The 57,671-nt window shown below is 40.5% G+C and carries 51 protein-coding genes and 1 riboswitch (2 of these 52 running past the window's edge); of the genes, 44 read left to right on the top strand and 7 right to left on the bottom strand.

The window, feature by feature from the left end; all coding sequences use genetic code 11:
* A protein-coding gene (locus ACMUMK_RS14985) for a methyl-accepting chemotaxis protein (protein ID WP_414701949.1) crosses the window boundary here: on the top strand, positions 1-190 show its end. Its footprint begins 1,430 nt before the window's first position; 190 of the gene's 1,620 nt are visible here — the last part of the coding sequence; the start codon falls outside the window, past its left edge; its stop codon occupies positions 188-190.
* A gap of 84 nt (positions 191-274) precedes the next feature.
* Here ACMUMK_RS14985 and uvrA read toward each other — a convergent pair whose 3' ends face one another.
* From uvrA to ACMUMK_RS14965, 4 genes are all read right to left on the bottom strand, one after another.
* Complete coding sequence (uvrA, locus tag ACMUMK_RS14980) at positions 275-3,097, bottom strand: excinuclease ABC subunit UvrA (RefSeq protein WP_414701948.1); 2,823 nt, start codon at positions 3,095-3,097, stop codon at positions 275-277.
* A 294-nt stretch (positions 3,098-3,391) separates the two neighbouring features.
* Positions 3,392-5,332, bottom strand: coding sequence for a phosphomethylpyrimidine synthase ThiC (gene thiC / locus ACMUMK_RS14975; RefSeq protein WP_414701947.1), 1,941 nt, complete (start codon positions 5,330-5,332; stop codon positions 3,392-3,394).
* Positions 5,333-5,496: 164 nt separating this feature from the next.
* Positions 5,497-5,619: riboswitch (TPP riboswitch) on the bottom strand.
* Positions 5,620-5,921: 302 nt separating this feature from the next.
* Positions 5,922-7,277, bottom strand: coding sequence for a 5-methyltetrahydrofolate--homocysteine methyltransferase (locus ACMUMK_RS14970; RefSeq protein ID WP_414701946.1), 1,356 nt, complete (start codon positions 7,275-7,277; stop codon positions 5,922-5,924).
* A gap of 14 nt (positions 7,278-7,291) precedes the next feature.
* Positions 7,292-9,664 carry a TonB-dependent receptor gene (locus ACMUMK_RS14965; protein WP_414701945.1) on the bottom strand — a complete coding sequence of 791 codons (2,373 nt, stop codon included), beginning with the start codon at positions 9,662-9,664 and terminating at the stop codon, positions 7,292-7,294.
* A gap of 119 nt (positions 9,665-9,783) precedes the next feature.
* Between ACMUMK_RS14965 and ACMUMK_RS14960 the strand changes: the two genes are divergently transcribed.
* The 29 genes from ACMUMK_RS14960 (at position 9,784) to tldD (ending at position 42,032) form a co-directional block, all read left to right on the top strand.
* Positions 9,784-10,185, top strand: coding sequence for a MerC domain-containing protein (locus ACMUMK_RS14960; RefSeq protein WP_414701944.1), 402 nt, complete (start codon positions 9,784-9,786; stop codon positions 10,183-10,185).
* A 181-nt stretch (positions 10,186-10,366) separates the two neighbouring features.
* Positions 10,367-11,707 (top strand): MFS transporter, encoded by a 1,341-nt coding sequence (locus ACMUMK_RS14955; RefSeq protein WP_414701943.1) that lies wholly within the window; start codon positions 10,367-10,369, stop codon positions 11,705-11,707.
* Between the two features lie 12 nt (positions 11,708-11,719).
* Complete coding sequence (gene ssb / locus ACMUMK_RS14950; protein WP_414701942.1) at positions 11,720-12,280, top strand: single-stranded DNA-binding protein; 561 nt, start codon at positions 11,720-11,722, stop codon at positions 12,278-12,280.
* 297 nt (positions 12,281-12,577) lie between these two features.
* Positions 12,578-12,820: a hypothetical protein gene (locus ACMUMK_RS14945; protein ID WP_414701941.1), complete on the top strand. Its 243-nt coding sequence runs from the start codon at positions 12,578-12,580 to the stop codon at positions 12,818-12,820.
* Positions 12,821-13,155: 335 nt separating this feature from the next.
* Entirely contained in the window at positions 13,156-14,091 is a 936-nt protein-coding gene (gene pilM, locus ACMUMK_RS14940; protein WP_414701940.1) for a type IV pilus biogenesis protein PilM, read from the top strand.
* On the top strand, positions 14,088-14,702 hold the full coding sequence (locus ACMUMK_RS14935; protein ID WP_414701939.1) for a PilN domain-containing protein: 615 nt from the start codon (positions 14,088-14,090) through the stop codon (positions 14,700-14,702). Before pilM ends, ACMUMK_RS14935 begins: the two co-directional genes overlap by 4 nt.
* Positions 14,695-15,366 (top strand): type II secretion system protein GspM, encoded by a 672-nt coding sequence (gene gspM / locus ACMUMK_RS14930; RefSeq protein ID WP_414701938.1) that lies wholly within the window; start codon positions 14,695-14,697, stop codon positions 15,364-15,366. The genes ACMUMK_RS14935 and gspM overlap by 8 nt, the downstream gene beginning before the upstream one ends.
* On the top strand, positions 15,367-15,717 hold the full coding sequence (locus ACMUMK_RS14925) for a hypothetical protein (RefSeq protein ID WP_414701937.1): 351 nt from the start codon (positions 15,367-15,369) through the stop codon (positions 15,715-15,717).
* Positions 15,707-17,368: a pilus (MSHA type) biogenesis protein MshL gene (mshL, locus tag ACMUMK_RS14920; protein WP_414701936.1), complete on the top strand. Its 1,662-nt coding sequence runs from the start codon at positions 15,707-15,709 to the stop codon at positions 17,366-17,368. Before ACMUMK_RS14925 ends, mshL begins: the two co-directional genes overlap by 11 nt.
* A 3-nt stretch (positions 17,369-17,371) precedes the next feature.
* Entirely contained in the window at positions 17,372-18,277 is a 906-nt protein-coding gene (locus ACMUMK_RS14915) for an ExeA family protein (RefSeq protein ID WP_414701935.1), read from the top strand.
* Positions 18,277-19,347 carry a tetratricopeptide repeat protein gene (locus ACMUMK_RS14910; protein WP_414701934.1) on the top strand — a complete coding sequence of 357 codons (1,071 nt, stop codon included), beginning with the start codon at positions 18,277-18,279 and terminating at the stop codon, positions 19,345-19,347. Before ACMUMK_RS14915 ends, ACMUMK_RS14910 begins: the two co-directional genes overlap by 1 nt.
* Positions 19,344-21,209 (top strand): GspE/PulE family protein, encoded by a 1,866-nt coding sequence (locus ACMUMK_RS14905; protein WP_414701933.1) that lies wholly within the window; start codon positions 19,344-19,346, stop codon positions 21,207-21,209. The genes ACMUMK_RS14910 and ACMUMK_RS14905 overlap by 4 nt, the downstream gene beginning before the upstream one ends.
* Positions 21,196-22,413: a type II secretion system F family protein gene (locus ACMUMK_RS14900; protein WP_414701932.1), complete on the top strand. Its 1,218-nt coding sequence runs from the start codon at positions 21,196-21,198 to the stop codon at positions 22,411-22,413. Before ACMUMK_RS14905 ends, ACMUMK_RS14900 begins: the two co-directional genes overlap by 14 nt.
* 17 nt (positions 22,414-22,430) lie before the next feature.
* Complete coding sequence (locus tag ACMUMK_RS14895) at positions 22,431-22,961, top strand: hypothetical protein (RefSeq protein WP_414701931.1); 531 nt, start codon at positions 22,431-22,433, stop codon at positions 22,959-22,961.
* A gap of 88 nt (positions 22,962-23,049) precedes the next feature.
* Positions 23,050-23,646 (top strand): type II secretion system protein, encoded by a 597-nt coding sequence (locus ACMUMK_RS14890; RefSeq protein ID WP_414702024.1) that lies wholly within the window; start codon positions 23,050-23,052, stop codon positions 23,644-23,646.
* A 134-nt stretch (positions 23,647-23,780) separates the two neighbouring features.
* Entirely contained in the window at positions 23,781-24,302 is a 522-nt protein-coding gene (locus tag ACMUMK_RS14885) for a prepilin-type N-terminal cleavage/methylation domain-containing protein (RefSeq protein WP_414701930.1), read from the top strand.
* Between the two features lie 84 nt (positions 24,303-24,386).
* Positions 24,387-24,938, top strand: a complete 552-nt coding sequence (locus tag ACMUMK_RS14880; protein WP_414701929.1) for a prepilin-type N-terminal cleavage/methylation domain-containing protein — start codon at positions 24,387-24,389, stop codon at positions 24,936-24,938.
* The gene (locus tag ACMUMK_RS14875) at positions 24,925-25,506 is read left to right on the top strand and encodes a type IV pilus modification PilV family protein (protein WP_414701928.1); all 582 of its coding nucleotides are present in this window, start codon (positions 24,925-24,927) and stop codon (positions 25,504-25,506) included. The genes ACMUMK_RS14880 and ACMUMK_RS14875 overlap by 14 nt, the downstream gene beginning before the upstream one ends.
* Positions 25,506-26,384 carry a type II secretion system protein J gene (locus ACMUMK_RS14870; RefSeq protein ID WP_414701927.1) on the top strand — a complete coding sequence of 293 codons (879 nt, stop codon included), beginning with the start codon at positions 25,506-25,508 and terminating at the stop codon, positions 26,382-26,384. Before ACMUMK_RS14875 ends, ACMUMK_RS14870 begins: the two co-directional genes overlap by 1 nt.
* Positions 26,374-26,817, top strand: coding sequence for a pilus assembly PilX N-terminal domain-containing protein (locus ACMUMK_RS14865; protein WP_414701926.1), 444 nt, complete (start codon positions 26,374-26,376; stop codon positions 26,815-26,817). Before ACMUMK_RS14870 ends, ACMUMK_RS14865 begins: the two co-directional genes overlap by 11 nt.
* Positions 26,814-31,142, top strand: coding sequence for a DUF6701 domain-containing protein (locus ACMUMK_RS14860; RefSeq protein ID WP_414701925.1), 4,329 nt, complete (start codon positions 26,814-26,816; stop codon positions 31,140-31,142). Before ACMUMK_RS14865 ends, ACMUMK_RS14860 begins: the two co-directional genes overlap by 4 nt.
* 211 nt (positions 31,143-31,353) lie before the next feature.
* Positions 31,354-32,400 carry a rod shape-determining protein gene (locus ACMUMK_RS14855; protein ID WP_133469822.1) on the top strand — a complete coding sequence of 349 codons (1,047 nt, stop codon included), beginning with the start codon at positions 31,354-31,356 and terminating at the stop codon, positions 32,398-32,400.
* A gap of 110 nt (positions 32,401-32,510) precedes the next feature.
* Complete coding sequence (mreC, locus tag ACMUMK_RS14850) at positions 32,511-33,368, top strand: rod shape-determining protein MreC (protein WP_414701924.1); 858 nt, start codon at positions 32,511-32,513, stop codon at positions 33,366-33,368.
* Positions 33,365-33,841, top strand: a complete 477-nt coding sequence (gene mreD / locus ACMUMK_RS14845) for a rod shape-determining protein MreD (RefSeq protein ID WP_414701923.1) — start codon at positions 33,365-33,367, stop codon at positions 33,839-33,841. Before mreC ends, mreD begins: the two co-directional genes overlap by 4 nt.
* 2 nt (positions 33,842-33,843) lie before the next feature.
* Complete coding sequence (locus ACMUMK_RS14840) at positions 33,844-34,428, top strand: Maf family protein (RefSeq protein ID WP_414701922.1); 585 nt, start codon at positions 33,844-33,846, stop codon at positions 34,426-34,428.
* Entirely contained in the window at positions 34,418-35,881 is a 1,464-nt protein-coding gene (gene rng, locus ACMUMK_RS14835; protein ID WP_414701921.1) for a ribonuclease G, read from the top strand. Before ACMUMK_RS14840 ends, rng begins: the two co-directional genes overlap by 11 nt.
* A gap of 17 nt (positions 35,882-35,898) precedes the next feature.
* Positions 35,899-39,777 carry a YhdP family protein gene (locus ACMUMK_RS14830; protein WP_414701920.1) on the top strand — a complete coding sequence of 1,293 codons (3,879 nt, stop codon included), beginning with the start codon at positions 35,899-35,901 and terminating at the stop codon, positions 39,775-39,777.
* Entirely contained in the window at positions 39,770-40,597 is an 828-nt protein-coding gene (locus ACMUMK_RS14825; RefSeq protein WP_414701919.1) for a carbon-nitrogen hydrolase family protein, read from the top strand. The genes ACMUMK_RS14830 and ACMUMK_RS14825 overlap by 8 nt, the downstream gene beginning before the upstream one ends.
* A complete protein-coding gene (gene tldD, locus ACMUMK_RS14820; protein WP_414701918.1) occupies positions 40,590-42,032 on the top strand; it encodes a metalloprotease TldD in 1,443 nt (480 codons plus the stop codon). Before ACMUMK_RS14825 ends, tldD begins: the two co-directional genes overlap by 8 nt.
* Before the next feature lie 73 nt (positions 42,033-42,105).
* Here the strand turns inward: tldD and ACMUMK_RS14815 are convergent, their stop codons facing one another.
* Entirely contained in the window at positions 42,106-43,035 is a 930-nt protein-coding gene (locus ACMUMK_RS14815) for a LysR family transcriptional regulator (RefSeq protein ID WP_414701917.1), read from the bottom strand.
* Positions 43,036-43,146: 111 nt separating this feature from the next.
* Between ACMUMK_RS14815 and ACMUMK_RS14810 the strand changes: the two genes are divergently transcribed.
* The 5 genes from ACMUMK_RS14810 to ACMUMK_RS14790 all read left to right on the top strand — a co-directional run bounded on the left by ACMUMK_RS14810 (position 43,147) and on the right by ACMUMK_RS14790 (position 48,159).
* Positions 43,147-44,352, top strand: coding sequence for a multidrug effflux MFS transporter (locus ACMUMK_RS14810; RefSeq protein ID WP_414701916.1), 1,206 nt, complete (start codon positions 43,147-43,149; stop codon positions 44,350-44,352).
* A 75-nt stretch (positions 44,353-44,427) separates the two neighbouring features.
* Positions 44,428-45,144 (top strand): metallophosphoesterase, encoded by a 717-nt coding sequence (locus tag ACMUMK_RS14805; RefSeq protein WP_414701915.1) that lies wholly within the window; start codon positions 44,428-44,430, stop codon positions 45,142-45,144.
* Between the two features lie 91 nt (positions 45,145-45,235).
* Positions 45,236-46,318: an endonuclease/exonuclease/phosphatase family protein gene (locus tag ACMUMK_RS14800; protein ID WP_414701914.1), complete on the top strand. Its 1,083-nt coding sequence runs from the start codon at positions 45,236-45,238 to the stop codon at positions 46,316-46,318.
* 217 nt (positions 46,319-46,535) lie between these two features.
* Positions 46,536-47,219: a hypothetical protein gene (locus ACMUMK_RS14795; RefSeq protein WP_414701913.1), complete on the top strand. Its 684-nt coding sequence runs from the start codon at positions 46,536-46,538 to the stop codon at positions 47,217-47,219.
* Positions 47,220-47,442: 223 nt separating this feature from the next.
* Positions 47,443-48,159: a ZIP family metal transporter gene (locus ACMUMK_RS14790; RefSeq protein ID WP_414701912.1), complete on the top strand. Its 717-nt coding sequence runs from the start codon at positions 47,443-47,445 to the stop codon at positions 48,157-48,159.
* Positions 48,160-48,243: 84 nt separating this feature from the next.
* Here ACMUMK_RS14790 and ACMUMK_RS14785 read toward each other — a convergent pair whose 3' ends face one another.
* Both ACMUMK_RS14785 and ACMUMK_RS14780 read right to left on the bottom strand, forming a co-directional pair.
* Positions 48,244-49,542 carry a ribonuclease J gene (locus ACMUMK_RS14785; protein WP_414702023.1) on the bottom strand — a complete coding sequence of 433 codons (1,299 nt, stop codon included), beginning with the start codon at positions 49,540-49,542 and terminating at the stop codon, positions 48,244-48,246.
* Between the two features lie 126 nt (positions 49,543-49,668).
* Positions 49,669-49,875, bottom strand: a complete 207-nt coding sequence (locus ACMUMK_RS14780) for a YheV family putative zinc ribbon protein (protein ID WP_133469975.1) — start codon at positions 49,873-49,875, stop codon at positions 49,669-49,671.
* A 144-nt stretch (positions 49,876-50,019) separates the two neighbouring features.
* On the opposite strand from ACMUMK_RS14780, the gene ACMUMK_RS14775 reads away from it, so the two are divergent.
* The 9 genes from ACMUMK_RS14775 to ACMUMK_RS14735 all read left to right on the top strand — a co-directional run.
* Positions 50,020-51,930 (top strand): ATP-binding cassette domain-containing protein, encoded by a 1,911-nt coding sequence (locus ACMUMK_RS14775; protein WP_414701911.1) that lies wholly within the window; start codon positions 50,020-50,022, stop codon positions 51,928-51,930.
* 43 nt (positions 51,931-51,973) lie between these two features.
* Entirely contained in the window at positions 51,974-52,180 is a 207-nt protein-coding gene (locus ACMUMK_RS14770; protein WP_414701910.1) for a DUF3565 domain-containing protein, read from the top strand.
* 757 nt (positions 52,181-52,937) lie between these two features.
* Positions 52,938-53,345, top strand: coding sequence for a hypothetical protein (locus ACMUMK_RS14765; protein WP_414701909.1), 408 nt, complete (start codon positions 52,938-52,940; stop codon positions 53,343-53,345).
* A gap of 133 nt (positions 53,346-53,478) precedes the next feature.
* Positions 53,479-53,898 (top strand): hypothetical protein, encoded by a 420-nt coding sequence (locus tag ACMUMK_RS14760; RefSeq protein ID WP_414701908.1) that lies wholly within the window; start codon positions 53,479-53,481, stop codon positions 53,896-53,898.
* A 269-nt stretch (positions 53,899-54,167) separates the two neighbouring features.
* Positions 54,168-54,674 carry a hypothetical protein gene (locus ACMUMK_RS14755; protein ID WP_414701907.1) on the top strand — a complete coding sequence of 169 codons (507 nt, stop codon included), beginning with the start codon at positions 54,168-54,170 and terminating at the stop codon, positions 54,672-54,674.
* Positions 54,675-54,831: 157 nt separating this feature from the next.
* The gene (locus tag ACMUMK_RS14750) at positions 54,832-55,257 is read left to right on the top strand and encodes a GNAT family N-acetyltransferase (protein WP_414701906.1); all 426 of its coding nucleotides are present in this window, start codon (positions 54,832-54,834) and stop codon (positions 55,255-55,257) included.
* Between the two features lie 38 nt (positions 55,258-55,295).
* Positions 55,296-55,763 carry a DUF2314 domain-containing protein gene (locus tag ACMUMK_RS14745; protein WP_414701905.1) on the top strand — a complete coding sequence of 156 codons (468 nt, stop codon included), beginning with the start codon at positions 55,296-55,298 and terminating at the stop codon, positions 55,761-55,763.
* Positions 55,764-56,214: 451 nt separating this feature from the next.
* Positions 56,215-57,351 (top strand): hypothetical protein, encoded by a 1,137-nt coding sequence (locus ACMUMK_RS14740; RefSeq protein ID WP_414701904.1) that lies wholly within the window; start codon positions 56,215-56,217, stop codon positions 57,349-57,351.
* 168 nt (positions 57,352-57,519) lie between these two features.
* Positions 57,520-57,671 carry the 5' portion of a hypothetical protein gene (locus ACMUMK_RS14735; protein WP_414701903.1) on the top strand. Its footprint extends 592 nt past the window's final position, so the window shows 152 of its 744 coding nt (coding positions 1-152); its start codon is at positions 57,520-57,522; the stop codon falls past the right edge of the window.

The raw sequence follows: 57,671 nt of genomic DNA, 5'->3' as shown, positions 1-57,671 counted from the left end.
GAATGACCAAATTGCGCACTCAACTGGAGATCAGCAGTCTGTAGCTGAAACAATAAGTTCTAACGTAGATGCTATTCACCAAAAGATAACAGAAATCGCATCCAGCTCTAAAGAGATTGGCTCAGCCAGTGGTGAATTGGCACAGTTAGCCCAACACTTAGAGGGAATTGCGACTCAATTTAAGGTCTAGCATAGAGTGTGAGACTTAAGTTAGCTTCACTTGACACAAAAAAAACCGCAATCATGCGGTTTTTTATTATTTAAAAATCTGTCTCTACAGTAACGGCTTAAGAAATCTTGCAGTATGAGAGCCTTCAACTTCTGCTACTTGTTCGGGGGTTCCTTGGGCGATGATTTGCCCGCCACCTGCGCCACCTTCAGGGCCTAAATCAACAATCCAGTCCGCTGTTTTTACTACATCTAGGTTATGCTCAATGACCACTACAGTGTTACCGTGATCTCTTAACCTGTGTAACACTTCTAAAAGTTGCTTAATATCATGAAAATGCAAACCTGTGGTTGGCTCATCTAGAATATATAAGGTTTGACCTGTATCTCGTTTCGATAACTCTTTTGCCAACTTAACACGTTGCGCCTCACCACCTGACAAGGTTGTGGCTGCTTGCCCTAAACGTATGTATGAGAGCCCAACGTCGATTAAGGTTTGCAGTTTTCTTGCTATTGCGGGTATCACATCAAAAAATGGCCTAGCTTCTTCTATTGTCATTTCAAGTACTTGATGAATGTTCAAGCCTTTGTATTGAATCTCCAATGTTTCACGGTTGTACCTTTTACCCTTACAAATATCGCACGGTACATAAACATCAGGTAAAAAATGCATTTCTACCTTAATAACACCGTCTCCCTGACAAGCTTCACAACGACCGCCTTTAACGTTAAAACTAAAACGTCCTGCTTTATAACCACGAGATCTTGCTTCTTGTGTACCGGCAAATAACTCACGAACGGGCGTAAAAATACCAGCATAGGTAGCAGGGTTAGAGCGAGGTGTTCTGCCGATAGGGCTTTGGTCTATATCCACAACCTTATCTAACATTTCCATACCGGTTATAGAAGTGTAAGGAGACGGCTCTCCTGTAGTTGCTCCATTCAAATCACGGTGTGCAATTTTATAAAAGGTGTCGTTTATTAGGGTTGATTTTCCTGAGCCAGAGACACCTGTCACGCAAGTCATTAAGCCTATGGGCGCTCTAAAAGTGACGTCTTGTAAGTTATTACCTGATGCCCCTTTTAGCTCTATCCACTTATCATCTTCAACTGTGCCCCGTGTCGCCGGAACTTCAATTTTCTCGCGCCCAGAAAGATACTTACCAGTAAGCGAGTGTTCACTGTTCTTTATATCTTCTATGGTTCCTTGAGCGACTATTTCACCACCGTGAACACCTGCCCCAGGACCAATATCTAGGACAAAGTCCGCTGCTCGAATAGCATCTTCATCATGCTCTACCACCAGCACTGTATTACCTAAGTCTCTGAGATGAACTAGGGTTTTCAGTAAGCGTTCATTGTCTCTTTGATGCAAGCCAATTGAGGGTTCATCAAGCACATACATTACGCCCACTAGCCCAGCACCAATTTGACTTGCCAAACGAATACGCTGCGCCTCGCCGCCAGATAAGGTGTCGGCACTTCGAGATAGAGACAAATAATTCAACCCAACATTAACGAGAAAGCTCAACCTATCATTAATTTCTTTAAAGATTTTTTCAGCAATTTTCTCTCGCTTACCCGTTAAGGTTAACTTAGAAAAAAACTCTAGAGCCTCAGCTATGGATAAGTCAGACACCACATTCAATGGAGTATCACCAACAAATACGTTTCGTGCTTCTAACCTTAAGCGAGAGCCAGAGCAACTAGAACAAGGTTGTTGACTGAGATACTTTGATAGCTCTTCACGCACTGCATTTGACTCGGTTTCTTTATAGCGCCTTTCCATATTTGGAATAATCCCCTCGAAGGGATGTTTACGCTCCATGATGTCACCGCGGTCATTAATGTACTTAAACTTTAAAGAAGTACCTTTACTGCCGTGTAACACTATGTCTTTGGCCTTTTTATCTAACTCACCAAAAGGTACATTCAAATCAAACTCATAATGATCAGCTACAGCTTGTAACATTTGAAAATAATAGTAACTACGCTTATCCCAGCCTCTAATGGCTCCACCTGATAAACTTATTTCTTCATTGGCAATGATTCTATGTGGGTCAAAAAACTGCCTTGTGCCTAAACCATCACAAGTTTGACAAGCACCAGCTGGGTTATTAAAAGAAAACAATCGAGGCTCAAGTTCGGCCATGCTGTAGCCACAATGTGGGCAAGCAAAGTTTGCAGAAAAAACCAATTCATCTTTGTCTGGTTCATCCATGTATGCCACTTTTGCGGTGCCACCAGACAAGCCTAATGCTGTTTCAAATGATTCAGACAGCCTAAGCTTTAAATCATCTCTCACTTTGAAGCGGTCGACTACTACTTCAATAGTATGCTTTTTGTGTAAGTCCAACTCCGGAGGATCAGACAAATCACAGACATTGCCATCAATTCGGGCTCGAATAAAACCTTGGGCGGCTAAGTTTTCTAAGGTTTTAACATGTTCACCTTTTCTATCTTGAACAACGGGTCCGAGCAACATTAACTTGGTATCTGCTGGCATCTCTAAAACACGGTCAACCATTTGGCTAATAGTTTGTGCATCTAGTGGTACTTGGTGCTCCGGGCATCTAGGCTCACCAACCCGTGCGTATAATAATCTTAGATAATCATAAATTTCGGTAATAGTACCTACGGTCGAACGTGGATTATGGGATGTAGATTTTTGTTCAATGGATATGGCTGGAGATAAGCCTTCGATATGGTCCACATCGGGCTTTTCCATCATAGACAGAAACTGACGAGCATAAGCCGATAAAGATTCGACATATCGTCTTTGGCCTTCGGCGTATAGAGTATCAAATGCCAAAGAAGACTTTCCTGAACCAGACAAACCTGTAATGACTGTTAGTTTATCTCTAGGGATATCTAAATTTATATTCTTCAGATTATGAGTTCGAGCCCCACGTACTTCTATTCTATCCATTAGTTACCAGATGCGCCGTAAAAGAAGAAGTATTACACAATCTGCCATCTAGCTCTATGTTGATTATGCCAATGACATAAGTTAATTATAGAAACCATACATCGGACAAATAACAAACAATAGTAACCGCTGTACACTTAACTGGTTCAATCATGTTTCCCCGTCTATAAGTACACAGCGCACCTAGGCTTAATATTTTATTCTTGGCCTAATAGCCCCAACTTAGCAAAATTAATTGCACGCTAAGTTGGGCAAGGTGAATTAAAAATCCATCACATTATGGGCCTGTTGGTTTTAGTCAATAGGCCTATATAATTGTGCTCCTTGTGCCTTAAACTCTGCAGATTTTTCAGCCATAGCAGACTGAATGTCAGCGTTACTTAAGCCACTTCTATCAGCAGCCAGTCGAGAAGCATCTTGCTCAACCTGAATATTTTGTTTTGCAGCATACTCTCTCACTTCCTGCGTAATCTTCATTGAACAAAATTTAGGTCCACACATAGAGCAAAAGTGCGCGACTTTTGCAGACTCTTGGGGCAAGCTTTCGTCATGATAGGCCCTAGCGGTATCAGGGTCTAACCCTAGGTTATATTGATCCTCCCATCTAAATTCAAAACGCGCTTTAGATAAAGCATTATCACGAATTTGCGCCCCAACATGCCCTTTAGCTACATCTGCTGCATGGGCTGCTATTTTGTATGCTATCAACCCTTGCTTTACATCTTCTTTATTGGGCAAACCCAAGTGCTCTTTGGGTGTGACATAGCACAACATAGCGACTCCGTGCCAAGCTATCATGGCAGCGCCAATACCTGAGGTAAAATGATCATAACCAGGTGCAATATCTGTGGTTTGCGGCCCTAATGTGTAAAAAGGTGCCTCATTGCAAATATCCAACTGTTTATCAATATTTTCCTTAATCAACTGCATGGGAATGTGGCCAGGCCCTTCGATAATAGTTTGAACATCATACTGCCAAGCTATTTTCACCAGCTCGCCTAATGTTTCTAATTCAGCAAATTGGGCTTGATCATTGGCATCCGCAATACAACCTGGACGCATACCATCTCCTAAAGACAGGGAAACATCATAGGCAGCACACAGTTCACAAATTTCTTTAAAGTGTTCATATAAAAAGCTCTCTTTGTGATGGAACAAACACCACTTGGCCATAATAGAGCCGCCTCTAGACACTATTCCAGTGAGGCGTTTGGCTGTCATAGGTACATAGCGAAGTAACACCCCCGCATGTATAGTAAAGTAATCAACTCCCTGCTCAGCTTGCTCAATTAAGGTGTCTCGAAACACCTCCCATGTTAAATCCTCAGCAACACCATTTACCTTCTCTAGAGCTTGGTAAATAGGAACCGTACCAATAGGCACAGGGGAGTTACGGACAATCCATTCTCGGGTTTCATGTATATAGCGACCGGTAGATAAATCCATTACTGTATCGGCCCCCCAACGCGTTGACCACACTAGCTTTTCTACCTCTTCTTCAATTGATGAGGTTACGGCTGAGTTACCAATATTGGCATTTACTTTTACTAAAAAGTTACGGCCTATAATCATAGGCTCTGCTTCTGGGTGATTAATATTTACGGGGATAATTGCTCGCCCCCGGGCCACTTCATCGCGTACAAATTCTGCAGTGATTGGCTGGCTTACCTTAGCTCCGAAAGCTTGGCCGGGCGCTTTTTGTGTTAACACTTGGTCACTCACTTGCTCGCGGGCCATATTTTCTCGAATAGCTATGTATTCCATTTCGGGGGTAATCATGCCTTGTTTGGCATAATACATTTGAGTCACGCGTTTCCCTGCTTTTGCCTTTAGAGGTTTATCTAAAGAATCAAAACGTAGGTGGTCTAAACCATCATCTGCCATACGCTGTTGGGTATAACGTGAACTAGCATGGGCTAGCTGCTCGACATCGTTACGTTGCATTATCCAATCACGCCGCAGTTTATTTAGTCCCTGACGTACATTGATGTTGGCATGTGGATCAGAATAAGGTCCGGCACAGTCATAGACCATGATATCTGGGTTTTTCTCTTTAATGGGCGCTGTTTCAGTTCCTCCTAAAATAGTATCTGTTTGCGAAATAGCTCGCATACCTACTTCTATATTATGAAGCTTTCCTTTTAAGTAAACCTTACTGGAGTTTGGGTGTAAAAGAGGTTTGAGGGTATCTATAAATTGTTGTGCATGGGCACGAGTTTGACGACGGTTTGACATTAGCAATCTCACATAGTGTTAATAAAAGTGTAGTTTGCTTGTCTGGAGAGTAGGTGTTGAAAAGCGCCAACAAAGTGCTGTTACCATTTATGTTTAAAATGATAAGGCAATACTCTGTTAGGCAATATTGTTCAAAAATATGCACATGTTAAATAAACATATTCAATCACATTACGCTTGTTTCCTTCGCGAGTTCTAACTCGATCAGGTTCAACGGATCCCGAATTAACGGTCTCAGCTTATGATTTTTAACTTAATAACAATCAATAGCACTCCGACAAGAGCGCGCATTATAGGCAAACAAAACCCATAGATACAAGGTGTAATCAGGGAATAAAATCAACCATATAAATTATCGTTACTCGTTGATAAGAGGTGAAACTAAGAGCAAGTGAACTTTGGTGGCTATGTTTACAGCGAATTGTGCGGCATTTATATAATTAAAAGCCTATTGGAAATAAGCCTGAGGTAATAAGCAAGGCTAACTTTGCTAGCTAAAAAGCCATAAAGTAAAGCCAAGTAAGATTAAGGCCTAGCAGTAGTGCCAATAAGTACGCATGTAAAGCGTACTTATTGGCCCAATTAAGAGCTAGTGGTCTTCAGCTATACCCAACCAAACAACGGCCGCTGGAGTAAAGTCTAAACTAATTTCTTCGGATACCTGCATATCATCAAGAGACAAACTCAATACCTGCTGTGAAACTGGATTAGTTATAAATAAAACCTCTTCATGTTGTGAAGCCGTCATTGCAAACGACTCACCCTCTTCAAGTTCAGCAGCGCTGGCATTCGCTACATCAATTTTTTGAGAGAACTCCCAATGCACATCTCCGTCTTCATCATGCTCTTCAAGTAAAGTCACATATCCTAGGTTATCCAAAATAGCCAAGTACTCTCCTTCATAAGAGAACCCATAAGCTACTGGACTCGCACCTTCTGATGCTTGCCAATCTATCAGCCCCATACTTTGAGAAGTGGGTGAAATAGAAACAAGAATAGCACCCACACCGTCGTGTGAAGAAGCTACTCCAACGAAGGCCTCATTGTGTTCATGGCCATACATACTGCCAACTCGGACACCATCAAGCACATCAATATTTTCTATAAAACTACTACTAAATACTTCATCGTCTTCAAGTAATAGAAGTACGCCGTCACCACACCCAAACGCTACAGCCGTTTCATTTTGCGCTGCTCCGTGGAGGTCCGCACACTCACCGTCAAAACTCTGCTCTAGTTCATATTCATCATCATGCAAATGATAAACTGCAACGCTATCTGGCAGTATAGTGGCGGCAGATAGGGTCTCTGCGTCATCTCGCCTGACTGATGTAATTAACATGTCACCACGAGGCTCAGCGACACCGTGCATATTAATAGTAAAATCTAGGGTAGGCACATCAGTGATTTCACTAGCAATTTGGGTATCTGTCACTACTTGCACTGCTGACGGAATACCTAAGTCTGCATCGCCATCATAAAACACTGCTAATTGCCCATCGTGAGTTATGACATGAGTCGGGCTACTACCTATTAAGGTAAAATCGGAAAAAGCTGGGTCTTGCTCGTAGTCATGTAAATGCTCTACATGGTCTTCACGCCATAATCCACCATCAAGAAACTCTGTTAAGTCGTTACTTCTGTTATTTATAACTGCATAACGGTAACCAGCAGAAGCACTTAGACTACTGCCCTCAAAGGTACTTGAAAAAGAGTCTAAAGATTCATTGGTATCTAAATCAAACACTGTAAATAAGTCAGATGCAGCATCGCTTACCACTAAGCGCCCCTCTGATTCAATCTCATACTCAGAATCATGATCGTGATCATCTTCATCTTCTGTTATTTCAATTGACTCTAGTTCAACAATATCGGTTGTAGCGTCACCACAGCCTGTTAGCAATAATGCGCTAGCAATAGCACTTAGAAAAAATATACGTTTCATTTATAAGTTCCTTTTTAGAAGTAACCACGTACACCAAAAGCCAAGTTTCTGCCTGGTCTAGGTGCAATGTTTTTCAAGAATGAGGTATGTACTCTGGCTTCGGTATCAGTTAGGTTTTCACCACTTAGATACACGGATAAGTCCATAGTGTTTAATGGGATATCGTAAGTAACACTGGCATCAACTAAGGTGTAGCCTGCGGTCTCAGTTTCAAACGAAGCAATATCATCTTGCTTTGCATAATGAGTGATATCTAGATCCGCTCTGAGCCTATCTAACGTATACTCAAAATGCGTACCTACACGCATAGGTGAGGTTCGAGGTAGTGCTCCGCCATCTCTGAGACGAGCTTTTACGTAATCGGTAAATACATTAACTTTTAAGTCATCTGTAGCCTGCCAAGCTAGCTGCAGCTCAAATCCATGTAAAACTGCATCAGCTGAGCGAAACAAGTAAACAGGTAACTCGTCAGTATGCTCATCAGTTTCAGTCTCGCTGGATTCTTCTTCATCATGGTCGTGATCATGGCCACTTTCAGCAAACAAACCTGTGTCTATCTGATAATAGTAATTATCCACTTGGTTATAGAACACATTAAAAACAAACCCTAACTCACCTTGGGTTTTTCTAAAGGAAAGGTCTATGTTATTAGCGGTTTCTAGATCGATGGGTGAACTTGATAAAACAAATTGACTATCCTCATCTGCATCAAGGTCAAACAGTGCACCTATTTCATAAGTTTGCGTACCTATGTGAGGGCCAAACGAGAGCAACTCAGATGCAGAGGGTGCCCTTTGCGAGCGAGACACAGATACACCTAAGTTATAACTTTCGTTAATCGTGTATACGGCACCTGCTGAGATTGACACTGGGGTAAACTCTTGAGCAACACTAAATTGGCGAATCACTTCACTTTCTTCATGATCGTGATCGTGGTCGTCTTCTGACTCCTCTTCGTCATGGTCATGGGCTTCTAATTCAGGTAAAAGTACACTTGGAGCGTCTAATGTAACCCGCTCTATCCGTGCACCTAACTGAAGTAAAATATCTCCAAAGTGACGTTCTTCCATTAAAGCGACAGCAAACATTTCCATATCTGAGGGAGGCGTAAACGCCTCTTCGCCTTGAGCAAAAACCTCGCTAGTTTTGTAATGTAAACTTAACCCTCCTCGCCACTGTGCATAAGGAGTATGGATAAGCTCAACACGGGCTTCATTAGTTTGGTTACTAAACTCTGTACCTGCGGCCCCACCTTCAATTTCAACATGCTCATAATCGGTCACGCCAACACGAAAGTGTGCACTTTGTAAAAAGCTGTCTTGAAAATCGTACTCGCCTAACATTTGCCACTTAGTTTGTGATAAATCAGCAAATACCGCTTCATCGCCATGGCTATGACCAGGAATGCCATACTCTCTATCAAACTTATCTACCGCTAGGCCGACATATCCCTGTTCAAACAAGTAGCTGCTACCTAACGTAAATCCATGAGAGGTTTCTGCACTGTTTTCAACTGTATGTTCTCCAGAAGGCTCATCAATATCTGGAGCCACAGGGGTGTCATAGTCATCTGCATCACGATAAAAACCATCAGCGTAGAACGCGAAATTATCTAAGCCTGTAGTTAGATTAAAAGACGCAAGCTTTTGGCTATTCACCGTTTGCCCTTCAAGTAATACCTCACCTTGGGTCTCATTTGAGGTGGGAACACGTTTATCTACAACATTCACAACCCCACCTATGGCGCCACTACCAAAAAATAATGTGGCCGGGCCACGCAATACCTCAATCTGATTGGCCGTAGATGCTTCACTTGCAACAGAGTGATCTGGCCCTACTCTAGACACATCGCTTACATCTAAACCATTTTGTGTCACCAAAACCCGTGGTCCACTCAAGCCACGAATAATAGGTGTACTGGCAACGTTTCCATGAAAATTAGACTGAACACCAGGTAGCTTTTCTAAGGTATCACCAAGGGTAGCAGCCTGCTGTCTTCTAAGGTTTTCTCCTGATAAAACACTGACAGGTGTCGAAGATTCCATGACAGACAGGTGCATAGGAGTTGCATGTATGTCAATAACCTCAATGGCGCTCTTAGCTAGTACTAAATCCGTTTTTTCCGGATCGCTTGCTGCTCCTTTGTAATGTAAATGGGCATAACCAGGTGCAAAAACATGCAAGGTATAATCTTCGTCATTTACCTCTGGCAAGGTAAAATAGCCACTACTATCTGTTCTTGTAAAAAGCTTTGCCGCTTCCACCTCAACCGTAGCATTGGCGATAGGCTCCCCCGACTTGTCGGTAACAGTACCTGTTAAAGTTTTAGCTATTAGTGGCGCAGGCATTAGCAAGCTAATCCCCAAAGCCAACCGTGAAAGTTTCATGTGTTCTAGCCTTTTTGTTTTAATTTTATGTGATAATATCTCAACTCTCGACAATGTTATGTTATAATATAACAATCAATCAAGGGTTATTTGTCATTTGGAATATTTAAGGAGGCGCTATGATTAAAGCGCAGTTGCTCGCTGATAGAGTCGCAGTTTTGTTATCGTCCTTGTGCGTCATTCATTGTTTGATTACCCCTATACTTATTATTGCCATACCTTCTATAGGTGGAGTGTCACTATTAAAAGATGAGACTTTCCATCAACTGCTACTATTTTTTGTGGTGCCTATAGGGATCATTGCGTTATCGATTGGCTACTTACATCACAAGCAAAAGTGGGTAGCAGCATTGGGGATGGTAGCTCTAATTACTTTAAGTAGCCCACTATGGATTGCCCATGAACATTTAGGACATTATGGCGAAGAAGTAATTACTGTTATTTCATCTATTTTTTTAGTATCTGCGCATACCTTTAATTACTATTTACGTCGTCAGAAAAGCCCAAGAGTACACCTATAGATAAATAGTAATACTTACATTTAGTGATAAGATTTGCCGAAAAGTTAATACATATACTGTTACGAATCACAAAGGGAACTATGTGAGTCGTAGAAAAAATTATGGTAACCTTTACGGCTAAGCTCTTTAGGCTTAAATTAACATCCCTTTTTACATTAACCGAAGTTAGATACTCTCCACATTGAACGCCATTGAATTACGCACCTCATTTTCCTTAGCATTTATATACGTATTACGCATGCTAGGCTTATTTATGGTGATGCCTGTCTTAGCCATAAGTGCGACACATTACGCTGACTACTCTGCCTTTTTAGTTGGTCTAGCAGTTGGTGGGTATGGACTAACCCAAGCGCTACTGCAAATACCTATGGGAGTACTGTCTGACAAAATAGGTCGTAAACCTATAATCATAGCTGGTTTATTATTATTTTCGGCAGGGAGTGTTTTAGCCGGAGTAGCTGAAAGCTTAACTTGGGTAGTCGTAGGTAGGCTACTTCAAGGTGCGGGCGCCATAGCTGGTGCCATTATGGCTTTAGCTGGCGATCTAAGCCGTGAAGCACAACGCCCTAAAGTCATGGCTATCATAGGGATCTCGATAGGCTTCTCTTTTTATATAGCATTACTACTTGGACCAATAATTGCGGCAAAATTTGGTTTAAGTGGCATATTTATAGCCACCGGCCTATTAGCACTAGCCTGTGTTTTACTCGTTGTGTTTGCTGTACCTAACGCAGTTAATATAGCCCCAAAAGGGGACACATTACCCGTCATTGAAGATATCAAGAAGCTATTTACACACCCTCAACTAATAAGACTAAACATTAGTGTATTGCTTTTACACATGATGATAACCCTAGTGTTTGTTCAAATTCCTATATTTTTAGTAGATTTAAGTTGGCCCCTTGCTAGTCATTGGCAAATTTATTTAATTGTATTATTCGCGTCTATTGTTGGGCTTTTGGTACTGATGAAAATCGCAGGTAAGTATCCTAATGGTGTAATGCAAATAAGCGTGCTAGGACTAGCACTGGTTTTTGTTCTAATGATTTTTGGCCATCATTCGCTGCTCTATCTAATCATTTTAGTTAGTCTATTTTTTACCTGTTTCAATTATCTTGAAGCAAATTTTCCCGCCATGGTTTCAAACATTGCACCTGCTGGTAAAAAAGGCTCAGCAATGGGAGTGTACGCCAGTTTCCAATTCCTAGGAGCATTTATAGGCGGCGTAACGTCGGGAAGTATTAGTGAATATTTTGGTATTCAATGGGTATTTGTCTTGGCCAGTTTAGTTTGTGTCATTTGGGTGTTAATTATCAAAGGAATTTCTGCCACGGATAGACGAAAAAGATATACACTTAGGATACAGAAACAAACTACAGATCTGGCATTTCAGCAACTTGCAAAATTAGATGGGGTAATAGACTTAACTATCGTCCCCAATGAGCAAATTGTATATTTAAAAGCAGATAATAAAAATTTCGATATTCAGCAAGCTAAGCAATTGCTGAACATACCAGAATAATTAGGAGTCATAATGGCGAGCAAAGGTGTAAACAAAGTAATTTTAGTTGGTAACTTAGGTAAAGATCCTGAAGTAAGGTATACCCCAAATGGCAAAGCTGTAGCCAATTTAACCTTAGCCACCTCTGAAAGCTGGAAAGATCAAAGCGGACAAATTCAAGAAAAAACAGAATGGCACCGTGTTTCAATGTTCGGTAAATTGGCTGAAATTGCAGGAGAATACTTGCGTAAAGGTAGCCAAATTTATGTTGAAGGTAAATTACAAACCCGTAAATGGCAAGATCAACAAGGTCAAGACAGATATACAACAGAAGTGGTGTTAGACCCATTCAATGGTGTAATGCAAATGTTAGGTGGCAGAACCGGCGGCCAGTCTGAAGGAGGCTTCCAAGGACAACAACGCCAAGCGGCCCCTCAACAAAATCAAGGCTATCAGCAACAACCAGCTTCTCAGCCTCAATACCAACAGCAGCCACCAGCTCAGAATCAAGGTTTCAATCAAGCGCCTGCTCAAGGTAAACCAGCTCCTGCACCGGAGCCTGATTTCGATTTTGATGACGATATTCCATTCTAGGAAACGTAAAATTAAGAAGTGTTAAAATAAATCGCTTTTTAATTCAATACAAAATTAAAAATCTTGAAAAACACTCTTAAAAGCCGCTAGTTTAGCGGCTTTTTTGTTTTATCGATTAACTTGCTAATTAGTCAAGTAATAAACGGATTTGGTAGTAGTGAGTCATTACCTTTTGTATTTTGATTATTGGAAGAGTAGGTTTATAGGTATTATTTTAGGTAACGGTGTATGAACCAAGTTCTAACGGTTTTCAAAAAAACTCACTACTATTTAGGTCTCGAACCAAGGAGCAAAAATATGAAATTAATTAGTTTAGCAGTCGTTACAGTAGCAATGTTTTCAGGCAGTGTTTTCGCAAAAACACAACTTCCAGTATCACCACACAACTGCAAAATAGTTGCAGAGAAACTCGAGTCAATGGAAGCTCGAGAAAAAGTAGGCTCTTCTACACCTAAACATGCCAAGCGCCTTAGGTCTAATATTGAAATGTTCGAAGAATTAAAATCAGGTTGCCAACAAAAAGGCCATGCCATTGGTTAATTGTGAAAGTTAATCTTGAGCTTAGTACTTGTAAATTATATTGAGAAACCTCGCTGTAGCGAGGTTTTTGCTTTAAGCTCAATTCAATAGCATCTGTTTAAACGCTAATAAGCTTTAATTGCCCCCCTAACTTAAAATATCTAAATCAATATCGGAGCAATTACAAAATAGAAAATAACTAACACCCTACTTTTGACGAAGAATTAAGCATGCATTACAAAAATGTAATATTATAAGGTGTTGGAATTATTAATAAAATTAACTAGATGGTAAATATTTAACACTAGCGCTTATCTTGTTTTTTTGCTGTAATAAAACTAAGGTTTAATTGTGAAATGAATAGCATGCATATTGGGTGGCGCGACTATATTAAAGGTCGCTTTAAAAAAGCTTCTTTGTTCCATTCTATCGGAATAGAGTTCAATACTGGCTATTTACACTTATCTGTATTTAAAAAAGTTAACGCAACAATTGTCTGCGTAAAGCAACATGCTATTCCTATCGAGTTTTGGCAAGAAGACCTCAAAACTTACGTGTTAGAAAATAAATTATCTAATACGCTTTGCAATGTCACTTTAGCTATTTCCAAATATCAATTACTTCAGGTTGATACTCCTCCCGTAGAAGAGTCTGAAATTAATTCAGCCCTAAAATGGGCAATTAAAGAACAATTAGCAGACGATTCAGAAATGGTAGTTGATTACTTTGACCCACCCGCGGCTACAAATTCTAAAAAGCTCAATGTTGTTGCCATAGCTAAACAAGAAATTATTGATATCAGAAACGGTGTATTAGGTGCTGATTTAACTTTAAACACCATAGAAGTCCAAGAGTTAACTATCTGTAATCTGTTTACAAATAGCGAAGACGCAATTATCAGCCTACAACAAGATCCTAACGGACAAATTAGTCTGAGTATTGTGAAACAAAAAATGCTGTTTTTTTCTAGAAGGTTAAAAGGCTATGAGAACCTAGCTAACTTCTCTCCTGATGAATTAAAGATGGGAATTGCGGATAACCTAAGTTTAGAAATACAACGCTCGATGGATTACTTTGAAAGTCAGTTACGCCAAGCGCCAGTTAAAAAAGTTTATATATCTGTGAATACTAAATATCAAGATGTATTAGTTAACATGATCAAAGATGTCATATTTGTACCGGTAGAAGTATTTACTCCAGATATACCAGCAAGTGACGATATTGTTATAGAGGCGTCTTCCTTTGCTAGTTTGGCGGCAGCTATGGGCAATATGAGTTCACAAACAACATGAAAACAACAGTAAACCTATACCAACCAGAACTTAGGCCAAAGCTAAGGCTTTTAAGTTTACAGTTTATGCTACTGTCATGGTTTTCTGCTATTTTACTGTGTGTACTCGTGTATTCATTTTTGTTGAATACACACAATCAATCATCTGCAGTCCTAGCCGACTTAGTACAAAAGCAACAAAGAAATGACAGTTTATTAAGAGAACTTAGAAACGATCTAAGCAATCTGACTGTTAATCCGAATTTGCTTGAAAATATTAATAGGCAGCAAAAAAACATCAATTTTAAAAAACGAATCTTATTAGAAGTACAAGGCCATGAAAAACTAATGTCTCATGCTTTTTCAGACCTAATGCTCGACTTAGCTGCAAACCATAAGCACCAGTTGTGGTTAACTCGTATTCATGTAGATGACAACCATGTCATTATAGAAGGCTCATCCGAGAGCTCTAAAACCATCCCCCAGTGGCTAGGCTCTCTAAGCAATAGTAACTTCTTTAAAGGGCAAGAGTTTGCAGAAACTCGTCTTTACAGAGGCACAGACGGTATTCTAAATTTTGTATTAAGCTCGGGTAAGGATACTGATTTAAAGGAATTAACAGAAAATGAGTAATGCCTTTAAAGTTGAGTATCAAAAACTGTCCGATAAACTAGATAAGATTAGCACTAGAGAACGCTTGTTAATCCTATTTTGTGGGTTGGTGATAACAATATTTTTATGCTTCACCTTGTTAATTTCTCCTATTCAATTAGAAACCCAAGATACGAAGGAAAGAATAAAAAGTACTAAGTCTACAATAGGCAAGCAAGGAAGTGAGTTAGCTGCGATAACGGTAAAGCTACGGAATGATCCAAATACCGATATTAATGCTAAAATTGAAGCATTACGTCAGGACATTGAATCTATAAATGCCCAAATAGCTGAACAAACTAAACATTTAGTACCAGCGAGTAAAATGGCTAGGCTACTTGAAAATGTGTTGGCCGAAACAAAAAATCTCAAGCTAATTGAGCTAAAGTCCTTAGATCCTATTCTAGTTTTAGTTGACTCAAATATAGAAAGTAATGAAAAAAATGAAGCTATCTACCGCCATGGCGTCACACTCACTTTTGAAGGAAGTTATTTCGATATTCAAACCTATTTAGAAAAACTAGAAGGATTAGATTGGAAATTCCACTGGAAAAAGTTTGATTATAAGGTGGCTGAATACCCTAAAGCTTCGGTGGAACTAGAAATGTATACCCTAAGTACAAACAAAGCTTTTATAGGGGTCTAAATGAAAAAAGAATTAGCCTTTACCCTATTATTAATTGGTACAACCGACTTGTGCATCGCAGATGTATTGCTTGATCCCACTAAACCTTCTCATATGCAAAGTGGCAACAACTCAATAACAGTCAATCCAGCTGCAGGGGAAACAACATTAATATTAAATGCAATTATACATAGCCCATATAGCAAGCAAGCAATTATAAATGGAAAACCCTATCTCGAAGGACAACCCATATCAAACTTTCGTGTCCTCACAATAGGAAAGAACCAAGTAGTATTAACCGGCTTAAGTGGCACTAAGACACTTTATGTCAATAACAGTAATATTAAAAAAGACATTAATAATGGTTTTTAGAAACATAATTTTTACTAGCTTGATCATTGCAGTCAGCGCCTGCCAAACTACTCAGCAAAAACCCCATGTTGAACGCTCATTGGACTCTGCTATTTCTGAATCAGAGCAAGGTGACAGCAAAAGCCTCAAAGCGCCAAATGATAAACAATTACAGTCAGTTCCTGATTCGGTAAATCAAGCGTTACTACCTACTCCTAATACTTATAATGATCAGCTATTTGGCGAAAGCAAATATGATATTAATGCCCAAAAATTAGCTGCCACTGTGTTTTTTAGCAGCATAGTTCAAGGCACACCATACAGTGTCGCGATTCATCCGGACGTAACAGGAGAGATATCATTAGATCTTAAACAAGTTACCTTGAGCGAGGTCTTTGAATTAGTTGCTGAGCTTTACGGATACGAAATACAGCGAAAACAAAATATATACAGAGTCTACCCGGCTGGCATTCGTACCGAAACATTTGCTGTTAACTACTTATTAATGACCCGTGATGGTACAACCCAAACTAGTATTACGTCTGGTGGCGTTTCTCAACAATCCAGCAACAATAACAACAGTAACTCCCAGAACAATTTTAGTGGTAACTCAAGCAGCTCAAATAATAATAATTTTAACAGTAACACCAATACCAATGGCACCAACATTAATACCAGTACCGAAACAGATTTTTGGGCCGATTTGTTATTAACCTTAGAGTCAATGATTGGTGATGGCGAGAATAAAAGTGTCATGGTTACCCCGCAGGCAGGGCTTGTTACTGTTAGGGCAATGCCAGAAGAGATTAGAGCGATTAAAGCATTTTTAGACGTATCGGAAGATATAGTTCAAAGACAGGTAGTTTTAGAAGCAAGAATTTTAGAAGTTTCTTTAAGTGATGGATATCAACAAGGAATTAATTGGGGTCAAATACTTGCAAGTGGTGGCTCCACCGAGTTTCAGTTTTCTAATACAGCAGGCTCATTTGGTAACAGTATTAGCGCCGCGCTAGGTAATATCACTAGCCTCTCATTTATTAACAGTGATTTTTCTGGCGTATTATCTCTATTATCAACCCAAGGTAATGTTCAAGTATTATCAAGCCCAAGAGTCACAGCAACTAACAACCAAAAAGCAGTGATAAAGGTAGGAGACGATGAGTATTTTGTAACGGATGTCTCTAGCCAAAGTACTATATCAAGTAGCACCACTTCAGTCGTACCTAATATTGAACTTACACCGTTTTTCTCTGGTATTGCATTAGATGTTACCCCGCAAATCAATGATAAAGGAGATGTCTTACTTCATGTTCATCCCTCAGTAATCGAAACTGAAGAGCAAGAAAAAATTGTCACTTTAAATGAAGAGCAATACATATTGCCATTGGCTCAGAGCAATATTCGAGAGTCAGATACAGTAATTAGAGCCAAATCTGGAGAAATAGTTGTCATTGGAGGCTTAATGCAAACCATAACCTCTAAGCTAGATTCACAAACTCCATTACTAGGCGATATTCCTATCCTAGGGAATCTGTTCACAAACAAACAAAATAGTGAAATTAAGAAAGAGTTAGTAATTTTAATCAAGCCAACGGTAGTTAGTAAAGACACATGGAAGCAGCAGCTCAAAAGTAGTAGAGATCAAATGGCAGACTGGTTAATCGTGGAATAAACTATGTACTTATACCACTTCGGTATTAAAGAACTACCATTCACTCTAACCCCTAACACTAGTTATTTTTTTGGCTTGCCTAGTCATAATGAGGCGATAGAGGTATTGCTGACAGCACTCAAAACCGGTGAAGGCTTTATTAAGGTCACTGGTGAAGTAGGGACAGGAAAAACCTTAATTTGTAGAAAGCTTTTAAACGAATTACCAGATAATTTTGTGGCGGCATATATTCCTAACCCCTACCTCACTCCCTCTGAGTTACGCCGTGCGGTTGCAAATGAATTAAACGTAGAACTGACTGAAATGTCAGATCAACAAGAGTTCACTCAGCGTATTCAACAAAAGTTAATAGATTTTCACAGACAAAATAAGGGGGTGGTATTAATCATTGATGAGTCTCAAGCACTACCAGTAGAAAGCATTGAAGCTTTGAGATTATTTACCAATCTTGAAACCGAATCTCGAAAACTGTTACAAGTAGTATTGTTTGGGCAGCCTGAGCTCAATGAAAAACTAAATCTGCCAGAGTTACGGCAATTAAAGCAGCGGGTCACATTTTCTTATAACCTAAAGCTTATGGATACAGACCAACTATATCAGTATGTCAAACATCGCATGCATGTTGCTGGGTATCAAGGTGAAGAAATATTCGATTTACACTGCTGTAAAATGTTATTTAAGGCCAGCAAAGGAACACCCAGAATAGTCAATATTTTATGTCATAAAAGCTTGATGCTAGCTTATGGAGAGGGCCAAAATAAAGTTAGCTCAGCCCATGTAAAACATGCCATAGAAGATACAGAATCAGCAGTAAAACTTAATCTTAAACCGCTACTTGTCCTATCTAGTCTAGTGATTACATGTTTACTCCTAGTATTACTCTATTTTATATTTTTTAGGGCACTATAATGAGCGTAGTTAATAAAATGCTGAAAGACTTAGAGGCCCGAGAAACTGACGCCAGCCAAATCAAAGCTGATTATCAACCGCCTCAAAAACAGCCTATTCACGCATGGAAAAAAGCGGCTGTTGTGATACTTATTGTTATTGTGATTTTATCCATAATTTGGGTTTTGTTAAGCGACAAAAATAGTACTCCAGAATCAAACTCCTCAACTCCAAAAGTGACTGTTTCTGCTAATGTACCAAAGAAAATGACAGTTCAAAAAGTAGCTCAAATTGAAGCTGAGAATGAAGATGTTAAAGAATCAACAGAGACTGTAAATCCAATTATTGAACAGCCTGTTCAGCCCCCACCTGAACGCCAAGAAATCATTCAAAACGACAGGTTAGAAGTTAACAATTCAAATATAGCGGAGCCAAGCCCAGCCGCTTCCTCTGCAGACAAGAAAGAGAAACAAGCTGCTGACGAAAGTAGCTTTTCTATGGCCAGTTCAAGTAAAGAAAGTGAAGCAATTGATCTTAAGGCTCAAATCAGCGAAAGGTTAGCCAATAACGACATCAACCAAGCAAGTATTTTACTTAATCAACTAATAAACAAAGAATCCAATAATATAAGTGCGAGAAAAAAACTAGCTGCATTGTTCTTTTCTCAAGGAAATGACCAACAAGCTAAATTGTTACTACTGAGAAGTGTTGAGCAGTTTCCTTCTGATGGTGGATTTAAACTAATGCTAGCTAGGTTGTATGTTGCACAAGGCACCCCTAATGAGGCTTTAGATGTGTTATCAGGTTTTCAGCCTGAGTTAAGTAAGGGCATAGAGTATTTAGGTTATAGGGCCGCATTAGCACAACAGTTAAATGAAATTGAACTAGCTAGAAAAGACTACCAAGCTTTAACACAGCTTGAACCACAAAATGCCAGGTGGTGGCTAGGTTTAGGGATCACCAATGATAAAATAGGGAGTTATGACACAGCCCTTCAAAGCTATCGTAAAGCATCCTCTTTTAAAACCTTAGACTTATCTGTCGAAGAGTTTGTCACAGCTAGAATCACGCTTTTAATGGAAGACCAATGAATAAGCCAGCAAAAATACGCTTAGGAGACTTACTTGTTCAACAAGGGGTGATTTCTAACGAACAATTAATGGAAACATTGGCCCAACAAAAAGAGTCGGGGCGCAAGCTAGGCCATTTGTTAGTAGAGCTAGGGTTCGTATCTGAACAACAACTCTTAGAGTTTTTATCACAGCACCTGAAAGTGCCATTAATAGACATATCCCAATACAATATTTCTCCGGCTGTTATCAACTTACTCCCAGAAGTACAAGCTAGACGCTACAGAGCGCTAATAGTTGAAGAATCACATGACCACCTATTAGTTGCAATGAGTGATCCTGCTGATTTAGCAGCAAAAGATATTCTTTCGGGTATGCTTCCTAAGCCAATAAAAGTTGGCGTTATCAGTGACTCTCAATTAATTCAAGCTTACGACAATTTCTATCGTAGAACAGAAGAGATAGCCTCATTTGCACAAGAGTTAGCCGAGGAATACCAAGATGAAGCTGACTTTGACTTAGATTCAAGTTTAGATGACGAACAAGACACGGCAGTTGCAAGGTTACTACAATCTATTTTCGAAGACGCAGTGCAAGCAAAAGCATCAGATATTCATATCGAGCCAGATGAAGGGATGTTACGTATTCGTATGCGCGTAGATGGTGTACTGCAAGAGAACGTCATTCAAGAAAAAAATATTGCATCAGCTTTAGTACTGCGCCTTAAATTGATGTCTGGTTTAGATATTTCTGAAAAGCGTTTGCCCCAAGATGGTCGAACAAGCATGCGAGTTAAAGGGCATACAATCGATGTCAGGATATCCACCATGCCAATTCAAGCTGGTGAGTCCGTGGTTATGCGTTTACTCGACCAGTCATCTGGCTTGTTAACACTCGACCAAACCGGTATGCCCAGTAAAGTTCTGCAAAGATTTAGAAGCTTATTACATCGCCCCCACGGTATGGTATTAGTTACAGGACCCACAGGCTCAGGGAAAACCACCACTCTTTATGGCGCACTGAGTGAATTAAACCAAGCAACAACCAAAATAATTACTGTTGAAGATCCTGTTGAGTATCGCTTACCTAGGGTTAACCAAGTACAAACAAATAATAAAATTGGTCTAACCTTTTCGAATGTTCTGCGTACTACCCTACGTCAAGATCCTGATGTGATAATGGTTGGGGAGATGCGTGACCAAGAAACGGCTGAAATAGGCTTAAGAGGCGCACTAACTGGTCACTTAGTATTATCAACATTACATACCAACGACGCTATTAGCAGTGCTATACGCTTAATTGACATGGGAGCCCCAGGTTACCTTGTAGCTAGCTCACTAAGAGCAATAGTCGCCCAAAGGCTAGTTAGAAAAATTTGTCATAATTGTGCCGAAAACTACCGCCTAAGCAACGAAGAGCTTACCTGGTTAAATCATCTTGATGATAATTTAAAAGAAATCAATTTCAAAAAGGGTAAAGGTTGTCAAAACTGTAATAACTCCGGCTATAAAGGCAGAGTGGGCGTTTTTGAATTATTAGAGATGACAGAAAGCATGATGAATGCGTTGAAAATCAATGATACCGCTAGTTTTGCTGTTGCAGCCCAAAGTAGCCCTGGTTTTGTATCATTGGCTAAAGTCGCACTAATGTATGCAAAAATGGGAATTACTACAATTTCGGAAGTGTTAAAACTCATTGAAATGGTTGCTGACGAAAGTATTAACTCAGCCAATTCTGAGAGCGACATTTCAGAAGAAGAGCTTGTTGGTGAGACGTTATCGCAAGAAACCTACCCTCAACAACAACCATCTTCACCTGACACTTCAGGGCTGTCACTAGAACCTATAGATAAGCCAACTGGAGGGGATAATGGCTCAGTTTAACTATACTGCTAGAACCTCCGCAGGAGAACTAACATCAGGCGTTTTGGAAGCACAAGATGCTGCAACAGTTGCGCAAATATTAGCTGGCCGTAATTTCATCCCTATCGAAATTTCAGCAGCCGATGCAGAAAAAGTTAAAGAACACACCGTTTCTATTTTTACTCCTAAAATCACCCTAGATGACCTAGTCATTTTCTCTAGGCAAATGTACTCGTTAGTAAAAGCTGGCATACCAATATTACGGGCAGTAAAAGGCTTAGCCGAAACCACCTCATCAAAACGTATGGAGCTGGCACTAATTGATTTAAGTGAACAATTAGAGCGAGGAAGAACACTTTCTTCTGCCCTAAATAAGCACCCCGAAGTCTTTAATCGATTGTTTATCAGCATTGTTCACGTTGGAGAAAACACAGGTAAATTAGACGAAGCATTTCAACAATTATCGTTTTATTTAGAGCGAGAACAGGAAACTCGCAAGCAACTCAAATCAGCCACCCGGTATCCTACCTTTGTTATCATAGCAATCGTCATTGCCATGGTCATAATGAACATTTTCGTCATACCTATATTTGCCAATATGTTTTTATCTTTTGGCGCTGAGCTACCATTAATGACTCGTATATTGCTGGCTACATCAGAGTTTTTTGTCACTAAGTGGCACTACCTATTAATTGCTACTGTTGCAGCTTTATGGATGTTGAAACGTTACCTAGAAACAGATGCAGGGCTATACAAGTGGGACAAAGCTAAGCTACGCCTTCCAATTGTGGGCAGCATATTTGAAAGAACCTTACTTGGAAGGTTCGCTCGAAGTTTTTCGATGATGTTAGTGGCTGGAGTGCCATTAACCTCTGCACTTAATTTAGTCGCAGAAGCGGTAGGTAACTCTTTTATGTCTGAGCGTATTTTATCCATGCGCAAGAATATCGAGAAAGGTGAAAGCCTTTCCCGAGTTGCGAATAACAGTAAACTGTTTACACCACTTGTTATACAAATGATAAATGTAGGAGAGGAAACAGGGCAAGTAGACGAATTGCTTGCAGAAGTGGCTGAGTTTTATGAACGAGAAGTAGATTATGATTTAAAGAGTCTTACATCAAAAATTGAACCTATCTTAATCTGCATTGTTGCGGTGATGGTTTTAATACTCGCACTAGGTATATTTACACCTATGTGGGACATGATGGGGGCAATAAAAGGGTAAAACCTAAGTATCCAAAAATGAAAAAAAGCGAAGTAACAGAAGAGAACAATCGGAGTTTGTTTATCAAGGTCATAGTTGTACTTGTGTTTACTAGCCTTATGCTGGGGATAATTGTTTATTTAAACAAAGGCTCCACAAATGTTAGAAGGGTAGCTTTAGAAAATTTAGCTGACCAGTTTGCTAGTAGCGTTCGTAATGCCCACTGGCAATGGCAAGGGGAAGGTCGCCCCCAAATTATCATGCTAATAACCTACGCAAATAAATTAGGTGAAAACAAACAATTAATTGAAACATCCCGCAAACCAATATTCATGACCCATGAAGGTTGGCCTAAAGCTGAACCTACCTCTGAGGGCTGCGCTGAAATTTGGGATATGGCATTGAACATGCCCATGGAAGTCAAGGGATTTAAAATACTCGCAGAGTATTATGACGGAGTGAAACTAAATAATGAGCCTTTAGATTCAGTTTGTAGGTACCGACTATCAACAGGCCCCTATTTCGAATACAAGGTTTTTACTGGGCAAGTACTACCAGTAAAAAATTAACTATTTTTCCTAGGGGAAATTAAAGAATATGAGTGGAGATACAAAAATGTATAACAGTGACAGTAAAGTAAATTTCAACCCTGTCTCAATGACAAAGACTAGTTCAAAAGGGTTTACCTTAATAGAGTTAGTAATCGTTGTTGTAATTTTAGGACTACTTGCTGCAACGGCACTTCCTAGATTGCTTGATGTAACAAGCGACGCAGAAGACGCAACAGTAGATGGTGTTGCAGGCGGGTTTGGAACAAGTGTTGCGCTAGTTAGAGCGCAATGGGAATTAGATGGAAGACCAGTTGAAAATAACGGAACAAATTCAACTTTTATTACTATAGATAGTGTTCAAGTGGGTATAGATAAAGATACCGGGTATCCAACTGGACAATTAGATACCGATTCAAGTACTGAAGATGATGCTATCAGTTTATTAGATTGTGAGAGTATTTTTAATCTTATCATGCAAAGTGCACCTACCATTTCATCAACATGGGAAGATCGTCCATTTGATAACTATAGGTACTTCACAAACCTCAGTACTGGAGCGGGTTCAGGGGGTAATGATGTATGTTATTACTATCTCACACAAACCATTAAAAATAGAACAGTTGAACCAACTGATAACTTAGCGGGGAATGGTTTCATATACGATCCTCGCATTGGGCAAGTAATTGTATTTAGTAATAATTAGGCTCATTTAAATTAAACTAAATATACAAAGGTATGAAAAAAAGTAATCAAAACTGCTTTTAGTAAAGAGTTCTTAGTATAAAATAATTATCAATTCACAGCATAACTAATGATTTTCCTTTGAGGATTTAAAAGATGAAACAGCAACAAAGTGGCTTTACATTAATCGAACTAATTATTGTTATTGTAATTTTAGGTATTTTAGCGGTAACTGCAGCACCTAAATTTATCGATATACAAGGAGATGCTAAATCTTCAACCCTAGAAGGCGTAAAAGCAGCACTTCAAGGTGGAGCACAATTAGTTTATGCAAAATCAGCAATAGCCGGTTATCAAAAAAATCCAAATGATGATGATGCTTCAACAACTACAGACGAAGTAACTGTTAGTGGTACATTGATTCAAACAGAGTATGGATACCCACATGCAGACAGCATGACAATAGCTATGCTATCTGGTTGGGTTGATTTACCAACAACTGATTGGACTTTAACAGTAGGTGATGCGGGAGCCACTACCCCAGCCGCTGGTACTTTTGGAATTGCTGCTGGAACAAGTGCGCCAGACTATTCGTCTGATACATGCCATGTAATTTACACGAATGCAGTTGATCAAAACTCATCTCCAGTCATAACTACAGTAACATCAGGCTGTTAGTAAAGATTACTCAAGTAAAGGGGGCTTATGCTCCCTTTTCTGTTTTATGATGTTAATGCAACATTCATATAACAGGCTTTAGCAATGACAACTAGTGAACTCAAACCCAAATCAAGCAATCAAGGTTTTACTTTGATTGAGTTAATTATTGTCATATTGATTGTTAGTGTTTTGGCAATTTCTGTTTTTGTGCGCTTTAACGGCAATACAGGTTTTGCAGAATATACTTATCAAGCTAGATTAATCTCCTCCCTACGTAACTTACAAAATAGAGCATTATTTGACACACGAGAAAATTACTGCTTTCAAATAAACTTCGATCTAGCTTTACCTGCATTTGGGCCGCCTACTCTGAACTATACGAACGGCAACGGGAGTGATACCTGTGAAACCAGCATCGATTTCAATAACCCTGATTATCTTACAACCACTGCATTAGAGATGTCTGAAAATGACATCAGTTTAACAACAGTGGGAGATAACAATACTAGTTTTAGTTTGTTACGCTTTGATAGTTATGGACGACCTTTTTCCGATAGCACTACATGCCTCAATACCTGCAAAATTACCCTAACCGGTGAAGCTACAATAAGCGTTTGTATCGAGTCAGAAGGTTATATTCATGCCTGTGAATAAGGTAAAAGGGTTTACTCTTATAGAACTAATAATAGGCATGATTGTATTTGCCATAGCCCTTGTCGCTTTTACTAGTTTGATCATGCCGCAAGCAAAGCGCAGTGTAGACCCAATATTTCAAGTGCGCGCTGCAGAGCTTGGTCAATCATTTATTAACGAAATTACCGCTAAAGCCTTTGACGAGCAATCAAACAAAGTGGGTGGCCAAGCCCGTTGTAATGAACTAGACGAAACAGGAACATTTCAAGCTTGTACTCCTAGTGAAGCACTAGGCCCTGAAGAGTCAAACCGCAGTAGCTTTGATGATGTTGATGATTACCACGGCTTAAATGTTGCTGATGAAGCCATTAAAAATGCCTTAAATGAAGACATAACATTGAACAACAAAACATTATATATCGGCTATGCCGTTACTATATCGGTTGTTTACGATGACAATATGAACGGCATAAATGACGCCATTGAAACGGGAGCAAGCTACAATGGAAATTCAAAGCTTATTACCATAAATATCATTACTCCTAATAATGAAACCATAGTGTTTTCATCTTACAGGAGTAACTTTTAGTGAAATCTAAGTTATTAAAAAACAAAGGATTTACATTAATTGAGTTAATCACCGTCATTATCGTATTAGGTATCGTCTCAGTCGGTCTGTCGAGCTTTATTCGTACGGGTTTAGGAATTTACACAGACGCAAAAGAACGAGAGCAAGTATTAACTGAAAGTCGCTTTGTAGTAGAACGTCTTAATAGAGAAATTAGAGGAGCAATACCCAATAGTATACGCGTCGCAACCAACTCAAGTAATAGCATACAATGCATTGAATTTGTTCCGGCGGCTTGGGTAAGCTTTTATACCACACTTCCCGTTTTGCCCGATTCAGCAAGCACAATGAAAACCGTAGAAGTTGCAAATAATCCAGAAAATTACACTTTCTCAATAGGTGATTTTGCTGTGGTTTATCCAACCATGGATGCAGATGATGCTGACGACAATGACTTTAATGACAGTGCCGATGTATACGACCTAAGCCGAAACAAGCGTAAAGCAATTTTAAGTTGTGATAACGGTAACGGTGAGGCTTGCAACATATCCGATGGGACTGAATTTACCTCTGAATTCACTGTAAGTGGAGCATTTGCTGACTATTCACCAGCTTCAAGGGTATATTTTGTTAATCATGCCATTAGTTATTGTGCACATAGCAACGGAAACATATATCGCATACAAGACACAATAAACCCCTCACAAACAATTTATAACTCTGGTGTTTTAATGGCTGAAAATCTGAAAAATGACTTCAATAATGCCAATGAGCGCCCTTTTACAATCTATGCTGCTACTTTGAGCAGAAATAGCTTAGTTCAGCTGTTGTTAACCTTCGAAAACAATGAAGAAGTCATTAACTATAGCAATGAGGTACATATTCCGAATGTTCCTTAACTATAAGCAGATACCTCAAAATAGTCAGTCAAAACAAAAGGGTAGCATGCTAGTCATGGCTTTATTCGCTATCATAGTATTAAGCCTGCTAGGGCTGACGGTAACGCGCTTGTTATCGTCCACCACGAATAGCGTTGTTTATGAAGTGTTAGGACAACAAGCCTTAAATGCCGCCCGTACTGGTATGGAATGCAAAATATCAGAACAATTTCCCATTAGTGGAGCAGTCAATTGCAGCGATCCCGATAGCAAAGATCTCTCAGGTATACCTGGCTTAAATAACTGTAGCTACACCACGTCTTTAGATAATTTTACCGTTGTGGATGGAGGTAAGTCATTCAATTACAGTAAATTTAGTAGCACTGGGCAGTGCTCTGGAGGCTTAGTCATAGTTAGCCGAACAATATATGTCGATGCGAAGGTAGAGTTATGAAATTAACCCGTAAAATATTGGTGCTTCTAATATCATCTTTAACTCAATTTAGTATTTTAGCGACTGAGTGCACTGCTGTTTTCCCCGATGGAGCATCAACTCACAGTGATAATGGCAAAATTTTCTTTGGATACAATGCCCAACTAATTGGTAGTGAAGATAACCTCCTAGCTACGAGTGCTATTAGTAAAAATAGTGGCTCGATAAAAGGCACCTGTGAAATCATAGATTGTGTTGCAACAGGCAGCCCATCAACACCTGCAGAAGTAGTGACATTTCAAACTTCATCTAGTTCGCAAGATATAAATTTGAACTACCGAGATACAGTTATTGTAGGCGATGGCGCATATCAAGATAATGAATTTGATGACATTAATCGCAATAACGCTTCTGAAGCAGTTATTAGGTTCTCCACTAACCATACTGAGTATTTTGTTGACAGACTTACTCTAGCCTATAGAAATACCTTGTATCTGCAGGCAGGTTCGACCTATTGGATTAATCAACTCAATTTAAATCAATCTGAAATCATTGTTGAAGGGTCAGGCACCGCCAACTTATATGTCAATCAACCACTAAACTTCCCCTCGCCAATGTTGGTTAACTCCCCATCCATAAATAATTCAGGAGACGCTAGTAAGCTTGTCATGCGGGTATTCTCCAACGTTTTTTTCAACAACAATACAACTTTTACTGGCAGCTTGTATGTAGATGGAGATTTAAATTTAAGCTCTTCAAGCTATATTTTTGGCGCGGTAAGTGCCGAAGATATTGAGCTAGGCACAGATTCAACTATCACCTATCAAGGTGATGAAATATCGGATACTGACTTTGGCGGAATATGTAACGCCAATATTTTACCTGTAGCTGAATACCGCCTTGATGAATTTAGCTATAGTGATGTGGATGATGAAGTTATTGAAAGCATTGGTGGATATCATGGCAGAGCTAAGTCCTCACAACCCATAGATGGAAAGTTATGTAACGCCATAGACTTAAGTGCCTCGGGTACAAGTGATTATATTATCTTAGATGAAGATATTTTAACCGGTAGAACTGATTTTACTGTTTCAATCTGGTCTAAAACAAGTAAACAATCGAGCCAAAGTATTCTGTCTGGTGCCGGAGAAAATCGTAATGATTTCTTGATGTGGTTTACCGACAAAGATTCATTCAGGCCCTACTTAAAAGATCGTCAAAACGGCAGTATTACTACAACAACGATAGCCGATAATGAGTGGCATCACTTAGTATGGACCAGAGAAGGTAACCAAAGCTGTATATATCGAGATTCAGTACTACAAGGTTGCGTCACTCAATCCCGGGATCCCCTAGAGATCCAAAGTCTAATCTTAGGCCAAGAACAAGACAGTATTGGAGGGAGATTTTCCTCATCACAAGCTTATGATGGTTTACTAGATGAATTATTAGTGTTTGATGGTGCCTTAAGTCAGAATGAAATTACATCAATCTATACAAACCAAAACTCTGGACTCAACTATGATGGAACAGCGCGAAAATGCCCTTCTAAACCGATAGTAGAGTATCGCTTTGATGAGCAAAGCTGGAACGGTACAACTAACGAAGTATTAGACAATATCGGAGAAATAAACGGAACCTCTGTTGCAGGCGCCAACACAATAACTGATGGACAAGTTTGCAGAGCTGGAACCTTTGACGGAAACAATTATATTAATACCCCAGGAATTTCAGATCCATTAAGTACCACAGCTAGTTTTGCATTTTGGATAAAAACACGACAGGTAGGCCTAGTTACAGCTTGGCTTGCCCCTGGAATAGTAGGCACTGAACACAGAGGCGGTGCCAATGATATTTTTTGGGGGTATCTAGATAAAGATGGGTATATTCGTTTACAAAGGGGAAACGGTGTATCCATAGATTCTATAACGGCTGTAAATGATGGAAATTGGCATCATGTAGCCATGACATGGGACAGTGAGACTGGTGCAGTACAAACATTTATAAATGGAAAATTAGAAAATAGTGGTATTACAACTGCTGGTAATGTGACAAGAACATTTTCCAGTATTGGTAGAATAGAAAACAGCTTCAGTGATTCCAACTTTATAGGAGAATTAGATGAACTCCTTATTTTTGACACTGTCATTTCAGAAAGTAGAGTGAATTCTATCTACAACAATCAACTAAATGGTAAAAACTATGACGGGAGCGAGCGGATCTGCCCGCCACCTCCAGTCGATCACTACGAAATCCATCACGATAGTAATGGTTTCACCTGTGAATCCGAATCAGTCACCATCAAGGCCTGCGCTAATGAAGATTGTACAGAGCTTTATACAGATATCGTATCGTTGACACTTTCTCCCTCAGGTTGGGAAGGTGGTAACGAAATAAGCTTTACTGGTGGGCAGACCACAGCAAACTTAAGTATCACTGATGAAGGCACAGTTGAATTGGGTAAAACTGTTGCTGTACCTGACGTTGATTTAGTTTGTTACAACGGCGCAACAGAAACATGCGAAATGACATTCTCTAATGCTGGATTTGAGTTATTTGGTGAAAACATTGGAGACCCGTTACCAGATCAAGTATCAGCCAGTAATTTTAGTAATGTTAATATACGGGCAATAAAAGATAATTTAGGGGTATGTGAAGCGCTTTTAGTGGGAGAACATGACATCTCTGTTAACTATAATTGCTCATCACCTAGTAGCTGCGTAACACCATTTGCAGGGATCCCCATCACAAACCCCGCAGGTGATAATACAGGTACTTTAGCAGTTGAGTTTAATAGTGAGGGGATCGCATCGCTATCAAGTTATAACTACCCTGATGCTGGGCAAGTAAACCTATCCGTAAGCGCTGTCATTGAAGGGGTAACATTTAATCAGTCGGATATTGAGCCCCTTGATAACTACCCAAGTTATTTAAGTCTCAACGTACTTGAATCTGAACTGGTTTATGGGGGTAGCGCAAATGAAGACAACTATGTTGCAGGCGAACCTTTTACCTTTATCGTTGGGGCTTATGGCGTAAATGATCAGCTTCTACCCAATTATCAAGGACAAGAACCGCAAATAAAAGTGGCAAGGCTGGCTCCCGCTACTTCCGGTCAAAATGGTATTTTTAGTTATTCATCTAATGGAAATACAAATGCAACCCTTTATGCAAGTTTCAATGATGCCTTAGGCTTAAACTTTAGTGGTGGTGAGCATAGATTCGCAACTAGCTATTATGATGAAGTTGGCAGAATAGAAATTGACATTAGGGACAACAACTATTTAGACAATACCATAGTGACAAATGACACCTTGATACTGGGAAATTTCTACCCTGCATATTACAAAGCATCTATTTTACAAACCCCTGCTCTGGCTGATACCTGCAGCGTATTTAGTTACATAGGGCAAGAAATTAGCTTTGATACAAACCCTGAAATCACTATTCAGGCTTACAACGCCTTAGATCAAGTAACGAGTAACTACAGTGCCAATCTATGGAAATTTTATCCAAATGAAGCCCACTTAGAAAATAATTTGAGTTATATGGATAGCTCAAGCTATAACACAGTGGGATCAGCTCAGGTCTTAGACCAAGGCGATGAGCCTTTAGTTACAAGCATCAATAATTACGATGGCACGGGCACGCTTACCATAGAAAATGGACTCTTTATGTATGACAAGGTTAATCCAACCACCTTGCAAAAATATGGGCCTGTATCTCCGTTTGAAGCCTCAATCGATTTAGTATTTGCTAGTGACTTTTTTACTCATTCTTTTACTGATCAAAATGGCAACCTTGACAACATATGTTATCAAGCCAGCTATACCAGTAATACGTGCCTTAATTTAACCATTAGCGATATAACTGGCACCGAAATGCGTGACGGCCGCTTAGCATTAGAGAGTACCTATGGGCCTGAAACTGAAGCCCTTAACGTCCCAATAAAAGCTGAGTACTTTAATAATGGTCAATGGCTACTTAATTCAGATGACAGCAATTGCACTAGCATTGCATTTCAAGAAAGTGCAAATCATTTGAGCCTATCTAGTGCAGGTAGTACTGATTTAACAGATGATATTGCCTCTATTTCTAGTACAGGAAGTTTATTATTTGGAGTCGCGGATGACAGCAGTGATTTATTATTAAACGCACCTGGAACTGTGGGCGAACTGATACTGCAATTGGACCCTGTAAATGATCCAACAGGCTGGGCGACCTATCTAAACTTTGATTGGGATGGAGATGGAGACATAGATACGGACGATAAGCCGCAAGCCACAATCACCTTCGGATTATTCAGAGGTAATGACAAAGTCATCCAATGGCGCGAACTATTCTAAAATCACTTTGCGAAAAATCAGGTAGGCCATAAATATTACCCGTTATATTTTCATGATTTGTGGAGAATTGTTCATTTTCTCTGCAAATCTTGAAAATTCTCTATAAACCACGTTTTTTATCCTATGGTTGTTGCACTACACTTGCCCAAACCAGAGTGCATTGGTACAGTTAGCGCAATATTTAACTTATCAATCAAAGTGCGGTTTTTTCATGTTTAAAAAGCTTCGGGGAATGTTTTCCAACGATTTGTCAATCGACCTCGGTACTGCAAATACCCTTATTTATATTAAAGATCAGGGCATAGTTCTAAATGAACCTTCTGTTGTTGCAATTCGCCAAGAGCGAACTGGCGGCCCTAAAAGTGTAGCGGCTGTGGGTGTTGAAGCAAAACAAATGTTAGGCCGAACGCCTGGTAATATTAAAGCTATCAGACCAATGAAAGACGGCGTAATAGCCGACTTTTACGTGACCGAAAAAATGCTTCAGCATTTTATAAAACAAGTACATGACAATAATTTTTTACGCCCTAGCCCTAGGGTACTAGTGTGCGTGCCTTGCGGTTCAACTCAGGTTGAGCGCCGTGCTATCAGAGAGTCAGCGTTAGGCGCCGGAGCCCGTGAGGTGTATCTAATCGACGAACCTATGGCTGCAGCAATAGGCTCAGGGTTACCTGTATCTGAAGCTACTGGCTCCATGGTTGTTGATATAGGTGGTGGTACAACCGAAGTCGCCATAATTTCACTGAACGGTATTGTGTACTCTTCTTCTGTGCGTATCGGTGGTGATAAATTTGACGAGGCTATAATTTCATACATACGTCGTAACTTTGGTTCTCTAATTGGTGAAGCGACCGCTGAGCGTATCAAGCATGAAATCGGTGCAGCCTATCCAGGTGAAGAAGTAAAAGAAATCGAAGTTCGTGGTCGTAACTTAGCAGAGGGGGTTCCTCGCAGCTTCACTCTTAACAGCAACGAAATTTTAGAAGCACTGCAAGAGCCACTAACAGGGATTGTATCTGCTGTAATGGTAGCACTAGAGCAATCTCCTCCAGAATTAGCTTCAGACATTTCTGAGCGTGGCATGGTGTTGACTGGTGGTGGAGCACTTCTTAAAGACTTAGACAGATTATTGATGGAAGAAACAGGCATTCCTGTTGTCATTGCAGATGATCCTCTAACTTGTGTTGCAAGAGGCGGCGGTAAAGCTTTTGAAATGATAGATATTCATGGGGGCGACCTCTTCAGTTACGAAGAGTAGTGTGGTGCAAGTCTAACGTTGTTAGGTGGCGTAACGCCACCTAATGTCATATCACCTTATCGTCAATCATCACTCAGCAAGAGTTTAAAGCACTTAATCAAGGCCCATAAATGAACTTGATGTTTTCCCAAGGACCTTCTCTCCCTAACAGGTTAGTACTAGGGTTACTGGTATCTATTTTTCTTATCTTGTTTGATCATAAATTAAATGGTTTTGCGACAACTCGTGTTTACCTCAACTCATTTGTTAGCCCTTTACAATACTTAGCAAATTTACCCGGAGAGTTACTCAGTGCCAGTGCTGGGCGTTTAGTTTCCCATGAGCAACTGTTCAAAGAAAATGCACAGTTAACCCGAGAAGCATTATTAATGAGCGAACAACTCCAAAAGCTCAAATTCTTAGAAGCAGAAAACGATCGCCTTCGTAGCTTATTAAACTCCCCTGTAAAGCATGACAGACGTCGTGAAGTTGCAGAGCTCATGGCTGTGGATAATAACCCTTACAGCTTGCAAATCACCATTAACAAAGGCGCATTAAATGGCGTGTTTGAAAATCAGCCGGTACTAGACGATAGGGGAATAGTTGGGCAAATCATGCAAGTAGGTTCAACCAACAGCCGGGTACTACTTATCACAGATGTCACTCACGCTATCCCCGTAAGGGTGGCAAGAAACAACGTACGTTTGATTGCCTCTGGAACCGGCAGCCTAGATGAACTAATTATTCAACATGTCCCTCATAGTACAGACCTAAAAGAAGGAGATTTACTATTATCTTCAGGCTTAGGAAATGTTTTCCCTGAGGGTTACCCTGTGGCTGAAATCACCTCAATTATTAGTGACGATGGCCGCCCATTTTTAAAAGTAAAAGCCAAGCCAATTGCGCAATTAGACCGCCTTAAATACCTGCTACTGTTATGGAGTGAAACCACAAGCAGCTCGCAGCTTGAAGAGGAAGTCACCCTTTGAGTTTACGTACCTATACCATTCCCCTAAGCATAATCATTGCCCTAGTATTGCAAATAACCCCCATGCCAGCAGTAGTGGACTTGTACCGGCCAGAATGGGTTTTATTAGTTTTAAGTTACTGGGCTCTAGCACTACCTAACCGAGTAAGTGTGGGTGTCGCATTTATTACAGGGCTAATCTTAGATATTTTGTTAGGCACAAGTATGGGCATTCATAGTTTTGCCATGTGTCTGTGTATCTATATTTTAGCGGCTAATTACCAGCGCCTACGAAATTACTCAGTTTGGCAACAGTCAATGATCATAGGGATAATTTGTGCTCTGTATAATTTAGTGGTTTTCTGGTTTCAGCACTTACTTACCGATATTTATTTTTTATTCGATTATCTATGGCCCGTAGCTAGCTCTATGGTTATTTGGCCTTGGCTATTTTGGCTGTTACGCAAGATCCGCCGCCAACTAAGATTAAAGTAACCATGTTAAATCAACCCACTCTTATCCTTGCCTCACAATCTCCTAGACGAGCAGAGCTGTTAAAACAAATTCAAATTCCTTTTGTACAAAGGGCTGTAGATATAGACGAAACCCCATTTAAAGACGAAAAACCTGAACTTTATGTGCTCAGAATGGCCCTAGAAAAGGCAAAAGCATCGTTACAGCAAGGCGAAAGTAATGATGTTGTTTTAGGGTCTGATACTGCAATTGCTTTCAATGGTGAAATTTTTGGTAAACCTAAAGACCAAGAAGATTCAAAACGCATGCTAAGTATGTTGTCTGATAGTACTCATCAGGTATTAACCGCTGTTGCAATAGTAACAAGCACTCAACATAAACACATAGTTGTACCAACACAGGTAACATTTGGTCCATTAAGTCAGGCTCAGATAAAGCAATATTGGCTAACGGGAGAGCCTCAAGATAAAGCGGGAAGTTACGCTATTCAGGGGTTAGGAGGACAATTTGTGAAACATATTCAAGGTAGCTATAGTGCCGTGGTGGGATTACCTTTATATCAAACTAAAACCTTATTGGCTGACCTAGGGATAACCCATGAGTGCTGAATTATTAATAAATGTTACTCCTTCAGAATCAAGAGTGGCTTTGATTGAAAATGGCATACTTCAAGAAATACATATCGAGCGACATACCAAGCGTGGCTTAGTAGGCAATATCTATCGCGGTAAAGTCAGCCGGGTACTTCCAGGTATGCAAGCCGCTTTTGTAGATATTGGTCTAGATAAAGCTGCATTTTTGCATGCCTCAGACATTGCTTTTCACAGTGAAATAGAAGAAGCAGTCTCTCCAAATGATATTGTAAAGCCAGATATTCGTGAACTAGTCAGGGATGGTCAAAACATAGTTGTACAGGTTGTAAAGGACCAGATAGGCACTAAAGGTGCCCGTTTAACAACAGACATCACTATCCCTTCTCGATATTTAGTTTTCATGCCCAGCGTAGAGCATGTAGGCGTTTCTCAGCGTATCGAAGAAGAAGAAGAAAGAGATAGATTAAAAAAGATAGTTCAAGACTTTTGCAGTGAAGACGGAGGCTTTATTTTACGTACCGCAGCAGAGGGCGTTAAAGAACAAGAATTAATCCAAGATGCCAAATTCTTACGCCGCCTTTGGGAAAAAATTGGTTCGCGCTTAAAAAACAAAACCCATATTCTTTATGAAGATTTACCCCTAGCTCGCCGAGTATTAAGGGACTTTGTGGGAACCGACCTAGACCGTATTCGAGTCGACTCCAAACTCTGCTTCCAAGAACTCCAACAATTTACAAAAGACTATGTCCCAGAGCTTAATAAGCTACTTGAATACTACCCTGGTGACCGTCCAATATTCGATTTGTATGATGTTGAAAACGAAGGGCAACGAGCTTTAGAGCGTAGGGTTGATTTAAAATCTGGCGGTTATTTAATTATCGACCAAACTGAAGCTATGACGACTATAGACATCAATACAGGTGCATTTGTTGGACATAGAAATTTAGAAGAAACCATTTTTAATACCAATATCGAAGCGACTCAAGCCATTGCAAGGCAGTTAAGACTAAGAAATTTAGGTGGCATGATACTCATCGACTTTATTGATATGACAGTTGAAGATCATAAAAGAAGGGTAATGCACAGCCTTGAAGTTGCCACAGTTAACGATAGAGCTAAAATCAATATTCATGGTTTTACATCTCTAGGATTAATTGAGATGACACGGAAACGAACCCGTGAAAGCCTAGAACACGTACTTTGTGGTGAATGCCCAGTATGTAAAGGACGAGGCACAGTAAAAACCATAGAAACAGTATGCTTTGAAATTATGCGTGAAATTGTAAGAGTCAATCGAGCATACGATGCAGATATGTTTGTGGTGTACGCAGCACCTAAGGTATCTGAAGCCTTATTAGGCGAAGAATCACATATGCTGGCAGAGTTAGAACTATTTGTAAGTAAGCAAATCAAAGTACACAGTGAACCCCTATATAGCCAAGATAAATTTGACGTAGTGATGATGTAATTGAGCCGAAAACCACAGTGAAACAAAACAGAAAATCTGCGTCTTTTTATGTCGCATATACATTAAAGTTGCTTTGGGGCTTAGCTGCCTTAAGCCTTGTTTTGGTTGCTGTTTGTCTCACCCTACTGCGATATTCACTGCCCTACATGAATGACCAAAAGCATCATTTAGAAGACTGGTTATCTGAAAGAGTTGGCGCAGAATTAACAATAGGCGAAATTAATGCACAGTGGCATGGATTTGGGCCAGCTATAGTCTTAAATAAAATCACCTTAACCCAAACGAATCAGTCACCGGTCTCACTGACAATTGATGAGACCACCATAGAAGTAGACTTTTGGCAGTCAGTGTTAGCAAGACAAATTCAGTCCAATGAGTTCGAACTACGAAACATGGAACTCAGTGTTGACGTTACTTCACTCAAAACAAAAGAATCCGACTACCCAATAGTAGAAGCCTTAGAAGAGCTATTTTTGCAGCAGCTTCAGTCGTTTTCTGTCAGTGATAGCAGGATCATCCTAAACACTCAATATTCTCAACAAGTTGTTTTAGTGGACCAAGTATCTTGGTTCAACAAAGATGAACACCACCAAGGAATAGGCCAACTTCAGATAGAAGAGATAGCCAAAAACTCTGCATCATTCGTCTTAGACCTAAAGGGTAAAGGCAATGATCTAAATGGCACTTTTTATGCCAAAGGTGAAGAGGTTGATCTTTCACCTTGGATACAACAATGGGTAACCAGTAACCATCAGCTAGTAGAAAGCAGAGGCAACTTTGTAATGTGGGCTGCCATACAAGATAAGGCAGTGCAGTCAGTACAGCTCGACCTATCTAACAGTCGATTCAGCTGGCAGCAACCTAATCAGCAAGCTTCAACTAATAATCTAGAGGCGCATATTTTAAAGGGGCAAATTAACGCCAGTCCTACTGATGATGAATGGATTTTTAATTTTGATAACCTCACCTTGCAAGTCAACGATCAAATATCGGTCTCCAATTGGGTAGGTAAAATAGACGCCAGCGGCAATACATCTATTGAGCATACGCAGCCTTTAAAGCTCGCCACACTTTTACCCATGCTAGCCCTGACCATTAAGCAAGAAAACATGCTCGAACTTCAACAAATGGAACTTGAGGCTAAGCTTGACCATATCTACCTGCAGCTGTCTCCTCAAAAGAACTTAGCACTACAAGCAAAAGTCACCGACATCGGCTGGAAACAACATAATTTATTACCAGGAATGAACAGCTTAGAAGCAGAGTTAAACTGGTACGGGAATAATGGAAAAGTAACGTTAAAAAGTAAAAGCGGCACACTTTCAATCGATAATTTATTACCTGAAAATATTGAATACCAAAGACTATACGCAGATATATACATTCAAAAATCAGCGCAAGGACTACAATTTGAAACAGATAACGCGCTATTTAAAAGCGACCTTATCACAGTTAATTCTGAAGTATCTTTTGACACTAGCGACAAAAATCTTTCACTGAAAACTAGGATAGACGCAATTCAGGCAAATGCTTTAGCTAGTTTGTATCCCACTCAAAAAATGGGAACGAAAACCCGATCTTACCTAGTCAACGCCATACAAGATGGGCAAATCAACAACGCTCAAATATTGTGGCATGGCCCAGTAACAGAGTTTCCTTTTGAACAAAACCAAGGAATATTTCAGGCTCAATTTGATGTAGACAAAGGCCAATTCACCTTTGCCCCCCAGTGGCCTACATTAACAAATATTTCTGCCAATTTACTGTTCAACAATGCAAGCTTAACCATCCAAAGCCAGCAAGCTAATTTGCTGGAAGCTAACCTAGTTGACTTAACCGCTTCAATTCCTTCATTCGCGCCAGGTTCCACTTTGTATATTAAGGCAAAAGCTAAGGCTTCTGGGCAGCAAGCTACTGATGTAATTGCCCAAAGTAGTCTCGCCAAGACGCTAGGGAAAACTTTACAACAAGTGGTTATCGAGGGTCCTGTATCCACAGATTTAGACTTAAGCATCCCTTTAACGGGTAAAAATATTGTTGCAAAGGGTGAAGTAAACCTCCTTGGCAATGAAGTAACAATTACCAACCTTGGCATGCACTTATCTGATAGTACAGGGCAACTTGCCTTTAATAATGACCAAATATCTATTCAGAAAGTAGAGGCTTTACTTTTCAATCAGCCTATCGCTTTATCATTATCAGGAAGCCAACAAACATCTGGCTACCAAACCAACATAGAGGTAACGGGTGACTACCAAATTACACCTTTACTAGAAACCTACCACCCCCAGTTAGCAACATACTTAGATGGCAATAGCGCTTGGCAAGCTAATGTTGATATCACTATTCCAACCCAAGGGTTTCAATACAGCGCTACACTTACCAGCAGTTTATCCCAAGTGCGCTCAACTTTACCGCAACCTTTCAATAAAGAAGTCGAGCAAATTTTACCATTAATGGTCTCGAGTGAAGGTAATCAGCAAGCATCAAACATTAAAGTTTCTCTAGGAAACAACATTGAATTTAACGGTATACTTCCCCACCAAGACAAGCAGTTTTCAAGGGCCCACCTAGCCATAGGAAAAAGCGATCTGGTAGGCATGGGATTAGGTTTTAGTATCTCCGCAAATGTTGCCGAGTTAGACGCTAGCCCCTGGTTTGAAACCATGCAAACACTGTTAACCAATATACCTTCATCTACAAAGAAACCTCTGCTTGAAGCACCTAAACGAATCTTTATTAAGGCAGATAACGCAATTATCTCGTCCCAGAGGTTAACGGATGTTGAAGTGGTAGCTAAGAATACTGAGGACAGCTGGTTACTAGACATAGATGCAAAGCAAACCAGAATGGAAGTCGCGCTGTACAAAGACTGGTTGCAAAAAGGCGTAGACATTCATGCTGATTTTATTGCGTTGGATACATGGCAAAAACCAGAGTCAGATAATCCTTCAACACCCCTACTGCAAGGAAAAACCAACGCTCTTCCTCCTATCAATATATCCTGCTTACGTTGTAGCTTCATGGACAATAACCTAGGCAAGATTGACCTAAAGTTATCTCGCAGTACCTCAGGAATGAAAATAGACAATATCAGAGTGGATAATGACCATGGCCTGTTTTTTGGTTCTGGAGACTGGTTCATAACAAACGATAAAAGTAGCACTAGGCTAACAGGTGAGTTTCATAGCTCAGACTTTGGCGCATTACTCAAAGGCTTTAAGGTTAACTCCGGAATTAAAGACTCCAAAGCCCAAACAACCTTTGACTTGAGCTGGCAAAATGCCCCTTATGCATTCAACTTTGAAACCTTAAATGGTCAGATTGATTGGCGTTTAAGTGATGGCTACATTACTGAAATCACAGATAAGGGCTCACGTATTTTTAGTATTCTTAGCTTTGAATCACTGGTTCGTAAGTTAAAGCTAGACTTTAGAGATGTGTTTGCAAAAGGGTTTTTCTACGACAAAATTGATGGCAGTTTTCAAATTCATGATGGCATAGCAGATACCAGAGACACAGTGGTAGATGGCGGCGCAGGTGAAATTATTATGGAAGGTTATACCGACTTAGCCGCCAGAGAGCTCAATTATAATATCGAGTTCACTCCAAAAATCACCTCTAGCTTACCCGTTATCGTGGCATGGATGGTCAACCCAGCAACCGCTATAGCGGCCCTTGCCATTGATCAAATGTTAACCTCAGCCAAGGTAATATCTAACATTAACTTTTCGCTGACAGGGACCATAGATGCTCCTGTAGTGACAGAGTTAGGCCGAGACAGTCGCGAAGTAACATTACCCGCACGAAAAATTCCAGAAATTGACTCAATAGAGCCAGATATCGACACACCAGATACTATTGAGATACCAGACGAGGAGCCAATAAGTGAGTAACCTAATCGCCATTCAAATGAACTCCTCAGAAAGTGTTGCAGATAATTTGCAGTTTGTTGAAAAGCAATTGCAAAACCTACAGGCACAACGCCCCTGCTTAGTAGTATTACCAGAATGCTTTGCCTGTTTTGGCGGTAAAGAAGATACCATTCTTAATATCGCAGAGGATTTAGGGCACGGGCCAATTCAGCAAAAACTCAAGGCAATGGCTAAGCAATACGATGTATGGTTAGTAGCAGGCAGCATGCCTATTACCTGCGGTTTACAAAATAAATACACGGCCTCTTGTTTACTTATTGATAACGCCGGAAACCTAGTAGAAGAGTATCAAAAGATTCATTTATTTGATGTGCAAGTAGCTGACAATACCGGCAGCTATCTAGAGTCACGCACTACTCAAGCAGGTAGTAAACTCGTGGTAACCAACACCCCTTTTGGCGTGTTAGGCATGGCTATATGCTACGATGTTCGTTTTGCAGGTATGTTCCAAGCTATGGCAGAAATAAGCCAATTGGACATACTTACCTTACCAGCAGCCTTTACCCAGAGAACCGGCCAAGCTCACTGGGATGCACTTCTAACCGCAAGAGCCATTGAAAACCAATGTTATCTGGTAGCAGCAAATCAAACCGGAGAACACGGGAATAAGCGACAAACCTACGGCCACTCCTGTATCATCTCTCCATGGGGAGAAAAACTTGCAGAGCTCACCACCCAAACAGGCTTGATACAAAGCCCAATTGACCATAATCTATTGACTGAAATCCGCAATAACATGCCAGTCTATCAACACAATAAATTCAGGAGTCACCTTGTCTAATCTAGTGGAAACAAACTTATTGGATGCGTCAGATTTAACTCGTTCAAACCTCGAAACAGCACTAGATAGCATATACAAGCATGACAACGATTTTGCTGACTTATATTTTCAGGCCAGCCAACACGAAACCTGGGTACTAGAAGACGGTATCATTAAAGAAGGGAGCTATAATATAGAACGTGGTGTGGGTGTGCGTGCAGTAAGCGGCGAAAAAACCGGCTTTGCTTATTCAGACGACATCTCTCCTAGTGCCTTGTTAAAAGCGTCTAAAGCAGCCCGCAGTATTTCAGCCTCTGGTGGCAAGCACAAAGTCAAAGCATTAACTCCAAGTTCTCAAACTCAACGTTACCGAGCAGACAACCCATTGCTTGGTATGCAAGACCAAGAAAAAATAGCCCTACTTCGCTCAGTAGATAGCTACATACGTCAGCAAGAAAGCGCATTAACCCAAGTCATTATTAGCATTAGTGGCGTATATGAAGAAATCCTTGTGGCAGCAACAGACGGTACATTTTGCACAGATATTCGTCCGTTAATTCGCTTAAACTGCTCAGTGCTAATGGAAAAAGACGGCCGTAGAGAAAGAGGCAGCGCAGGTGCTGGCGGACGTTTTGCCTACGATTATTTTACAACCGATGAAAACGGTCGCCCTCGCTTTCAACAAATAGCAGATGAAGCCATTCACATGGCCCGAGTGAATATGCAGGCTATTGCAGCACCAGCAGGGCAAATGCCTGTAGTCTTAGGCTCTGGCTGGCCCGGCGTGTTATTACACGAAGCAGTAGGCCATGGCTTAGAAGGCGACTTTAACCGTAAAGGTGCCTCAACCTTCAGTGGCCGCATTGGTGAACAAGTCGCTGCCAAAGGCTGCACAGTAGTAGACGATGGCACCTTAGAAAACAGACGTGGATCATTAAGTGTCGATGACGAAGGCACCCCAACCCAATACAATGTGTTGATAGAAGACGGCATTCTAAAGGGTTACATGCAAGACAAACAAAATGCCAGACTTATGGGTGTTGCACCCACGGGTAATGGCCGCCGTGAATCATACGCCCATTTACCTATGCCGCGAATGACAAATACCTACATGCTAGGCGGTGAGCATAGCCCAGAAGAAATCATAGCCTCAATCGACAAAGGCATATATGCCCCTAATTTTGGCGGCGGCCAAGTCGACATCACCTCAGGAAAATTTGTATTCTCCACCTCTGAGGCTTACTTAATCGAAAATGGAAAAATTAGCACTCCAATCAAGGGCGCAACATTGATTGGAAACGGCCCAGAAGCCATGCAAAAAATATCTATGATAGGGAACGACCTAGCCTTAGATAAAGGCGTAGGCGTATGCGGTAAAGATGGCCAAAGCGTCCCAGTTGGCGTTGGTCAACCCACTTTAAAAGTCGACGAGCTAACCGTAGGCGGTACCGCTTAATAACCAAAACTATTTTGCCCCCATACCTCAGCTTACATTTTTAGCTGAGGTACTTGAGCGGCAAACATACTAATCACCCTATAGGCTCGTCAACACTGCTAATAATTAGATCCCGCAGCCATTTATGACCAGAGTCTTGCTCAAAGTGTTTATGCCACAACAACACATAAGCCCCTAATTCAAACTTAATGGGCATAGGCAGGGTGCGAAGTTTAAAATGAGAAGCCATTTGTTTAGCATATCTAGCAGGGGCGCATAAAACTAAATCACTTTGTTCACATAGACTCATAGCACTATGAAAGTCTGGCATTTCTATGGCTATGTCGCGAGACAGCTGCTGCTCTGATAACACGTCATCTAACAACCACTTATCTATTCCCCCCATAATTACTTGAATATGCCGATAGGATAGAAAGCTCTGCAGATCCCATGTGCCGTTTAATGCAGGGTGTCCTTCTCGTAGTAAACACAATGAGTGTTCTCTAATTAAAGTCGCGTGATTAAGAGCATCAGGAATAAAGCGCATATGCAAAGGAGAGCGCTCATCCCATTCTCGACATGCGATGCCAAGATCGATTTCGCACTTCAGTAATTTGTCTAAACTTCTAGGCTCCCAAGTTTGCGTAAGCAAACGAACATTAGGGGCATCAGCAAGCAAATTAGGCATAAAGTAAGGAAAGGTTACAGAATAAGCCGTGTTGAGCAGGTCAATGCGAAAATGGCGATTACTCACAGCAGGGTCAAAGGCATTTGGGCGAGTAAGCTGGTCGAATTGAGACAACAACTGCCGCAATTGTGGCAACAATTCTAATGCTCTAGGTGTGGGCTTTAGACCCTGTGCAGAGCGCTCAAATAAAGGGTCGTTAAACAACTCCCTCAAACGAGCAAGGTGCTTACTTACCGCTGACTGACTAAGGTTTAAACGCCCTGCAGCAGAGGTAACACTATGTTCTTCAAATAAAATATTGAGGACATGCAACAGTTTTAGATCTATGTTTTGCATAGCAACATTCCCATATGGAATGAAAACAATAACAATAATTCATTTTTACTCATAACGCTAATACCATACACTTGCGCTGACTTTCGCAATTACCTCGTATCGGAGCCATGAATGACTCGTAAAAGCCTACTTCCCCTGCTGATCCTAATGGTGTTATTCAGCCCTTTGGCAATAGATATATTTTTACCCGCCTTACCTGTTATGGCTCAAGACTTATCCGTCTCCTTGGTGACTATGGGTTGGAGTGTCACCATATTTCTATTAAGCCTTGGTCTAGGGCAACTCATTAGTGGTCCACTAGCAGACCGCTATGGTCGCAAACCCGTGGCGCTTGGTGGGGTAGTTGTTTATGGCTTATCGTCAGCTTTGATTATATTTGCCTCAAATATTGAGTTAGTGCTGGCTGCTCGTTTATTACAAGGTTTTGGTGCCTGTGCCATAGTGGTCGCAGCCTTTGCTTGTGTTAGAGACCGGTATGATGCAATCCAAAGCGGCGTTATGTACAGCTACTTAAACGGTGCAATATGTTGTATTCCTGCTCTTGCACCTTTACTAGGCAATCTGTTGACTGAATACTTCGGTTGGCGTAGCAATTTTCAGTTTATGGCGGGATATGCAATATTTGCAGGCTTAATCATTGCGTTTTCTCTCACCGAAACCCAATCAGAAAAAACACCCAATAAAAGTAGACTGATTAATGTAACAACCTATTTCAGTATCTTAAAACACCCAGTATTTCTGTTTAATGCCCTTGTGGTCATGTTGGCCATGGCCATTATCATTGCTTATGTCACAACTGCTCCGGGTTGGTTAATGGTGAATTTACAACTAGCGCGCTCTGAGTTTGTATTTTGGTTTAGTTTAAACGCCGTATTTAATGTCGCAGCCTCTTTACTTGCACCTAAAGCATTACTGAAGTGGGGGCCAAGAATAAGTATAGGTCTTGGTATGCTAGTACTTATTGTGTCTGGTTTGCTGATGATGGCCCTAATGCAATGGCATCATCCTGCTGGCTTTATGATACCTATAATACTGAGCTCAATTGGCTTTTCATTGGTTATGGGGGCATGTGCAGGGCAAGCACTGGCGCCCTTTGGCGATAAAGCGGGTACTGCATCAGCATTATTAGGGTTTATTCAAATGACGGGGGCATCAATAATTGTTGGGCTGCTTCAATCAACGGACTTAAATGCAGTTTGGCAATTAATCATACTAATGCTAAGTATATTGCCCATTTACTGCCTATATAAAATGCCATCAATTAAAACAAAAATTACCTTCAATGATAATGTTATTGGTCATAATGAGGTACTATAGATACAAGTTTAGAGGTTATTATCTGAAGTAAACTGTTCCATTACTCTATGTTACTTTTAATTTATTAGGCCATACGTGAACTACCAATTCTTTAAACAAAATTCTGAAGGTAGAGATTTTATCTGTGGCGATGTTCACGGGTATTTTAACATTCTCGAAATGCAGTTAAAAAAACAAGCATTTAACCCAGCCATAGATAGAGTTTTTAGCGTAGGCGACTTAATCGATAGGGGTAGAGGCTCTGCTGATGTACTGGAATGGCTAGAAAAACCTTGGTTCCATGCTATTCAAGGTAACCATGAGCGCATGCTCATTAAAGTGGTTGAAACTAAGTCCAAAGAATTACGCCAGCAATGGAACAATTGGGGCGGAATATGGGCGAGAAGCTTAGACTACACAGCTTTGCAGGTTTTTTACGACAAAATCATAAACATGCCTGCAGCTATAGAAGTTGAGATTGCACACGGCCAGAGTGTGGGACTAGTACATGCCGAACTACCAGACCAATGCGACTGGCTAGAAGTCAAAACTATGCTTTTAGAAGCATCAGATAAAAACAACATTGAAGACAACCCAGCCATTAGCGACTTGTTTTGGAAAAGAGCACAACCTTTCTTTGATGATATAAAAAAACAGCAGGTTGAACCTGTAAAAAATATATTCCATGTTTTTCACGGTCATACACCAATTAAAGCTTACACAAGTATCGCTAATCGCACATTTTTAGACTTAGGTAGCTATAAAACAGGATTAATTGGATTGATAGACATACAAGACTTTCTATTTAATTAAGTTACATCCAAATAAGGCTACCCTCAGGGCTAAAACAGCCTTAACATCACTAAAACACAAGTAGTGATTCATTAAAATAACGGAGTGCGCTTTGGATAGTTTAATTTATGTAGTCACTGGCTTGTTTGTCGTGGCTACGCTAACCCCACTATCAAAGCATTCTCATTGGCTTATCAGGGGGTTAGACTTCCCTAGAGTTCAGTTGGCTTGTATTGGTGCTTTATTAATTTTGCTACAAGTCATGTTTTTCAAGCTGTCTTCGCCCCAAGCTTGGGCAGCTATCGCCTTAAGTGTTATATGTTTAGCCGGGCAGCTTTGGTGGATTTTACCCTACAGCAAGTTTTGGAAAAAAGAAGTTCAAGACAGCACAAATACAGATAAAGAAAAACAGCTTAGCATTCTTACTTCGAATGTTTTAATGACCAACAAAGACGCCCATAAGCTAATCGCACTGGCCAAAAAATATCAACCAGACGTACTTGTCACCCTAGAGTCCAACCTATGGTGGGAGCAGCAACTTTCTTGCTTAGAAGAAGATATGCCAAACACCATCAAGTGTCCTCTTGATAATCTGTATGGCATGCATGTTTACTCGCGATTACCCCTACACAAAAAAGAAATATCGTTTCTAGTGGAAGAGGATATTCCATCTATGCATGCTCTGTTAGAGCTTCCCACTGGCGACAAGATACGAGTCCACTTTTTACATCCTGCACCACCTAGTCCTACAGAAAATCCAGAGTCAGCTGAACGAGACGCGGAGCTGGTAATCGTAGCCAAAAGCGTTGCAGACAGCGAACAACCAGTAATAGTTACTGGAGATTTGAATGACGTAGCTTGGTCTCGCACCACCCGTTTATTTAGACAACTAAGTGGCTTACTTGATCCCAGAGTCGGCCGAGGTATGTTCAATACATTTCATGCAGACTTTGCACTTCTACGCTGGCCACTAGACCACTTATTTCATAGCAGTCATTTTACCACTAGGAGCATTCAACGCTTACCATCGATTGGCTCTGATCACTTTCCTTTTTTTACTCGGCTAACCTTCAACCCAACAAACAAATCTACCCAATCAGGCTTAAGGGCCGATGAAAATGAAAAAGCTTTTGCTGCCACTGTTGCATCAGAAAAAAATGTCAGCAAAACAGATGTACCTAACCCAGGTGAATAACCAAATTAGCTTATTAAGTTGCTCCTTTAGTTACGCCTAATGCTGACAGCTAGTGTTTGGGCAATAAAATTCACCAAGCCACCTCTTAATCAAGTACCTCACACTTAGACTAAAGGTAACTTTATTTCCTTTCTTGTTTACGTTATGTTCATCACAGGATTGAGATCAACGATAGCATTTGTTACATCGATGATTATTGCCAAGGAGCAAAAAAGCAGTGTTAATACGCAACATTTGTATTTTACTCATGTCATTATTAGGTCATGGATTAGCACATGCCACTTCAAAAGAGCCTCTTATTATCTCGTTCGCAGGTGGGGTTGAACGAGCACCATACGCAGAATTAATTGAATCTACATATAAAGAGCTAGGCTATGACACCATAATAGTCGATATCCCTGCTAAACGAGGTTTGCTCCAATTAAACAAAGGTGCCATTGATGCTGATGTGGTGAGACTAAAAAAGAACGCCGAGCTTTACCCAAATATTATAGTGATTGAACCAGCCATAACATCAGGAGTCATTGCACTGGTTTGCGCCCAAGGTGTTAAATGTGATCCAAGCCTACTCAAAAATGAGGACGTTGAAATATACAGTCATGAGGGGATAGTCACGCAACTTGGCAATGCAGAGGTAACAGCAAAGATCATTAGCCATGAGCGCATGTTTAGTATTATTGACATGCTAGTAGCACAAAGAGGTAATTATGCGTTATACGCCTGTGACTTTAATACCCTAAATAATCTCCCCTCAAACTTAACAGCAGTAACAATAAAAACAGTATATGGGTATCACGTTATCAGTAAAAAAATAGCTCATTTACGCCCCTTAATTGAAGCTAAAATAGAAGAAAAACTACCAGAGTTTCATGCCACCCTACGCACCTACAATAAACAGTAAGAACCCCTTAAATGAATTATCAGCTCAGTACAGATGTAACAACGGATTTTCAGTACATAGTTCTATTATAAGTTGGTTTTTAACCTTAAATTGCTTATCGTAATGGTTTAGATATTGGCCTTAAAATCAGATATTTTCTATATGAGTGTGCCCCTTTAGCTATAAAGCTCGCTGCAAGTGCGGTAACTGGGATAATTCCACCAACAAAGTATCGAGGTTTTTTATGAGTGACTTAGTTCAAATCATAGTTTTAACACTAGTGGCTGGGATCGCCATGCCGATAGGTGCATCTATTGCGGCGGTTGAACGTATTCGCCCACTTTGGTTAGAAAACGAGATACGTCACAGTGTTATTGCTTTTGGTGGCGGTGCGCTTTTGTCTGCCGTTGCCTTAGTGCTTGTCCCTGAAGGGGTGAGCCATTTATCTAATCTTATGATAATCATTTGTTTCGCGGGCGGTGGAATAGTATTTATGTTGCTAGATATACGCTTGGCTGCCAACGATACGCCTCTTAGTCAGCTAACTGCTATGTTGTCAGATTTTGTACCCGAAGCTTTAGCCCTTGGTGCTACTTTCACTCTATCAAAAGATACTGGATTGCTGTTAGCCGGCATCATTGCCTTACAAAATATGCCTGAAGGCTTTAACGCCTTTAGAGAAATCAAAACATCAACCCGTTATAGCGCCTTAAAAATTATAGGGGCCTTTACCTTAATGGCTCTATTGGGGCCTATTGCAGGTATAACAGGCTATTTTGTATTGTCAGACTCACCTCAAATTATATCTGGCATCATGTTATTTGCCGCCGGTGGGATCTTGTATATTATTTTTCAAGATATTGCGCCGCAAACCACACTTAAAAAACATTGGGCGCCGCCACTAGGGGCCGTTGCTGGATTTTTACTAGGTGTATTAGGGCAGGCATCGGTAGGGGCCTAACCTAATATTGCCAAATAAGCTTTGGTACAGCGGGTATTTCAACAAGAGCAGGCTAGGTTAGCCTAAAGATACAAGTAAAGGTGGTTAATTTTGCTGCAGGGCTATTCGGCCAGGTTTCACAACTTGTTTAACGAGCTTGACTTCAGGAGCGAGTTTAAACAAATCACCATTTAACCCCGTCAAACTTCTAGGAACATGGCTCTGGCTTGCCATTTCAGCATTGGCTCTTAAGTGCTGTGCTTCACCATGGGTTGGCACAGCAATGTCGGGGCGCACCCAGTTATACATTTGCTTGAGCTCTTCTTGGCAAGGATGCCCAGATGCATGAATAGGAAGTGGCGAATCTTCAGAAATTAAAGTGTGTATTTTGCGGACTTTAAAAGCTTTTAGTAGGTTTTCTATTGGTTTTTCGTTACCTGGGATAACAATAGAGCTAAACACAACTAAATCTCCTTCATCTAAGGAGACATCTCTGTAGGTGTCTTTTGCTAATTGATTTAACGCGGCTCTTGGCTCACCTTGGCTACCGGTTGCCACTGCAAGTACTTCTTCGGGCAGTAAGTACCCAGTATTGAACGCGTCTAGTACGGGTAAATCGTCTGGCCAGTGCCCCGTTGCTTTTGCAGCGCCGACAGTGTTTTGTAATGAGCGGCCAAGTAGTGAAAAGTATCGTCCTGTTTCTTTGGCGATTCTGGCTAAAATAATCAACCTTGCAATATTGCTACTAAAACACCCCACCACCACACGGCCTGTTGCCCCTTCTACCGCTTGCTTTAACCCTTGATAACAAGCTTGTTCAGAAACAGAGTACCCTGCCCGTGTCGCATTGGTGGAATCGCAGACCATGGCTAAAATATTTTGTTTTGACAACAGCTTAAATGGTTGGGCATTAAAAGGGTTGTCAGTGACAGGTGCTAGGTCTATTTTCCAGTCGGCGGTATGAAACACATTGCCCGCTTCTGTTCTGATTACAAATGCATGGGCTTCGGGTAAAGAGTGGGTTATTGGCAACCATTCCACATTAAATGGACCAATATCTATACGCTGGCCGCTATCAATTTCGATTATAGGTATGTTGTCACCAAGCCCGCCTCTGGCCAACTTACGCCTGAGAATTTCTGCAGTGTATTTAGTGGTATACACAGGGCATTTAAAGCGTCGCCATAAAAAAGGTAACGCCCCTAAATGATCTTCGTGGGCATGAGTAATGACTATTCCGGCAAGGTCTTCTTTACGCTGGCTAATAAACTTAGGGTCTGCGGCGACCACATCGTGCTTATGCTGGCCCGGCAAGTGAGCCTGCGCCTCTGGGCACAGCGGGCTATTAAAAGTAATACCACAATCTAACATTAACCATTGCCCAGCATGACCATACAGGTTCATATTCATACCTATTTCGCCTGTACCGCCTAAAGGCAGAAACCACAGGTCTTTATCACTGGGAATGAGAGATTGAATACTTAACTCCGAAAATTAAAATTGAATAGCTAAAAGGTGGGCCTTTGCTACTTACTCTGGCTTAAAAACACCAATAACGCTTTCGCTAGTGCGGGTGGCTTTTGTGACATTTTTATCAGTTTGAGACTCTGAATAATCACACTCTACGCACTGCAATTTTTCTACGTTGTTTTCAAAGTACAGCATAATTGTGTCTAACGCCCGGCACTTTGGACAAGTAGCACCGGCGACAAAGCGTTTTTTTGTTTTGTTAACCATTTATTTTAACCATATTAGGGATTTTTTCGTGTTGCCATCTTGCTATGATACCTGCAATTAAAATGTAGTGTTATCCCTTGTTTTCACAAAGCTTTGATATATACGAGCAAAATAAACATAGGGGTCAGTCTTAAACAGGTTTTCATGATTCAATTTTCTGATGTTTCTTTAATGCGAGGTAGCAAAATGCTACTTCAAGATGCCAATGCTGTAGTGTACCCAGGCCATAAAGCAGGCCTTATTGGCGCAAATGGCTGTGGTAAATCTACCTTATTTGCCTTAATCAAAGGTGAATTACACACCGAGCAAGGTGATTTTAATATTCCTAAAGATTGGCAAATAGTGTCTGTCGCCCAAGAAACTCCCGCCGTTGAACGCTCGGCCCTTGATTACGTAATAGACGGGGATAAACAGTACAGACGTTTACAAGCCCAACTAGCAGAGGCAGAGCAAACCCAAGACGGAGAAAAAATTGCCACCTTACATGGACTATTAGAACAAGCTGGCGGCTACGATATTGACTCACGGGCCGCAACCATATTGGCAGGCTTAGGCTTTGCTAACGACGCCATGAAAAACCCAGTTTCAGCGTTTTCGGGTGGTTGGCGTATGCGCTTAAACTTAGCGCAAGCCCTTTTATGCCACTCTGACTTGTTATTGCTAGATGAGCCCACCAACCATTTAGACTTAGACGCAGTTATTTGGTTAGAAAAATGGCTACAAAGATACACTGGCACCTTAATGCTGATATCCCACGATAAGTCTTTTCTAGACAGCACAGTAAACGAGATTATCAGCGTTGAACAACAGCAACTCGTTAGCTACACAGGTAACTACGATGCTTACGAAAAACAAAAGGCTGAGCGATTACGCTTACAAAGTTTGCAATATCAAAAGCAGCAAGACCAAATTGCTCACCTAGAGTCTTTTATTAATCGCTTTGGTGCCAAAGCCAGTAAGGCCAAGCAAGCTCAAAGCCGCGTAAAACAATTAGCCAAAATGGAAGCCCTTGCCCCAGTGATGGCGGCATCTGAATTTAGCTTTGCCTTTTTTACCCCTCCTAAGTTACCTAACCCTTTGGTGAAAATAGAGCAGGTAAAAGTAGGATACGACAGCACCATCATTTTAGAAAAACTCCACTTAAACCTAGTGCCCGGCAGCCGCATTGGGCTACTTGGTAAAAACGGCGCCGGTAAATCCACCTTAATCAAACTACTCGCCGGCGAAAAGTCCCCCATGGAAGGTATTTACGAAACCTCGGCAGGTTTACGTATTGGGTATTTTGCCCAACACCAATTAGAATTTTTACGGGGTGAAGACTCAGCCCTTGCTCATATGCAAAGGCTAGATAACAAAGCCACAGAACAAAGTTTACGTGACTACCTAGGTGGCTTTGGCTTTAGGGGCGACAACGCCCTAAGTAAAGTCGCGCCAATGTCGGGCGGAGAAAAAGCACGGCTAGTGTTAGCCATAACCGTGTACCCAAAACCTAACCTGTTACTACTTGATGAGCCCACCAACCATCTAGATTTAGAAATGCGCCACGCTTTAAACATGGCATTGCAAGGCTTTGAAGGCGCCATGGTACTGGTTTCCCACGACAGGTTTTTATTAACCTCTGTATGCGATGACTTTTATCTAGTAGACAGCGGCCAAGTGCAACCCTTTAATGGCGACTTAGACGACTACAAAGACTGGATTTTAAAAGGTGATAAAACCAAAGACAGTAGCGATGAAAAGCCAGCCGCAAAAGTCGATCGTAAAAATATAAAACGCCTAGAAGCAGAGTTTAGACAAGCCACTAAACCCATACGCAAAGCCATAGAAAAACATGAAAAAACCATGGCAGACGCCCAGAAAAAGCTCGCCACACTCGAAGAGCAACTAAGCGATACCGAACTGTATAACGCAGACAACAAAGAGCAACTTAAACAAGTCTTAGCTGATCAAGCCAAGCAAAAATCAACCCTAGAAGACGCAGAAATGGAATGGCTTGACCTACAAGAACAGCTTGAACAAAAGCAACAAGACTTCGATCAAAGTATGGCCGAATAACTCCGCTAGCTATTAGTAAATCAAAAGGTAAACAAACCAAACCATGGAACAAGCCATTGCGGGTTATCACAAAGACGAAGAAGATGATTGGGTGGCCGAATTAGCCTGCGGCCACTTTCAACATGCAAGGCACAATCCACCTTGGACCAACCGCCCATGGGTAACCACCCCTGAAGGCCGCCACGCCATGCTTGGCTATAAACTTAACTGTAAAAAGTGCGACGAAGGCCAGCCACCAGATAAACTCTAGCCCCCCTTAAAATAGCATCCCTTTACCTAAAGTGCTGCGCCCCGAAAAGAAGACCATAAAGACCATGTAGGTCGGGCTGTAAGCCACCAGCTAGTTTTCTTGGATGTACATATAAGTAACCTCCGCAGGTCGGGCTTCAGCCCGTCAACTTATTTTGCAGTGACCATTAACTGCTAATTCAACTTATCCGGTTGAACGCCCTAGGCTCTTAAACCGTTAATTATCTTGGAAGCTCATATAAGTACCCTTCTGTAGGTCGGGCTTGAGCCCGTCAGCTTATCTAGCAGTGACTATTAACTGCTAACTCAACTCCTCAGGTTGAACGCTCTTGGTTGTTAAACAGTTAATTATTTTGGATGTACATATAATTCCCTTCCGTAGGTCGGGCTTGAGCCCGTCAGCTTATCTAGCAGTAACCATTAACTGCTAATTCAGCCCCTCCGGTTGAAAGCCCTAGGTTGTTAAACAGTTAATTATTTTGGATGTACATATAATTCCCTTCCGTAGGTCGGGCTTGAGCCCGTCAGCTTATCTAGCAGTAACCATTAACTGCTAATTCAACTGCTCCGGTTGAACGCCCTTGGTTGTTAAACAGTTAATTTTCTTAACAAATAATAATTAGCTAACAAGCCGAAGAATAACACTTGGTAAAGGCTGGATAAATTTGATACAAAGGATACAAGGATAAAATGAGGCAAACAGCCAGTAGAAAAACAGGTAAATTGCATCATATTAAATCGTTAGCTGCAGGTGAAACATGGATGAACAAACCAATACAATTGTAGGATTAATACTTGGTGTAATTATGGCAATAATTACATGGGCGACAATTTCCAAACGTGAACAGCAGCTAGACGATCCGAATGACGATAGTGTCGTCTACCTCGACCAACTAATTGCAACATCAACACTTCAGAGTGGTGGGAAATACCTTTTACGAGTGCTACGACAAAGTGGAAATTTACAAAAAGATGATCAGGTACTTGATACACATGAGGCTGCTATAAAAGCTGCGATTTCTACTTTTAAGCGTGCAAAAATTGAATACGCATTTATCACAAAAAATACAAACGTAGAGTTCTCTTTTCGTCGTCCATACCATCACCACGGTGGTAGCGCGGAAGGAAAAAAAGTAGGTAGTATAGAAATTTATAAAATCGAGTAACTTGCAGCTAACAAACGCATAAACTCTCGCTGCGCTCGCAAGGAACAAAAACACGTAGGCTCACTGCGCTTCGCTTGGTATTGTAGCCTACGTTTTTGCCCGTTATGCGGGTGTTAAATACCTAGGGGTAGATATGGTCGTATACAACCCAATTTGGCTCCAATTGATTTTTTACATTGGAATAATAGCCTTTCCTTGCTTGTCTGGTTATATGTTCTATTTGGCTTATGAAGCATTTTCTAAAACTGGAATAAGTGGGACTGGAATATTTTTATTCTTAGGTGTCGCCGTAGCTTACATATCTTACATAGGTTTGCTCTTAGCTAAATTTGTTCCCGCTAAAGTTATTTTTGACGAGTCTCAGTTTACTGTGGAAATGCAAGGTACTAAGTGCTCCTATGCATGGTCAGACATTGCTTCAATAAAAAATTATGAAAACTCGCAAATACTTAAGCTATTTGATTCAAACGGCGCGACAATTTATGTTGTAGACCATATGACTCCGGGCTATAAGCCGTTTGCTGAGAAAGTGAACGAAGTAATCGGTATCTAAAGACAAGTAAAATAACAAAGTCCCATTTTAAAAAAGTAAAAAGCTGGGGTGAGAATTTTGCGAATTTTTAGAATGAGCATCGTTATTAGCTACACAGATAAAATAAGGCAAACAGCCAGTAGAAAAACAGGCAAGTTTCCTCATATCAAATCGTTAAGTGGCAAGAGGTAGAGGTGAAACCATTTAAAATTCTTTGGCAGGTGGCTGCGCCATTATGCTCTGGGTGCCCCCTATTGTTTAAAAATCAACAACCTATGGAAACTTAGATTGTGCCATTTTTCAGCTTCCTATTTTTCTTTACTTTTGTTCTTTTTGTAGCAACTTCAACACTAGTGTTTGCTTGGAAGTATTTAAAAACGAAAGATGTAATATTCCTAAAGAAACTTGGGCTTGTTTGGGTTATTCCTAGCGTATTAATTGCTCTAATGCTTTATGCGTATTATCCAATAACCAAAGAGAGAGTTGTTGGGCTATACCAAATTGATACCAATTTTTATCCTGGTAAAAACGCTGATTGGCAAAAGGAGCACTTTTCATTTGAAATCAATGAGAATGATGATTTTCTGTTCCATGAGAAGCTAAAAGATGGAACCGTGAAAACCATAAAGGGTAAGGTGGTATGGTTCAGACAATCACCACCAATGTTATTCCGTATAGAGATGGAGCATGCTCATCCCCTAGTTGACGAATATCCAACGCTATACCGAGGTAACAGAGCATTTTATTATGTTTTTGATTCTAAGTTCGGCAATATGTTCTATCGTAAAATCAGGTAGTTAATCGAATAATCGAAACTGTCTAGCCTACTGTACAATTAACACTGCCGCTTTAACCACTTCCCTACAGCTTTAAATTGCGTGAATAGTGAAAACTAGTTGTAAAACAACATGTATAGGCCGCCTACTAATCTAGTTACATCTTTTAAGGAAAGCTATGGTTCAGGAAATCACTGTAAGCTCAAACCATAAAGACCTAGACATAGAGTTAATTCACTCTTTTCTAACCAAATCATATTGGGCTAAGAATATTCCTTTTCATACCTTGCAGAAATCCATCGAAAATTCGTTAGTATTTGGAGCTTACGATCAAAGCAAAAACCAAGTAGGCTTTGCTAGAGCAATTACAGATAAGGCTACATTTGCTTATCTCGGTGATGTGTTTGTCATTGAAAAATATCGTGGTAGAGGAATTAGTAAATTACTTATGGAAGCCGTTTCGCGCCACCCTGACCTACAAGATCTACGTAGGTTCATGTTGGCAACAAGCGATGCTCACGGTTTGTACTCAAAGTTTGGATTTGTTCCAGTGGAAAACCCTGAGAAACTCATGCAAATATTGAAGCCCGGTATTTATAAATAGCGCACTAATAGTGCAAACAGGACAACCTTTTTAACCCTATGAAATATATACTTTTTATCTTCCTTACCCTGTCAAGCGCTGTGGTATTAAGTGATGACGATGACTTTTTTCTTAAAGAGCGCAATGATCCAACGGTAGAGAATGCATTCGCAGCCGCGAAAGCAAATATAGATGTGTTTTTAGATGCTCTGAAGGCAAGGGGTTCTGACGCTTCTAAGTATAACTATTACGGCGTGTACCTTAAGTTCACCGAGGGTGATACCGTAGAGTTTTTGTGGTTGGCCGACGTGCAAGAGTATAAGGATTTTTATATTGGTGTCATTATTAGTGAACCCCAGCTATTAACCGATACCAAATATGGTAAAACTATTGGGTTCCATCCATCAGATATATACGATTGGCAGTTAAACGAAAAAGAATCAGGCAGGGTTTTAGGGACGTTTTTGGCTTGTGCCACTTCCAGTGAAGACTACCTTAATGAAAACGGGTTTATCTGTAGCAAGTGATATTCATAACTAAGTTATCAACCCTTTTAAGCGAGTTGGCTGCTCCTCCAATACTTTGCTTCATAGAACACCATAAAGATGTCGAAGTCCTTTAAAACCAAGCCAATAACAAGACGGCTATTTTAAGTAGTTTTGGCACTTTTCTTAAAACTCTGATTTTATATCCCCCCTATTTGTTGTTAACAAAAACAGTAAGTTAACAGCAATTAATACAATTTAATTTTTCTTTACCAGTGCTACTTAACTAATAGGAAGACCAGTTGATCTTGGTCAATAATTCAACCTAGATGTGTAGTTTTGGCTTAGCTTATTGGTTATTTTAATTTCAGATGTTTTAACAATAAGGCTGCTCAATTGGCTAATTGAATATTCGCTAGATTTGCAAGTAGCTCTACCCTTCTAGGGGCTTTAAATGGATGACCTGAGGTTATAAAGAGCTTAGTTTTTAGTTTTGAACTTAATAGCCTTCACCGCCTCAAAATTAAAAGCTGAAAACTTGCAGTTAACTAAAGACGATGAACTTTTTACTAGCGAGCTTTATCAAGCTGATTTGAACAATGAATATACTTTGGAGATAGATATGACTGGTTTTTTGAAGCACGATGCAATGCACTTGAAATTCCCAATGGAAAACCGAGATACGGATTTTGAATGGTGGTATTTCGACGCCGCATTAGACACAGGCGACCATGTCGTGGTGATGTATTCAATGAACGATACCCGTGTCTATCCTCGACAACCCACAGTTCGCTTGAATATTTATACAGCAGATGGACGAGAAATTAGCGAATTGGTGCGATATACCGATGAGCAGGTAAGCGTATCTTACGATAAGTGCGATGTGCAATTAGGTGCTGACATTTGCATCGACCAAGGTGACCATTTTGAGATTAAAGTCATGTGCAACCAACACGGCTTTCACTTGAAGCTTTTCAAAGACTTCGAACATTGGGTGGTTGGCAAAACGCCACAAGAAATGGAGCATGTTGCTATGGGGTGGACGATTGCAGTACCACAAGGTCGTGTAGAAGGTACGCTAATAAAAGACGGGGTTGAAACTATCGTCAAAGGCAGTGGTTATCGCGACCATAACTGGGGCACTAAACCTATGTCTACTGGCCTTCGAAACTGGTATTGGGGCAAGTTACACACACCTGAGTATGCAGTGGATTACTCAGTAATGATCCCCCGTGAGGGCGAGCCACAACCAATGTGTTTAGTATTTTCAAAAGATGGTGTTGTTATTGATCCTGTTTTCAATCGCGAAGGTCTAGTGCTAACAGGCTCTGTTGAGAATATTGTTCCCGCAAGTGAAAGCGAATTAGGATTGGCTTATGCAAGCACACTCAAAATGAAGGCATCTCAAGGCAACTTCGAAATAGAATTCAAAATCGAGCTAGATCATCTTGTTATGGCTGAGCGCCCTTTAAAGGAATGTGCTCCCCATGGGGAACCGGCTTATCGGTACATAGGCAACGAGACTATTAAGATCACTAAAGCAGGGGAAACCCATGAGTATAAAACACAAGCGTTACATGAAATTGTGTTCACCGTAAGTGCAGAAGATCAATACAAAGGATACGCATAAATAATAGGGCTTTTATCACAAGCAATTGACAATCACGAGTAGCTAGTCACGATTATGTGCTAGCTTCTAGCGACTAGTTACACTTTAAGCAGTGTTTTGCTAATTTTTAGAATGTGGGTCAAGATTAAATATTAGTTGATATTCATTACAGCAAACCTGGGAGAGTAAATGATCTGTAAAGGATGTGGGGAAGAAAAGGAGTTGATTGACGCACATATTATTCCCAAATGGGTCTATATGAACTTAAGATCAGACAGTAATCATCTAAACCTGATTTTAAGCTCTGAGCATAATAAGAACAGTAGAATAAGTAGATCAAA

Origin of the sequence: Paraglaciecola sp. 2405UD69-4 (assembly GCF_047525415.1) — a bacterium.
Classification (GTDB): domain Bacteria; phylum Pseudomonadota; class Gammaproteobacteria; order Enterobacterales; family Alteromonadaceae; genus Paraglaciecola.
The sequence above is the reverse complement of the archived record's forward strand: the minus strand, read 5'-3'. Positions and strand labels throughout refer to the sequence as shown.

What these genes read in the sequence shown, in the direction of transcription:
- uvrA (WP_414701948.1), bottom strand. Translation starts at nt 3,097, where the DNA reads ATGGATAGAATAGAAGTACGTGGGGCTCGAACTCATAATCTGAAGAAT.
- thiC (WP_414701947.1), bottom strand. Translation starts at nt 5,332, where the DNA reads ATGTCAAACCGTCGTCAAACTCGTGCCCATGCACAACAATTTATAGAT.
- ACMUMK_RS14970 (WP_414701946.1), bottom strand. Translation starts at nt 7,277, where the DNA reads ATGAAACGTATATTTTTTCTAAGTGCTATTGCTAGCGCATTATTGCTA.
- ACMUMK_RS14965 (WP_414701945.1), bottom strand. Translation starts at nt 9,664, where the DNA reads ATGAAACTTTCACGGTTGGCTTTGGGGATTAGCTTGCTAATGCCTGCG.
- ACMUMK_RS14960 (WP_414701944.1), top strand. Translation starts at nt 9,784, where the DNA reads ATGATTAAAGCGCAGTTGCTCGCTGATAGAGTCGCAGTTTTGTTATCG.
- ssb (WP_414701942.1), top strand. Translation starts at nt 11,720, where the DNA reads ATGGCGAGCAAAGGTGTAAACAAAGTAATTTTAGTTGGTAACTTAGGT.
- ACMUMK_RS14945 (WP_414701941.1), top strand. Translation starts at nt 12,578, where the DNA reads ATGAAATTAATTAGTTTAGCAGTCGTTACAGTAGCAATGTTTTCAGGC.
- pilM (WP_414701940.1), top strand. Translation starts at nt 13,156, where the DNA reads ATGAATAGCATGCATATTGGGTGGCGCGACTATATTAAAGGTCGCTTT.
- ACMUMK_RS14935 (WP_414701939.1), top strand. Translation starts at nt 14,088, where the DNA reads ATGAAAACAACAGTAAACCTATACCAACCAGAACTTAGGCCAAAGCTA.
- gspM (WP_414701938.1), top strand. Translation starts at nt 14,695, where the DNA reads ATGAGTAATGCCTTTAAAGTTGAGTATCAAAAACTGTCCGATAAACTA.
- ACMUMK_RS14925 (WP_414701937.1), top strand. Translation starts at nt 15,367, where the DNA reads ATGAAAAAAGAATTAGCCTTTACCCTATTATTAATTGGTACAACCGAC.
- mshL (WP_414701936.1), top strand. Translation starts at nt 15,707, where the DNA reads ATGGTTTTTAGAAACATAATTTTTACTAGCTTGATCATTGCAGTCAGC.
- ACMUMK_RS14915 (WP_414701935.1), top strand. Translation starts at nt 17,372, where the DNA reads ATGTACTTATACCACTTCGGTATTAAAGAACTACCATTCACTCTAACC.
- ACMUMK_RS14910 (WP_414701934.1), top strand. Translation starts at nt 18,277, where the DNA reads ATGAGCGTAGTTAATAAAATGCTGAAAGACTTAGAGGCCCGAGAAACT.
- ACMUMK_RS14905 (WP_414701933.1), top strand. Translation starts at nt 19,344, where the DNA reads ATGAATAAGCCAGCAAAAATACGCTTAGGAGACTTACTTGTTCAACAA.
- ACMUMK_RS14900 (WP_414701932.1), top strand. Translation starts at nt 21,196, where the DNA reads ATGGCTCAGTTTAACTATACTGCTAGAACCTCCGCAGGAGAACTAACA.
- ACMUMK_RS14895 (WP_414701931.1), top strand. Translation starts at nt 22,431, where the DNA reads ATGAAAAAAAGCGAAGTAACAGAAGAGAACAATCGGAGTTTGTTTATC.
- ACMUMK_RS14890 (WP_414702024.1), top strand. Translation starts at nt 23,050, where the DNA reads ATGACAAAGACTAGTTCAAAAGGGTTTACCTTAATAGAGTTAGTAATC.
- ACMUMK_RS14885 (WP_414701930.1), top strand. Translation starts at nt 23,781, where the DNA reads ATGAAACAGCAACAAAGTGGCTTTACATTAATCGAACTAATTATTGTT.
- ACMUMK_RS14880 (WP_414701929.1), top strand. Translation starts at nt 24,387, where the DNA reads ATGACAACTAGTGAACTCAAACCCAAATCAAGCAATCAAGGTTTTACT.
- ACMUMK_RS14875 (WP_414701928.1), top strand. Translation starts at nt 24,925, where the DNA reads ATGCCTGTGAATAAGGTAAAAGGGTTTACTCTTATAGAACTAATAATA.
- ACMUMK_RS14865 (WP_414701926.1), top strand. Translation starts at nt 26,374, where the DNA reads ATGTTCCTTAACTATAAGCAGATACCTCAAAATAGTCAGTCAAAACAA.
- ACMUMK_RS14860 (WP_414701925.1), top strand. Translation starts at nt 26,814, where the DNA reads ATGAAATTAACCCGTAAAATATTGGTGCTTCTAATATCATCTTTAACT.
- ACMUMK_RS14855 (WP_133469822.1), top strand. Translation starts at nt 31,354, where the DNA reads ATGTTTAAAAAGCTTCGGGGAATGTTTTCCAACGATTTGTCAATCGAC.
- mreC (WP_414701924.1), top strand. Translation starts at nt 32,511, where the DNA reads ATGAACTTGATGTTTTCCCAAGGACCTTCTCTCCCTAACAGGTTAGTA.
- ACMUMK_RS14840 (WP_414701922.1), top strand. Translation starts at nt 33,844, where the DNA reads ATGTTAAATCAACCCACTCTTATCCTTGCCTCACAATCTCCTAGACGA.
- rng (WP_414701921.1), top strand. Translation starts at nt 34,418, where the DNA reads ATGAGTGCTGAATTATTAATAAATGTTACTCCTTCAGAATCAAGAGTG.
- ACMUMK_RS14815 (WP_414701917.1), bottom strand. Translation starts at nt 43,035, where the DNA reads ATGCAAAACATAGATCTAAAACTGTTGCATGTCCTCAATATTTTATTT.
- ACMUMK_RS14810 (WP_414701916.1), top strand. Translation starts at nt 43,147, where the DNA reads ATGACTCGTAAAAGCCTACTTCCCCTGCTGATCCTAATGGTGTTATTC.
- ACMUMK_RS14790 (WP_414701912.1), top strand. Translation starts at nt 47,443, where the DNA reads ATGAGTGACTTAGTTCAAATCATAGTTTTAACACTAGTGGCTGGGATC.
- ACMUMK_RS14785 (WP_414702023.1), bottom strand. Translation starts at nt 49,542, where the DNA reads ATGAACCTGTATGGTCATGCTGGGCAATGGTTAATGTTAGATTGTGGT.
- ACMUMK_RS14780 (WP_133469975.1), bottom strand. Translation starts at nt 49,875, where the DNA reads ATGGTTAACAAAACAAAAAAACGCTTTGTCGCCGGTGCTACTTGTCCA.
- ACMUMK_RS14775 (WP_414701911.1), top strand. Translation starts at nt 50,020, where the DNA reads ATGATTCAATTTTCTGATGTTTCTTTAATGCGAGGTAGCAAAATGCTA.
- ACMUMK_RS14770 (WP_414701910.1), top strand. Translation starts at nt 51,974, where the DNA reads ATGGAACAAGCCATTGCGGGTTATCACAAAGACGAAGAAGATGATTGG.
- ACMUMK_RS14765 (WP_414701909.1), top strand. Translation starts at nt 52,938, where the DNA reads ATGGATGAACAAACCAATACAATTGTAGGATTAATACTTGGTGTAATT.
- ACMUMK_RS14760 (WP_414701908.1), top strand. Translation starts at nt 53,479, where the DNA reads ATGGTCGTATACAACCCAATTTGGCTCCAATTGATTTTTTACATTGGA.
- ACMUMK_RS14750 (WP_414701906.1), top strand. Translation starts at nt 54,832, where the DNA reads ATGGTTCAGGAAATCACTGTAAGCTCAAACCATAAAGACCTAGACATA.
- ACMUMK_RS14745 (WP_414701905.1), top strand. Translation starts at nt 55,296, where the DNA reads ATGAAATATATACTTTTTATCTTCCTTACCCTGTCAAGCGCTGTGGTA.